This window comes from Alteromonas sp. 76-1 (assembly GCF_900654235.1).
In the GTDB taxonomy this organism is placed as follows: Bacteria; Pseudomonadota; Gammaproteobacteria; order Enterobacterales; family Alteromonadaceae; genus Alteromonas; species Alteromonas naphthalenivorans.
The window spans coordinates 57,672-115,342 of record NZ_LR136959.1; the positions used below are offsets into that span (position 1 = coordinate 57,672).

Below are 57,671 nucleotides of genomic sequence, written 5' to 3' on the forward strand. Positions count from 1 at the left end.
TATCTGTTGAATCGAACGCCAGCATTTTGTCGTTCGCCACATCAATTGTGATCGGAAGGTCAATGTTTTCACCTTGCGCGTTAAAGAATAGCCCGCTGGTTGTATCTAAACGCATGTAATAGGCGTTAATGCGGGCATAAGTCTCTTTATTGTGAACTTCTAGAAAGTTACATTCATGCCATAAAAAGCTAATGGCAATTTCAGTATCTGAAATCTTAAGTGGGTTTATATAAAACGTATCAACGTTAATGGGCTCATCTGATTGCGGGGTAGGCCAGGTAATTACGACAGGCGCTTCAAATTGCTTCGAGCCTGCTGGCATTTTATAGTATACCCACGGCGATTTATGCGTACCCGCTCGAGTGAAAAGGTAAATATCCCCGTTCCCCATTTTGTAGCTTTTGGTATAAGACGCAAAAGGAGATATATCGTCAACGTACTCAAACTCGCTAATATCATAGGGCTTTTTAGAGACAACATGCAGCATTCTACCGCCGGCATGAGGGGTATCTATCGACAATGGATTCAACCCGTCTTCTCTTTCGCCACCATGCCCTCCATAGACAATATGAAGGTAGCCGTTGCTATCCATTTCTATAATTGGGCGGCCGTGACTGTCTATCTTTCTATCTCCCTTTGATAGGGTACTTTCAGCGGCTTTGAAAGGCCCTTTCCATTCTTGGGTTACAACATTATAGCTGGCGACGTATGGGTCAGTTAACTTCCCTTGATAGGTGATATATAGCGTATCCCCATCAAGGTATTGCCATCCGCGATGAGGGTTTCCAGGCAAGTTTTCAGTAAAGTGACCGTCTGGTAATTTTAAAAGGTCATTAGGAGTCGCTTTCTTTGGACCTAAGTCTTCTTTTACTAATGGATAAATGTCTTCGAACTGGTTTTTGTCTCTGAACTCGTCATAAATTTGTTGATATTCCGGATACTGTCCATAGAGGTACTGATCAATTCGCCACTGCCAGTATTGTTTACTTGCGGGGTCCGAAGGTGCTATTTGTGCAGTTAAGGCTGAAAAAACGTTGTCGGTTTTAGAGTATTTGGCAATCAGAGCTGTTCTTTGGGTGTAGAAGTCATTTTCCGAAGTCGTTTTTTCGGGGCTCTGTGTTGGGGCGCAAGCCGCGGTTAAAAAGCTTAACGCCAGCCCCATAGCTACGCTTTTGAATAAACCAGTGCTTGGTAAGCGAGCTGTTGGGGTGTTCTTCTTAGTCTTCATTTTATTTTATCTCGATGAGAGTCATCATCGTTGCCCTATTCTTCTGTTTTAAAGACAGCGATGTTGAGTTATATTCAATCATATGTAATCACAATGTAACAAAAACAGTCGCCATGAATCAAAATCAATTTGTTTTTTTGTTAAAAAATGTCGTTACCTTATATTTTTTCATAGTAATTGCTTTTATTGCCACTCCGTTGAAAACGCTGGCGCAGTCTGCTTTAGAGTCGGACTTCGTTTCGCCTGCGCCATCATATCTTCCGAAAACGTGGATGCATGCGATGAACGGCAATATAAGTAAAGAAGGGTTTAACGAAGACTTTAAAGCTATGCGAGATGCCGGCATTGGTGGAGCAATTTTTTTTCATGTTCACAGGCGTAACAGACCATACTCATCGCACGGCCCTGTTCGATTCGGTACTGATGAGTTTTACGAGCACTTACTTCACGCTGCAGCTCAAGCCGACAAACAAGGTATTGAGTTTGGTATTCATAATTCAGACGGATGGACATCTAGCGGCGGCCCGTGGGTAACACCAGAGCAATCAATGAAGCGAATAACGTGGTCAGAGCTAACGGTAAGCGGTAATCAAACCTTAGTTCCCCCTCAACCTGGCTATGCGGAACAGCTTTATCGCGATGTTGCCGTAATCGCCATACCCAAAGATAAGTATGCTTTAGGTAATAGTTTTAGTAATGCTCAGGTTACTGCATCAGACACTAGCCTAGACGTTAGCGTTTTAAAAGATAGCGATTGGGACACAGAATTAACCTTTTCCAAAAATGAAGAAGACGCTTATTGGGTACAAGTAGAACTGGATGAGCCATCGACACTTAGAAGCCTGCAGATTGAAACCCCTAATCGACATGGTGATGCTTCTCTCTGGATATCTGATGACGGAGAGAATTTTCGCAGCGTTGTAGAAAAACTACGTAGGCCAAGAACTGGCGCTAGAATGTGGGCTTTCAGCCCGCAACTGGTTACTGATAAGAATGATGGTTTTAACGCCAAGTATTTTCGCGTTGTATTTGACAAACCTATCGCAATCAAACGTTTTGACTTGTGGTCAACGCCGCGCATAAACCATTGGCTTTCAATGAACTCGATGGAGCGAGGAAAACTTAGCTTAACACCGAGCATAGCGCAAGATGCAGTAATACAGCGTGATGACATTGTGGTGTTGAATAGAGGAGAACTGCCCCAGGAAGGGGTTAAAATTCCCGATGGCGACTGGCAAATTTTGCGCTTTGGCTTTACCAGCACGGGGGCTTTTAACGTACCTGCTACTGTTGAAGGAGAGGGCTTAGAAGTTGATAAATTTGACGCTAAAGCCTTGCGTTATCATTTTGAACAATTTGTTGGAAAAGTGATGGAAGGAGCCAAAGATGCCGGTATCGAATCACTCAAAACGGTAGAGATTGATAGCTACGAAGTGGGTGGCCAAAACTGGACTGATAATATAGCAGAAAGTTTTCAACAAAAGTTTGGATATGACTTTATTCCTTGGCTACCCGTTATGACAGGGCGAGTTGTCGAATCGCCTGAACATACGGGCGCCATTTTACAAGAATTTAGACAGCATCAGTCAGACCTAATGGTAGAAAACTACTTTGGTGAATTTACCCGTTTAGCAAATGAATATGGGCTTGAATCCTATATTGAGCCTTACGGATGGGGGCCCTTTGACGAACTCGCTGCAGGTGGAAAAGCAGACCGTTTAATGGGTGAATTCTGGGTACGCGAGCAAGAGTATAACGGTCGCATTATGGCTGCCATTTCGTCAGCGCATATCTATGGTAAGAAAGTGGTATCGGCTGAGTCGTTCACATCAATCAACACGGTAAATTGGTATGGGCATCCTTACTTCTACAAGCACTACGGTGACGAAATGTGGGCGCGGGGCATCAACGAAACCATGTTTCATCGATTTGCTCACCAGCCCAATAATTATATAAAGCCCGGCATGACCATGGATTCTATCGGTTCTCATATCGATAGAACGCAAACATGGTGGAATAATGGCGGCAAAGCGTGGTTCAAATATTTAGCCAGAGGCTCTTATTTACTTCAACAAGGCGTACCAGCGGCAGACTTCCTTGTGCATTTAGGGGATGTGGCGCCGCTCAGAGTGGGTAACGCTAACAATACTTCTGTGCCCAATGGTTACGGCTACGATTACACCAATACAGATGTTTTAGTTAACCGCGTAAGTGTTAAAGATGGCATGTTAGTACTTCCCGAGGGTACCAGCTACAAAGCGTTACATTTGTACAAAACCGAGTATTTACACTTTAAAACGCTGCAGCGCATTGAAGAGCTAGTCGCTGCAGGTGCAACTGTTATTGGCGACAGGCCCAGACATGTTATTGGTTATAGTGAGTGGGCGAAGCAAAATGAGTTCGACCATATTGTGAAGTTGCTTTGGGGCAGTAAAGAGAATGAAGCGCCTAGTTTGAATCGCTATAAAAAAGGGATCGTCAGCAGCTACTCCTTAGAAGAATCAATCGACGTGTTGGAAATGACGCCTGATTTGGAAATTAATGGCGAACCAGCACAGTTTTTTGCGCACAGACGCATTGGGCCAAACGATCTTTATTATTTCTACAATGACGACCCTGAATTCAAACATGTCGAAATAAGTCTACGTGAGGGAAAGGGGACGCCGGAAATATGGAACGTAGATGATGGCACCATAGAAAAAATTAAAGACTACCAATTAGACAATCCAAGGCTGACAACAACACTACCTCTAGAGCCTTTTGCATCCAGGTTTATTCTTATTCGACGTGATGGCAACAAACCGGAATATAACGGTGTTCACAGTAGCGTAGTCGATGACTATTACGCACAACGAAGCCGCCACAATATTATGAGTACGTTTACCAAGCCATGGACTGTGGAATTTGACCCAGTGTGGGCTGGGCCGGGCGAGGTCACATTTAATTCACTTATAGATTGGAAAGACAGTGATATAGAAGGGATAAAGCACTATTCGGGTACGGCAAACTATCAAACCACTTTTCAAATAGACAGCACTCAACTAGCAGAAAGAGGGCCTGTTTACCTCGACTTGGGTGATGTGCAACAAATTGCAGAAGTAACGGTGAATGGCCAATCGTTTAATACATTATGGAAGCCGCCATTTGTGATAGATATTCGAAACGTACTTAAACCTGGTGAAAACACCTTGCACGTGTCGGTAACGAATACATGGGTTAATCGACTGATAGGTGATGAAGCACTTCCCGACACCAGCGGTTATTCGATGACTGGCGATACCGTGCCGTGGCTGGTTGAAAATAGACCTCCACCTCAAAGTCAGCGTGTCACTTTCACCGGATTTAATTTCTTTGTTAAACAGCCGAAAAAGCTGCAACCATCAGGCTTGATTGGACCTGTAAGGCTTTTAAAGATGAAAGGGATGTCCGGTGAGAAAACTCAATAGAGCCAGCCGTGCATTGGCTTGTTGCATAACATACATGCACGCGACAGCCCACAAAAGGTTGCCGAACTACTACCTTACTATTTAGATAAAAACACACAGCATCAAGCTTCTTTGAAGATGATTGCCAAGATGTTTAAAGAGCCCGGAGAGCTTTGGCCTGAATCAATCAGCTATTTTAAACACGTGACTTCTTTAAGTGTGCACTTGATGACTTTAATAGTCCGTAAATACCCTCAATACAAAGTTGGTAGTCTTTATAGCAACATCCCTCAGTCATTAACTGTGATGTAAAACTTACAGTTTCCTAATGATGGCTATCCGTATTTTGGCGACACTAACCGCTTTATGGATGTTTATTGTCAAGCGTATGAAATGGCGTTGCAACTGGCTAAACTTAACGGCAATTGAGAACAGATAACGCATTTTTCGGGTGTGTTGCGGGCAAGTATTCAAAATGGCGAGTATGAAACAGGCACGTTACCCGAAAGAAACTATTATTTCATTACAGACCACCTTCATAAAAGTGTTCCAAAGTAACGCGTCCCTCATCTGCCACCGAGGTGCCCCTATTGCTCAGCTCGCGCGCGCCTTCGGCTGGTTGGCAGGGCGGACCTGCAGGGTGGATGCCACTTTGTTGTGTCCGCGGGAGGGTTTTAAGGCTGCTTTTAGATGAAGGTGGTCTGTAAATATAATACAATAGGGTGTGTTGATAATTGATAAGAGGATGGGGTCATGGTGAATGACTTTGCGCGCTTTAATTGCCTGCTCACCAATTTAGATGAATTGTACGAGTCACTTTACAGTGCAATGCGGTTATCGCCCACTGCTTACTTTGCGAATATTGATTACGTCACCAAAGAGGACTTCAAGGCTTTCTCAGCTGGTGAGCTTATGCTTGATCACTGTGATATGTTCAATGTCCAAGCCCAAATACGTTGTCTTAATGCCTTAAAGTGCTTCCATCGCCCATCTCATGATATTACAGGCCGGCTAGCGGGTAAATATCCTGGTATTTTACTGCTTGAGAACCATGAAGACGTCATTGATACCATTATCGCCATTAACAGTACTAAGACGGCTATAAAACACTGCGTGCAAGATAGAAAGCCCGATGGCTCACACGGGCGTAATCATTTACAGAAACATGAGTTCTTACACCAGCATCGTGGCGCCGAAATTATCTCTTATCAGCTGTATCGGCATATCGACGTCATTAACTGTCGGCCTGATACTGATACCGTGCTTAAAAGCGTGAATTTTTATTGGGCCTACAAGAACGCAGACCAACGTTTACTGCCTGATAGAGCAAAAAAGTACCTTTACAACCGTAATACGGGCCTAAATGATGAGCAGCTAAAGACGCTATCGCGACGTATTGACGATACCCAGCATAGTCATCGTTTTTACGTGCGTAAATCGCGCAATGCTTCAGTGAATTTGTCTCTGTACTACGGCGCACATGAAGGAAAGCCAGTTGTGAATACAGTTAATGCTGCACAGCCGATTATTCTGTTCGATTATGACGATGTACCAACTATCAGACCATTGTCGGCTCATGTTCCAAATAAGCGTCGGGAAAATCGGAAAGGACACCCTTGGGTGTGTTTAAACAAGGCGGCAAACCTATTTACACGTCCAATTACCGATGCAGATAGGGCAAGAGAAAATACCTCGCCTGATAAAGTATGACGTCCACTATTTTATATAAAGTTAATTCAGTTAAAAATTAAATTTGTAATTCATTCACGCATGATAATTACACTTATCATGCGTGAATGAATACTTACTTAAATCTCATCAGCATGTTAGTCAAAATAAAAACATGGCCAATTTACATTAGTTTCCTATCCTCATTTTTTAAATTCATATCACCACTACAGCGAATGTAATGCGGCCTAAATTTGACCTGTACTATCATTGAATCAGGGAAACTATCACGAATTGAATCCATTTTTTTTACTAATAGTCGATCGCGACTCTCAACTCTATTCTTATTGCATGTCACATTTACTGCGACCATTGGTACTGGCTTATTATTTGCGCGAATGTTATCTATCGTTTCTCTTGGGGAATTGAATAGTCACCATTATTACCCCTTGCTATTAAATTGACTACACTATTGTACAAATCGGACTGGCTGAGCGCTTCTTTGCGCGGATTACCGGTGCGCTTCTTTGATTGTTTTGCTGACCCCCACCCTTCATTAAAGGCTAGTTCGATAATAAGTGACAAGCGTTCTCTATCGTGATTTTTAAGACGCTTTGCAAAACTGTCAATCATCACCTCAGTACCATTGAAACTATCTTCAGCTAGCTGTGCTTTAGCTTGATTGACATCGTGTTCATAGTCGCGATAGTCCGGTGACAGTAAAAAATCTAGCGCTTCTTCTAATGTTTCCGCACCAACAGAAATCTTGAATTTCTCTAGCATAGTTAAATAGGTTTCTTTTAACTGAATATTTTTAATTCCAGTTTTCTGCCTATGTTTATGCGCCCGAAATCTATTTTGTAAGCTTTTAATAGCCTCTTGATTTATATATTTACGTAAGCTGATATACGTATTTTTTGGAATTGATTTATCTATTTCAATATCTGATGAATTTAACTTTTCGCCATCAATGAAATCATTTTCAGTTAACCCATTCAAAAACTTATCAAGATTTTTCGAAAGGTAATCTTGCCAAATCTTATCTTCTTTCACTGATTAATCCTTAAAGCGTTACTTATAACGCTTTATATCACGGCGGTAACTGCCCTGCAAAACAAATTCATTTTAAGCGTTATATGTAACGCAACGCTTGCAATACAAACGGAGAGCTTCTATTATTATAGATAATTACAGTTATCTGTAACAATGAAATTATTTTAGAGCTATCCCAACTTAATTTGTATAAGTGGTGTTTGAAATGAATACTGACATGACGTTGTTCGGTAATTTTTCTTTAGATGAAAAAGACCGTAATATCGCGATGCAAAATCTTACTGAGCTGCGGGACACTGTTTGGGAAACCATGTCGTCTAATACGCGCAAGGCCTATCAAATTGATTTTAATCAGTACCTCCTTTTCTGTAAGCGTCACGAGATGCCAGCGCTTGCTAGTGATTGGAAAGTGACGAAAAATTCCTGCCAAGCATATTTTGATGATTTAATGAATTCTAGCCTTAAGCACCATACGATCAAAAGGAAGTTGGCCTCAATCCGCTTTTTCATTGGCGTTAGTGAACTACCCGACCCATGGAAACACTCTAAGCTATTTTCACGGTACATAAACGGTAAGTTAAAAGAGAAACCTGCGGCTCAAAGGCAAGCCAAGCCACTCAAGTTAGGAGACGTGCGTAAAGCGACTAAGCTACTGAACATCGACACGCTGCTTGAGTTAAGAGATGCTGTCTTAATAAATGTTGCTCTAGATACCCTATTTCGAGCTTCCAACATTCAAACTATCGATGTGAAGCATATAGATTGGGAAGCAAAAACGATATTCGCACCTCGATCAAAAACAGACCCAACCGGCGAGGGTCACTTTGGTTATCTATCCGATGAAACAGCAGAGTTGTTATCCAAATGGTTATTCAAAGCTGATATCACTGAGGGCTTTGTATTTAGAAAATTGTCACCAAAGCATACGGTTCAAAAAATGCCTATGCAGTACCAAGCACTGCTAAAGCGCTACGAGGCTGTAGGTTTGGTCATAAATGCAGATGGAAAATTTACTTGTCATAGTACTCGTACTGGGGGGGTGTTGACGTTAATGGAAGCAGATGTACCTATTGCTGAAATAGTATTATCCGGAAATTGGAAAACTGAAACGATGGCTATACGCTATGCGCAGCAATATCAAGCTGGTAAAACAGGTATGGCCAAAGTTAGGTAGCTCTTAGCTTGCTCAATAGCCTCCTGTCTTCTTTTTTCCATCTACTCGCTAGCAGCCCCGAGCTAGTTAAAATCAGGTAAACACTAGTAGGTACAAAAGACTGCGCTTGTAACAAGCCCCCTCACTTCTTCATAAAACTCTTACGCATAAAAGCTTAAAAATAGTGAATATAAAAAACTTATTATGATTGGTATTGAGTTTTTTATACAACAAACAGCTATTTGCGCATAAGTTTAATCAAACTTAAAAACACCCCACCACGATAAAAAAGACCTAATAATCATAAAATTAGACTCAATCTATCATTTCCATAGAATAAATATGCCCCATACTCGCTTAAAACTATACTAAAGTTTACTAAATTTAATATCAAAATTGATGATTTATGACTTGTTTTGATTGTTTCTTATGGTTATTATTGCTTCACAAATATTTAACAATATATTTAACAGACACACTTAAATCACACAACGAAGAGACTGGGTCGATGCACAACACTAAATTTAATATAAATAGAAAGCTGCTGGGTAACACAGCTGCACTACTATTAACTATAAGCTCCCCTACACTTTTGGCACAAGAAATTAGTTCAGCTGTCAACAATGCTCAACAAAGCGCCGAAAAGAATAATCAGTTAGAGGACGATGTAGAAGTTATTGAAGTATCAGGGGTTAGAAGCTCGTTAGAAAACGCATTAAACACTAAGCGCAATGCATCATCTATCGTGGATGCGATTTCTGCAACAGATATAGACGCACTACCTGCTCTCGACTTTGGTGAGGCGCTTCAAGCCATTCCAGGTGTTCAATTAAATACAGACGGAGAGGGCCGTCAAAGCACAATAAGCCTCCGAGGACTAGGTAGCGGCTTCGTTAAAACGACCGCGTTTGGCCAAACATTTGCTACTCCTTCGGGGGCATCAAACATTAATGCAGTAGGTGAGCCAAATCCTTTCGCTGCATTCGAGGCGAGTATCTTTGACGGTGTTACGATTATTAAAACCCCAACTGCCGACCTTCAAGCAGGAGGAATCGCGGGTATAGTAGATCAGAAACTACAACAAGCATTATCTAAGAAAGACGGTACACTAACCCTAAGCGCGGGTGGTAGATATGAAGATCTTACAGGGAATGTCGACCCTAACTTTAGGTTGGCTGGTGTTAAACACCTGATCGACAACAAGTTAGGCGTGGCTTTTAAGCTTGCAGGCTCAGGCCAAACTTTCAGACGCGATACATTCGACATAATAGATTACACCTCCGTCGACACGGTCGATGGTGATGTCCGGGCAACCAATATCGCCGAATACAGAGAAAAATGGGGGCTAGCAGATGACGCTCAACTTACAGCTCCAGCTAGAGGTCGTAACGTTAGCGAATATAGTGACGGAAATCGTATTTCTTTCTCTGGTAACATTGAATATCGCGTAGCGGATAACTTTAAACTTGGTGCACATATACTATTCTCTGAGCGTGATTTGGAAGATGGCACTAAGGAAGCTACTACCTTTAGCCCGGGCTTCAACACACGTCGACGTGACAGGGATAACTTCGATGGTCGCGTTACATTAGATATGGACACCGCCCCATTTGCGTACGATAGAGTAGCTGATGAAGCTGATGCGCCGTTAGTTTATGCCGTTTCCAAGTATGATTTTACCAATGGAACACTGCAAACAGAAAACAGAAAAACAACGTTTTTAGAAAAAACCCAAGGTATTATCTTGTATGGCGACTATTATACAGAAAACTGGGCGTTAGACGGAAAGGTAACTCATTCTGAAGCAAGTAATGATTTCCAGAATGCGGGTATTACTTTCTTACACGACCAAGATTGGCGCTCTGCATTTAATTTTACCGATGCTGATGGGCGTCGCACTGACGTTGCAAGTATACCAACTGGGTTTAATGGATCTATAAATTCGGGGAATGGCAATCTAAACGACATCGTTGTTGAAGGCCAACTCGACCAACCTTATGTCTACAATGACTTAGTTTGGCAGATTCCGAATCTAAGTTCATCAAGTATTAATTCTGTATCTGATGCTAATCAGGGGCGACGCCTGAACTTCCGAATTTCCGGACGTGTTCGAGATCTTTCACGTGACGTCAGTAGTGCTGAATTTAACGCAGAACGCTACACCGACTTCGGTTTGGGAGATTCTCTACACTTCGAGTCAATTAAATTTGGAGCGCGTTATTCTCGCGAGTCACTCGAAAGTATTGATCAAAGACAAGGTCTCGCGGGTGTCGATACCAGTAACATCTCAGGCGCATTCCTTACTTCAGACGTATTATCATCCTCACAAGGTGAATACTTTGGCGGAAATATCCCAGGTACATTTGACAACAATTCAGGTTGGATGACTATAGACAACGACCTAGCGTTACAGATGTTACAGCAAGGTATTACAACCGATGTTAACGATATTCCAACAGCTACATCATTTAGCACTCCTTACGCTGATCTAGTGCGTAACAGAACCGGTTTCTGGGACACTCAAGATAGAAATAGCGGCTTACCAACGAATATAGGTTTTAATTTCGAAGCTGAACAAGACATTCTAGCTATTTATGCTATGGCTGACTTTTCAGGCGAAATTGGTTCAATCATGTATACAGGTAATGTAGGTGTTCGTCATATTCAAACAGATAATACATTTGATGGCTTTGAAACCCAACTAGATGATCAGGGACGCAATGGGATTGCATCTCCAGTTACCTTCGAAGATGATTACTCACATACACTACCTATGGCTAATGTAAGCTTCGAACTCCGTGACGACTTACTTCTTCGAGCTGCATACTATGAAGGTATTGTGCGCCCTAATCTGCTCGCACAGCGCCCTACAGCATCTTTGAGAGGAGGGAACACTACTGTCCGCCTAGATCTTCCTACTGCAACTGTTAAGCCTTATGAGGCAACAAACTACGATCTGTCATTAGAGTGGTATAACCGTGAAGGTAGCGCAATTTCGATTGGATACTTTAAAAAAGACATTACGAATCTATTCGACACTGACACTGGGTTCTGTCCAGAACCAGGAGCGAATAGTATAGTAGATAACTTACTCGGAGATTTAGAACGTACGCCAGGCACAAATGGACGCGAATTTGGCTGCATTCAAACCACCCCAATAATAGATGATGATGGAAACGAAAATTTCCGTGAGGTTTCTATTACTGCGCCGATTAATGTATCCGACACAATCACAGTAGAAGGCTACGAATTAGCCATTCAACAAAAGCTCGATTTTCTACCTTACCCATGGAACGGCTTTGGCGGTGTATTTAACTACACTAGTCTCGACCAGAAAGGGAGTGAAGTGGAGTTGACGCGTGTTTCACCAGAGTCGTTTAACGTCATTACCTATTGGGAAAATGATGGTATCAGTCTACGCTTGTCATATAACTGGCGAGATGATCAAACGTTGAGAGGTGCAAACTCATTCTTAGGTACTAATGCGCGCACTAGAAAAGCGATTGGTCGTTTAGATTTCGTTGGCTCCTATGCGCTCAATGATGATACTAAGATATTTCTGCGAGCATTCAACTTGACCGATGAAATTGGCGAAGAATACCTAGGTACCGATGAACGAGCAATCAGCCGTTTAACTTATACAGGTCGCATTTACCAAGTCGCGGTCAACTATAAATTTTGATTAGAAACTAGAATGTTGACCAAGACCACAGAGTCTTGGTCAACTATTTTTCCAAATACCTTTACCTATCGACAATTTAGTTGATAGTTAGCACATCTTCAAAGTGGTCGAATACCCAGTCTGGTTTATGATTCGATATACTTTCCCCATAGTTATATCCATAGGTCAAACCAACGCTTTTCATTCCAGCAGCTTTCGCAGCTACAATGTCGTTTTTAGAATCTCCCACCATAACGCATTGCCTTGGTGCAACATCGAGTTTCTCACTTATATATATGAGAGGCACTGGTGAGGGCTTCCTTTCTGCCAAAGAGTCTCCCCCTAACGCGACTGGAAAGAACGAACTAAGGGAAAATTCTCGTAAAATTGGTGGGATAAATTCAGCAGGCTTATTTGAGACTAGCGCAAGCGAGTACCCGCTTGCTTTTAGCGCGTTCAAAGTTCCTGATACGCCTGGGTAAAGCGTCGAGTTTTTGCTAAACGATTCCCGATAGAAAGAGAGAAAACACTCTAAGGCACTATCTATCTCGCTTTCAGTCAAACAATGGCTCACGTTTACCTCTCCAGCGATTAAACCTCGTTCTACCAACTTACGCGCACCATTCCCTACCCATTGTCTAATAGTGTTTTCAGCGTATGTAGAGCGATTATATGCAATTAGCATACGATTTAACGCAATAGCTAAATCTGGAACCGAATCAAGTAGGGTGCCGTCTAGGTCAAAAATAAATGTATTTATCGAACACATAAAGATTAGTTCTTAAACATATTGGTTTTATAGAAGAATACCTAGATGCGGATTAACGAGCAAACAGCTATTTAACTTGCTTTGGCCCTATATACGGAATAGCTGTCAACGACAGGTTTAATTCCACTCTACAACGATTGATTAAGATCATTGGTCTCAGCCAACTACTTTTCACAACTCTACATCCTACTAACTATTTTTACGCAATTTTTACGCGTTTTTTATCACTGACCTTGCTAGATTAGTTTCATAAGCTCTCTTTCTAAGTGTTCAAAAATATGCGAGATGTTCTATTTACAATGGTCACAATGGCCATTGCTGTAACCCTCTGCGTTGTGCTGGCTAACTGGTTTTTGCCAAGCGGAGGAACGCTGTTGGTATTGCAACTTGCCGCTGTAAGTTGTGCCGTCCAATTTTCTCGTTTTAACGGGATAGTAGCCTCATTAGTTGCTGCCTGTAGTTTTAATTTTTTCTTTACTGAACCACGTTATTCAATACGAATGAGTAATATTGATGACGTTATAAATATGGGTACGTTCGTTGTCGTAGCGGTATTCAGTAGCGAGTTAATACTTTTCTATAAGAGGCAACAGAAGGCTCTGCGTATAGCACAACTACAAGCTAACGTTTTACGCTCAGTCTCCCACGACTTACGAACACCTATTTCGTCAATAATTGGCTCAATGGAAACTCTAGATACATATTATTCATCGTTAAAAGAAGAGGATAAAAGAGAGCTTATTAGTGGAAGTATCCACGAAAGCAAAAGGCTTCATGCTTATATCGAAAACATATTGCAAGCGACGAAAATTCAAAGCGACCTTTTGATCGCGGGACGAGAAAAAATATCACTTAAATGTGTCGTCGAAAACCTACTGTTACGTTTCAACACGCCACGTATTTCTGTGACTTATAAACTTTCGTGTGAATATATCTATGCCAGCGGGCCATTATTGGAACAAGCATTGTTTAATGTTGTAGATAATGCACTTAAATTCAGTAAAGAAACCGTGTCTCTGACCGTTATTAACAGTACAGACAGTACCACTATCATTGTGGACGACTTGGGTGAAGGGCTACCAAACAATGACACTGAAGCACCATTTACTCTTTTTTCGTCGTCCCGGCACGGCGATATTGGCCGAGGAGGAATAGGTCTTGGGTTGCACGTGGCCAGAGGAATCATAAGCGCGCATAAAGGGACTCTTTCTTTACGAAATCTTGATTCAGGCTGTCGCGCTACATTTTCATTACCGCACTTGAACAGGCCACGCACATGAGCAGCATATTGATTGTTGAGGATGAACTCAATATTCGCAGAATGATTTGTATCGCGTTAAATGCAGAAGGTTATAAAACAATAGAATCTTCTAGTGTACGCGACGGTCTAAACCATGCAATAAATTTGAAACCCGAACTTATCATTCTCGACCTCGGTCTCCCTGATGGCGATGGACAAGAAATCCTTATGCGAATGAGGCAAACCAGTAGTGTTCCAATATTAGTTCTTTCTGCGAGACATTCAGAAGATGACAAGGTAAAACTTTTGATGGCTGGCGCCAACGACTACGTGAGTAAACCTTTTAGCATCCGAGAACTTATTGCTCGTATTAAAGTTCTTCTGCGTGATATAGCACCTATCATACCTGAATCCAAACCTGTCCGACGATTTCCTAATCTACTTATCGATATGAATAAAGGCCGTGTAGAATCTCACGGAGCTGAAATATCTTTATCACCGAAGGAGCTTCAACTGCTCGATATTTTAACAAGGGAGCCTGGAATATATATAAGTCAAAAAAATTTGATGCGGGCTATCTGGGGAAATTACAACAGTGAAGATACTCATTACATCCGGATTCTAATTAGCCATCTACGTAAAAAGCTATATAGCTGCAAAGGTATAACATGCTGGATAGAAACATCAGCAGGTCATGGATATCGTTTTGTAGCAAGTAATGAGGAATGAAATAATGGCACATTTTACAGTAATTGGTCTGGGTAGATTCGGTATAACAGCGAGTATTGAGCTTATCCACCTAGGCCATACAGTAACAGGTCTGGATAAAGACGAACGGTTAGTTGAGCAGTATGCCAGTGCACTGACACAAGCTTTGATATGTGATGTAACGGATGAACGAACACTTCGGGAACTCAACCTTTGTCAAAGTGAGGCCGTTCTCGTCGCTATAGGCGAAGATATGCAAGCTAGTCTGATATGTACTCTCCACCTAAAAAATCTCGGTGTAAAAGATATATGGGTTAAAGCGAATACATCTGCTCACCATACGATACTCTCCAAATTAGGCGTAACCAGGATAGTTCATCCGGAAGAGGAGATGGCAGTCCGCATTGCTCAAGCCCTAAATTACCCTATGATAAGTGACTATTTGAGCGTGGGGCACGGTAACTATATTGTCGACATTCAACTTCCCAATACGTTTGAGCAGGCTACAGTGGAAGTTCTCATTAGAGGGTTTGAAAACTCCGTCCTTTGTTTACTCTTAAAAAGAGGCGAAGTGGTAGAAAAGTCGCCAGACCCTACTTTTGAGGTATGTAAGCGAGATACACTTATTTTGTATGGGCCTAAAGAAGCGCTGGTTCGGATTGCGCCAAGGCTAACATAATGACACGCTGGAATTTACAACGACGCCCGGTCCAACGGACACCAAAAAGTACCTTTAAAATACAAGCTGCGCCTCCCCTTATTCTCTCTCTTAGTTTTTTAGGCGTGATTATATTTGGGACATTATTATTGTTACTTCCAGGCATGACCACTCAACCGATTTCTATCTCTGAAAGCCTATTTACGGCAACTTCCGCGGTTACGGTTACTGGCTTAGTGGTCGTTGACACGGGCAGCATATTTACAACTATGGGCTTAACCATAATAGCTATTTTAATACAAATTGGCGGGTTAGGATTAATGACATTCGCTGTAGTGACATTAATAGCACTAGGAGGGAAGATAAGTTTTTTGCAGCAGTCGGCCATAAAAGAAGCTTTTAACCAAACTGATTTGTCTACTTTGGTTTCAACAGCAAAATCCGTCCTTCTTTTTGCTTTCATTGTTGAGTCGATAGGCTTTGTTACTCTGGCTTCTTTTTGGCTGCAAAGTAAACCTGTTGGCGAAGCACTTTTTCACGCTTTTTTTTATACCATTTCCGCTTTTAACAATGCGGGATTCGCACTAAGCGCAGACAGCCTGTCTACTTATGTAGGCAGCCCTGTTATAAACATCACTATCACAGCACTTTTTATAGTAGGCGGGTTAGGGTTTTCAGTTTGGATAGATCTTATCAAAAAGCGAGCTTGGCAGACGTTAACGGTTTACAGCAAGATCATGATAAGTGGAACAGTAGTCATAAATAGTATTGCACTCTTACTTGTCTATTTTATTGAGAAAGATAACCCTAACACGCTCGCAAACCTGGATGGTGCCTCAACGTTTTGGGCTGCATGGTTTCAAGCGGTTACACCTAGAACTGCAGGTTTTAACACCTTAGAGATTAGTGCACTAGAGAACGCTACAACGTGGCTAATGCTACTTCTTATGTTTATAGGAGGGGGGTCTATGAGTACTGCAAGTGGCATAAAACTCGTTACATTCATTGTTTTAATAATATCAGCTTACAGTTACCTTCGACGTAATCCATCTCCTTCACTCTACGGACGGTCTTTGTCGAAGGAGACGAGAGCGAAGGCGTTAGCGCTCTCACTAATATCGGCGGCAATAACTTGGATAGCAATATTTTTTCTTTCAATAACGGAAAAAACTAACTTACTAGACACCATTTTTGAAGCTATTTCTGCGTTGGGAACAGTAGGACTCTCTAGAGGAATGACAGGGAGTCTTTCCGATGCTGGAGAGGCAATTGTAATACTTCTCATGTTTGTCGGAAGGCTAGGACCGCTCACCATTGCATATATTTTAGCAAGCCCAATGCCTGTGAGAATCAAATATCCTAGTGACACTTTAACTGTAGGCTAACCGAAAATATCATAAAACACACAGGGCTTCACTTAAAAGCCCTGTGTTAAAAGAATTATGACAATAGTGATTTTATGTAGGTTTGTATCTCTTCATTTTTGCCATTTTCAAATAAGCATTGTTGGAACCGCTCACCTGAAACGGCTACTTTCACGAGTTCTTGATCCATTTTCTTTAAGGTATCAACATAACTATCACAAGCTAATGCAGACTTAAGATCGGCAAGAATATTCGCGTTTCTTACCTGTGGCTCACGTCTTTCTACAGGATAACCTGCACCTCGTTCCCCAGTTAATGCTTTTTCAAAGATATAGCGGGCATTCAACTCTGCCCCCCAACCGAATCCTTTAGCGAATGGTAAAGCTAGGGCGTTGCCATTATTCACTTGGTTAAAAAGAAAAGCATCTGACGGGTCTATACAATACCCACAGAAAACACCTGGTTGTGCATTCAACGACATTAGCGCGCCCTGACCAGTACCGCAGCCAGCGATCACAAAGTCTACTGCACCTGCGTTAATGAGCACTCCCGCTATAATACCTAAATGTACATACGTAAGATGATGGTCTTTTTCACCACTCATACCTACATTAAAAACACTATGACCAAGAGAATCAGACACTGACTCTAACTCTTTAAGTATCACCGGGTTTTTCGCCGCTTGGCTGTTTTCCATCATTAAGGCAATCTTCATGACCACTCCTGATTTATTTTGAGTTTAAATATAAAGTATAACACCCCAAACAATCATTAATAAGCATTAATAATTGAGAAACCTAGGTTCCCATGTTTGCAAACCATCATTATTAATTCACCTGTACACGCGCACCGCTAACGTAAACTACTTCTGCATCGTTGACAGACCCTCCCAAAACACCTTGATTGCCACCTTGAACATATGCCCCCCAACGTGCAACAGTGGGTGTATCACCACGCTCCCAAGTACCTGAGGCGAGCTCTACGTTATTAATGAAGGCTTTGTAAGAGAATCCATCGTCTGTCACTCTAAGATTGAAGCTCTCTCCGACGTCATATCCTGTATCTATTTTTTCATTCTGACTAAAAATCACATTTCTTTTTACCAGAATGATATCCCCGTCTTTTTCGACCCACATCGATATACCCCACGCAGGATAAGTACCGTCTTGAGTATTTAGACCCCTACCTTTTGATTGAAATAGCATTACATCTTTATCACCGTTATGTTGCGCAACATGGAAGCGCGCTGAAAACGTCATCGTCTTCCCGTCATTTTCCACTGTTGTAAGATGATTATCAGCAAATGCCTCGCTACGTGCTGCACCCATTCGGCTGCCGAAGTAGTTTTGATCGTTGGGGAAAACTCTAAATACTTGTGTATTACCATCTTTTTGATACCAACGCGTACTAGTTGGATTAGAGTAGGTTGTACCAAATGGATTATGCCACTTCATGTCGTTATTCAGCATAACGCTTCGAGAGCCAGTCGATGTAGTTTCGATTACACTGTTGTCAACATTAATTTGCGTACCGCGGGTATCTATTACCCCGCTGATCACATCGCTAATCATCTGGTTTTTTTCAGCACTAGTTACCGCTCGAGAGGCATTATTAGTTAATGTGCTCCAGTTAGGGTCCCATTGCGAAAAATTAGCATAAGCTGCGGTTGCGCCAAACATTGCAATTGCTATGACACCGAACGATGTTAGCTTTGTAGATTGTTTACTCATTTCGTGAACCTTATTGATGTATAAAAAGTGACAACGTTGCCCAACACTAGGATTTTACACTAATACAACATTTAGTTAACATGATAATGTCACAATCAGTCACATTCAAGCATAAGAAATCAAAGAATTAATGTGAAACCACCGTTCATACTTTATTAATCATCATCAGTAGTAAAATATCCTCCATACACACTTACAAATAAGTACAAAAAATTACATATTAGCTTTACAAACCATCTCGTGATACTTTATGACTGTATTTAATCATTTTTGTCGTTAGCTTTTCGTGTCACTATGAATCCAAAATTTTGGCTTTTATGTTTTTTGCTAGTGTCATTCCATTGTTTTGCCTCGAATGAGGAACAATGTGGTGAGTGCCACAGCCAAGCTCTCAATGATTGGCTAGCGTCGGATCATAGTAAGGCAATGGATGTTGCTACAGAGACTACGGTATTAGGCGATTTTAATAACGTCACTTTCAAACATTTCAATCAAGAAGCTACTTTCTATAAGAAAGAAAAAGGGTTCTTTGTAAAATTTCGAGAAGACAAGAAAACAACTTCTTACGAAGTGAGCTATGTGTTCGGCCATTTTCCTCTTCAGGAATATCTCATCAAAACTGAAGACGGAAAAATGCAAGTGTTCCCTTTTGCATGGGACTCACGAGAAAAGTCGAGTGGCGGTCAAAAGTGGTACCCCATTTATCCCGACGAGGAGATCAAAAGCCAAGACAGGCTGCATTGGCTTCAGCCATTACAAAACTGGAATGGAATGTGTGCAGACTGCCACTCATCAGGATTAAAAAGGAACTATGATGATGAAAAAGACGCATTCAATACAGTGTGGAATGAAATAAACGTCTCTTGTCAATCTTGCCATAATCAAATCGACGATAGTCACTATGCGAACAACCACTCTTCTCTCAAGGCTCTTTCTGAAAGCGAACAGCAAGATATTGGTAACTGGCTGTTAGGCAAAGACAAAAAAATAGCCACATGGGAAGGTCCTGAGCGCGATAATAGTTTCATGGAGCGCTGCTTTGCATGCCATTCACTTCGCACACCACTCACCGACGGTATTACACCATCCGAACCGTTCTTGTCGCAATTTAAGCCTTCTTTACTGACAACGCCTCAATACCATGTTGATGGCCAAATAAAGGATGAAGTATACGTATACGGATCTTTTTTACAGAGTAAAATGTTTGAGGCCGGCGTGAACTGTAACGACTGTCACAACCCTCATACGGCGAAAGTGAAGGTCGAAGGAAATGGACTATGCTTACAGTGCCACAAAGCATCAGCATATGATGACATTAAGCATCATCACCACGAACCCGATAGCCAGGGCTCACAATGTGTCAATTGTCATATGCCTACAAATACCTATATGGGTGTTGATGAGCGAAGAGATCACAGTTTTCACATTCCAGCACCGCAACTAACTGAAAAGTTTGGCACGCCTAACGCTTGTAATAGCTGCCACGAGGATAAGGGACCGCAATGGGCACAAGATAATATCGACGAATGGCATAGTTCGTCAGCGCCTTCACACCCTGCTGAAATGAACTATATGTTATTGCTAAGTGGCGACACCTTGACACTTAATAGGCACTTTTCCTTAGCGAAAAACAAAGCATTACCTGATATAAAACGAGCCACTGTCGTTTCACTGCTCCCCGCTTCAGTTCAGACTCTCACTTACAAGTACGCAAAAATACTGGCCAATGACGAGAGCCCGCTAGTTCGTCTTGCATTCGCGGATATTTCATTTCTTGTCGATAAACAAAGACGCATTGAGCTTCTAAAAACGCTTTTAGCGGATAAATATAAAGCGATTAGAGTCTCGGCTGCTGAACAGCTAATTGCTTCAAGGGAAGTAGCACTTATTTCCGCAAAAGTATTAGACGAGTTATACGAGGCATCTCAGCAGAGCCTTTGGCGAGGTGAAGGAAACTTAAATGCTAGTCTTATACAAGCAAATAAAGGTAACTTTAAGAAAGCAAAAGATTTTCTTGAAGCAGGTATATCCCGAGACCCCTTTTTTGAGCCCAATTATATAAACCTAGCAAATTTATACCGTTCTTTAGGAAATAATGCTTTAGAGGCAGCAACGCTCAAAAAAGGTATAGATGCCAATCAACATTCATCGTTAATGCATTACGCAGAAGGAATGCGCTTAATTCGCAGCCAAGATTTAAATACTGCAATAACTCACTTTATCACTGCCACCGATATCGAGCCTACAAACAGTAACTATCTATACATTTTGTCATTAGCGCTAGACAAAGCTGGTAAAACGCAACGAGCTATTGAGTTATTAAAAATACAAAGTCCAAGCGTTGAAGGCCGATATGAAGTGCTACAACTCGGATTGGCTTTATCCCAGAAAATGGGGCTCAACGATGAATTTACATACTTTAGAAAAGAGCTAGAGAAAATTCAGCGTCTGTAGATGCGTGAGAGTTGTTACGTGATTAATTGTTAAACCACTTTTAGAAGGAAAACTGAAATGTCTGAAAAGTTAGGTGTTGTTGAAGATATGGGCGGCGGTATCAAGCGTCAGATACTAGCATACAATGACGATGCCATGGCCGTGAAAGTCTGGTTTGAAAAAGGCGCAGAAGGTTACGCCCACAGCCATCGTCATACACAAATTGTTTACTGCGAAGAAGGTGAGTTCAATTTCGTTATTGACGGCAAGCTCAAGGTATTGAAGGCGGGAGACAGTTGCGTTATCAATCCTCATGTAGAGCACGGCACAACAACAGAAACTGGAGGGATCCTCATTGACATGTTCAGCCCAATGCGGGAAGACTTCTTGTAAAAAACGGGCCAAAAACAAAAAATGAGTGGGGTCCTATCACCTTCATTGCAGCGAACCTATATGTTTTCTGCTTTAACTTCTCATGGGGCCTGTGATGTGGGTAATGTAGGGGGAGATGTTTCCAAATCAGATAAATAGGTGCCTCTGTGAATGCTTGCTGGCACCTACTTACCACTCTTTCTAAGTAAAACTTGTGACACCGTATGAGAATTTTAGTGGCAGCTTTGAAGTAGTTAGTTACGTCAAAGCCCTTACATATTGAAAATGCTCTTTTGCGAAGACTAACTTTGAAAAATAACTACAAATCTTGGGTATCAATCTTCAAGAAGATTGCCTATTCATCATGAAACTTTAAATCGGTATGAGAAGAGCAAGATTACATGTTAAGACACCTTACCTTTGTCCCCTTATTACTTATATTAGTTGCTTGTACCTTTCCTGAACCTGAATCAAGTTCCGGTAAAGTACAATACAATGAACAGCCACAACCTAGTAACTTACTAGTTGAGGATAATATCTATCCGCTTAACGTTCACAATGAATCTCCAAGGTTATCCTGGCATGCTAATGTTGAAACCCAAGAGGCTTTCCAAATACAAGTCGCTACTAGTCAGGAAAAATTAGTTTCTGGCTTGCCAGATCTTTGGGACAGCCAGAAAGTCATATCTAGTGTTTCTATCAACGTTCCCTATCAAGGCGCGACGCTAGAGGCAAACAGTAAAGCCATGTGGAGAGTTAGAGTTTGGTCCAAAGGCGCCGTACAGCCAAGCGAATGGAGCGCACCCTCATACTGGGAAATGGGCTTACTTAATAAATCTGAATGGCATGCTAAATGGTTACAAGTTAAAAAGCGTGACATCGCCAAAATAACGGAAAACAGACTGGAATGGATAAAATATGCAGCAAATGTTCATCCGTATATCCATGAAAAACTTACAGAAAGTAACTTACAAAAACAGCTTGGCGTTGTAGAACAATTAAAGCAGCAGCCCACTGCTAGTTTATTTCGTCATTCATTCACAACCGAAAACGCCAAAAAAATCACGCGAGCTAAACTTCACAGCACAGCTGGTGGATACTATGAAATATTCTTAAACGGACAGAAGGTGGATGACCGACTTGCTGACCCAGGCCAAACCGATTTTGATAAGCGTATTTTATATAACACTGATGAAGTCAGCGATTTACTTTTAAACGGTGAGAACACTATCGCTGTGCACCTTGGGAGCGGCTGGTACGACGAAAACATTGCTTTTAGTAAATGGTCGAATCCAGACGCTGCTAAGAATAAAAGAAAGCAGAAAACCTTATCTTATGGACAGCCCAAGTTTATAGCGCAATTAGAACTTATTTATGAAGACGGAAGTAGTCAAATCGTTGCATCAAATGAAAATTGGATCTCACACCCATCGCCTGTTTTAAAAGAGGGCCTTTTTTCTGGAGAGCTATACGACGCCAACCAAGCAGTTGAAGGATGGAACGTAAATACATCGCCAAATAATCTAGCTAACTGGCAACCAGTTGAAGTATTAGATGAATGGCCTACTGAATCATTGGAACCACAGCTGCTACCACCAATTAGAGCAGTACAAACGTTAGAACCTATTAAGCTTTATCAACCGCGAAAGAATGTATGGGTTTTCGACTTCGGACAAAATTTCACTGGTATACCGACATTAAACCTAAAAGCACTAAATTTAAAACCAGGGCAAGCTGTCCATATGCGCTACGGCGAGTGGGCAGATATTGACGGTAATTTGAGCCAAAAATCAGGGGGAGGTGCGCCCCTTTTAAAACAGGTTGATACCTATATAGCATCTGGAGAAGACGCGCAATTTTGGAGCCCGGTTTTTACTTGGCATGGATTCCGTTATTTGGAACTAACAGGCATAGACTTCGAGCCAGCTCTGGAAGCGGTACTTGGGCATCTAGTTCGAAGCGATGTTGAAGTCGCTGGGCAATTTAAGAGTTCAAACAACTTACTCAATAAAATTCATGACATGGCACTGTGGAGTTATGAGGGTAATTTGATGGCGCTTCCTATGGATTGCCCAATAAGAGAGCGAGCTGGGTGGACCGGCGATGCGCACGCAGCGCTGATTACTGGTAACTACAATTACAACATGCAAAACCTCTGGGAAAAATACTTAGGCGATTTTGAGACATCAAGCCACATCGCACCAGCAGTCGTGCCAGGCAAACGTTCACACGGCGAAAAGTATGACTGGGCGGTTGCTGAAGTCATTATCGCTTGGGAGCATTATCGCCATCATGGTGATATCCAAGTGATCGCCGAACAGTACGAAAGTATGGTGGAGTATATGGACGCTGCGGAGTCGCAATTAACCAATAATCTTCTGCGCGATGGCTATGGTGACTGGTGCGACCCAGTTCGAGAACCGGGGATGACACGCAAGCGCTGTAACCCTGAATATACTTTGCCAACTATGACCACGTCTGGCTTTTTAGCACATGGCGCAGAACTGATGGCAAAAATGTCTACGCTTCTTAATAAGCCAAAGAACGCTGAACATTATCATGCTTTATTCGAAAGGATCGCCACGCAATACCACGAAGAGTTTTATAATTCAGAAACTGGGCATTATGGGAGCCAAACTGCTGATGCCATGGCACTTAGATTTGGTATTACCCCAGTACACCTAAGGCTTTCTGTTGCCGAAGCGCTGAACAGAGATGTCGTGGAGAATTGGAGTGGTCATGGATCTATTGGCGCATTGGGTCAAACCTATGTATATCGCGCACTGAGCGATTACGGTTACGGAGATACTGCTTTTGGTATATTTACGGCTCAGGGCTATCCAGGTTACCAGTGGCAATTCGATAATCTCAAAGCTACCACTTTATGGGAACGCAAAGGTGTATGGGACCCGACTAAAGATCCAGAAGGTAGAAACCCGCCGGGCCGGTCGTTAAACCATCCTTTTCACAGTGGGTATGACGGTTGGTTTTACGAGGGTTTAGGCGGTATTCGTCCGCGAGGCGACACACCGGGTTATCAGCATTTCGAACTGTCGCCTGTGTTTCCCAAAGACTTGGAATGGGTTGAAGCGAGTTATAAGACGGGCTATGGAAAAATAGTGAGCAATTGGAAACGCCATGGAAATACAATCTATTGGCAGTTCGAGGTACCGAACAACTCCTCAGCCAAGGTTTCATTGCAAGGGAAACCAAGTCGTATATATGAAGCCGGACAATATTCAATAACGATTGAACAGTAGAATATAATGATGTGTTAAAAAGCGCCGTTTTCAATACGGCGCTTTTTAGTTAATTGAAGATAAATTAAAACGGTTCAGTTTTAGAAAGTAGAACGAACACCTAAAAGAAAACGTCTACCAGTATATTCGTTCAAAATAACACGCTCTCTTACGTCTGCGAAACGAATAGTGTTTTCGTCGAATAAGTTACTAACATCTAGTGTAATTTTCGTATTTTCACTCAACGCATAGCCAAATCCTATGTCTAGCTGTCCATAAGCATCAAAGTGTTCTGCTATGCCCGCTAAACCAGCTCGCTTGACTAAGAATTGATCTCTCCAGTTCCATGAAACTCTTGCAGAAAAGTCATCATCCTCGTAAAACGCAACCACGTTGTACGAATGGGGAGTAAATCCTTCTAATCCATTTCCAGGCGCCGTCGCTAGAGGCAGGTTTTGAGGCGACGCTAACGCTTCATCGTCTTGACCAGTTACAAACGTATAATTGGCTTGTATACCTGCATTACTTAGGAAACCAGGTAGAAAATCAAAATACATCAAGCCTGCAAGTTCGTACCCTTGAATAGAGCCGCCATCACGGTTTCTATCAGTAGTGTCACGGAATATAACTTCACCAAATGCAGGGTGACTAAAGCCAGAAGGTACAAGCTCTGTACTTTCTGAAATAAACGTCTCAATGTCTTTGTAAAATAAAGATATGGAGAAAGCGTTACCGTTGTCGGCGTAATATTCTAAAGAAGCATCGTATTGCCACGCTTCGTACGGCTGTAAATCAGTATTGTTGGAACGGCGAGTAGACAAGCCATATAGACCGCTAAAACTCTGATTTGGTGTAATATCGCCTAAATTAGGTCGTGTAATAACCTTTGCAACCGCCCCTCGCAAATCCACGTTGTCACTCAGTGAAACTTTTGCGTTTAAACTAGGGAGCAGATTAGAATAAGAATTCTTCTTCTCAACTATTTGTCTCTCGGTTGTAACGTAGTCTAGTCCCGATGTAGCACCATCAGCGTCCACTGGGTCAATTCTTATCAACTCTACCGATGGACCTGAAGCAGAGGTATCAGTCTCAACATACCTGAGCCCTAAATTTGCAGTCCAAGGGAATGCGTTGAACTCACCATCGAGATCTAATCTTACATAGGCCCCGTAGGTTGTTTCCTGTACGTCACGAGCTAGATCAGGACGAGCCTGTGAAGAACAAACGTCGTTATTTCCGGACCCCTGACGAACTGCCTCGCAATAGCCATCTTTATCGGTCAACAAAAATGATGTAGGAAAACTTGCGCCTGAGTCACTAAGTAGACCCGCTACTGAAATAGGAGTGAAAATATCTGAAGGTAGCGAGAAAAAACGACCTCCCATATTGGGTCTTGGGCCATTGGGAACATTTATCGCTTCCCATGGTGCCTGTATTCCGTCTGTAGGATCAAACGGAGCGACAAAGTTTGAGTCAGAAAACAAGGTGCCTGCAGAGTTATAACCTGGATCAAAAGGTCCTTCTGCAGAACTCGGTCGATAAATACCAGAGTTAAAAGGCAGTGCAGCTTTTTTACGGTCACTATAGAATGCCCCAGTTTGAAAACCACGAATCGCACCAGAATCCAATTCGAATCCAACGTCAAATTTACTTTCGAAAACTTCATCTTCTAACTCGATGGAAGGTGTCAAGGCAACATGAGCTCGCGCATTTGCTGGGTCTGCCAAATCTAGAGAAGTAGACCATGAAGGGACATCTGAATTTTCCCATGTGATGATATTAGTCTCGAAGTCAGGGCTTGTCTCACCAGCTCTGGGGTCATCAATACTTCCCGGCTCTAATGGGTCATTCCATGGATTATTATCTTTAATTGCTGCTTGAATTCTCGTTGCATCATTTCGGGCAGTAGCACGCGACCAAGAAACATCCGCATTGAACGAGACCCCGTTATCTAGATAGAGAAATCCGTTCCAACCCAACGCGACAGTTTCACTATCGCCACCACCCTCTTCGTACCTATAATCTACCGGACCAAAAGTTTTGACAAATGATGTAGCCGTCCCATTTTCATCTGTTTCTACATTGGAAAAGAATGGAAACTGCATTGGCGCGTTAATACCCTGCGTGGTTGTAGTTCGTTTGAAATCTACATATAAAGCGTCAACTGTCATACCCATGTCGGCGCTTGGTTCATATTGGAACGTACTATTAATACTTAAGCGCTTTCTATCATCGATAGTAAAACTTTGCCCCATCTCTTGGGGAAAACGAAACTCAACTACTTCATCTGAGTCGACAGTTGGGCCATTGTAGTAAGACCAAGCACCACCTCGGTGCTCTTCTAGCCTTGTTTTTCTATCTTCATAAGATACTGCAAAGAGAAGCCCCATTGAGTCTTCGGCGAATGTATTGCTTACCAGCCCTGATAGCCTAGGCCCCCACTCTTCTCCTAAATCCTGATATCGGGCCTGTGCCGACCCCGACATATGAAAACCAATACTATCCAGAGGGCGAGCAGTACGCATGTTAACACTCGCACCTAAACTACCTTCCCACATATCAGAAGTTGGACTTTTGACGACGTCAGCACCGCTCAAAACCTCCGCCGCAAGAGCTTGAAAATCGAATGCTCTGGACAAATTCACATCGGAGAAGAAGTAGTCCACTTCACCTGTTTCAATAGTTGCTATGGTTCTGTTGTTTAGCCGTACAGTATTGAATTCAGGTCCAAATCCCCTAACTGTAATTTTTGAACCTTCACCAGACTGACGATCAATAAAAACACCTGAAATCCTTTGTAAAGATTCAGCGATGTTTTGGTCTGGAAATTTGCCAAGGTCTTCTGCTGAGATTGAATCCACAACGCTATCAGCAGACCGTTTATTATCAAGAGCCCCTGTAAGGGAGGATCTTATACCTAGCACCTGTACTACTTCGACTTCTTTTTCCTCTGAGGTATCTTGTGCTTGAGATTCGTGTGAGACATAAAGTGCAGATACGCACGCTAAGTAAAGTAAACTATGTTTCAATGTGTGACCCATTTTTTATCCTTAATATTTAACAAATGAGGTAGGCATTGCCTCGATGCTAAAAACATTTTTTTATTATCTGCTCAACGTCTTACGGCTATAAAAGCAGCGAACGAAAACAAGTAATTAACATCAGGTTTACATTAACACTCACGCAAAAATTTAGAATCAAATTCGATCATTATTGGTCACAAAAGAGAAAAATCATAAAACACATATTAATTTTAATAAGCAACACTACTTTAGTAGCAATTTATCTTTACCGATAAGCTTCTAAAAACAAAAAAAATCTGCCTCAAGCTGATCTAGAGGCAGATTTTGTTGAATTACTTAGTTGTTGAAAAGTTGATTAAAGGTTTGCAGTAACTCCTAATACGATGCGTCTATCAGTTAGCCCTTGTGCACATAGTAGCGCACCTTCGTTAACACACCACTCAGTTCGGTCCTCACGAAGAAGGTTAATGCCATCTAGACCAACGCTGAATGTATCATTGATATCGTAGCTCACACTCATATTAAGCTGTGCTCTATCATCAACTATTCGCGGCATATCAAAACTTATTAAATCACCCGTCTTGAACGATGAACGCCATGTGTATCTTGCTCTAACACTAAGGTCATATTTATCGTAGAACAATGTAATGTTGTAGGCGTTTTGAGATAAGTCTTCTAACTCAATCCGTTCTTCTACAATATCATCAGCTAATGTAGCTGTAGATTGATCCGTATCAGTACGGCCCAGCAATTTGTTAAGCGCGTTTCCATCACCTGTCGCTGGACGGAATGTCTCAATACCTGCGCCGGCTTCTTGATAGGTATAGTTTGCTATTACCCCGAAACCAGATGCCCATCCAAGCTTGTCTTCATACTCAGATAAGTCATGTTGAAACGCTAGCTCAATACCCGTCTGAGTCTCTTCATTTGGCAGGTTAATAGTTGTTTGAAGTGGAACGCAAATTCCCGTGCCTGGCACCGATGACCACACATTCCGGTCTGTCACTGTAGGGTTAAATATGCCTCCACCTTCACATGGAGCAGTTATATCGCGTTCTATTTGCCCGTTTTCGCCAATCGGTTCTTCTGGATTGTCTCGCACAGCAGCGAATATATCAGTACGCTCTTTATGGAATAAGCCAATACTTACGAAGCTAGAATTTGAGAAGTAATACTCCGCAGATAGATCATAAGATATAACCTCTTCCGGGGTTAACCCAGGGTTACCCACACTTACCGCGGAACCGGCACCACCAGGGAAGTTAATTGAAGTAGATAGGTTATCAAAGTTTGGTCTACGTATATCCTTCGCTATTCCTGCACGAATGACTAAGTCGTCAACCACTTCTGCTGCAAGGTTAAATCTTGGAAGATAATAGTCATACGATGCACTCTCTTCACGGACCCCGGTTACTTCACCGTTTTCTACGTTATTACCTACCGACGTTATTTCAGTATCGATATATCGCACCCCGATGTTTCCACGAATCGGAATATCTTTTACATAAAAATAGAAGTCGCCCTGTAGGTATAGCGCCGTCGTTTCTTCTTCGATATCAAAGAAAGAATCGAGTTGAAGCTCAGGATCCGATAAAGTCGCATAGCCCTCTGTAATATTACCGTTAGCAATTTGAGTCGCATTATTTGCTGAAATAGCGGCATTGATCGTATCTAGTATTTGGTCAGGATTAGAAAACGACAAGTCAGGGCTAATTGTTAGGTAATCTGGTATATATAATCGGCGTCCATCCGCGTCGTTAAAATTAGATGGCCCCGCTGTCACGATATCTGCAAAGAGGGCAGCTGTTGGTCTATAGAAGGTAGTATTTGGGTTTGAAAAATTAGATGACGTACTAATATCATTACTTTCTGCTTTGTTTTTATTCCATCTTAAACCGGCTTTAATACCAGAAAAGTAAGAGTTTAAATCCGAAATATCATAATCGCCATCTATGCGAAATGCTGTCTCAGAATTGTCTTGTGTACTCCGACCTACTCCTACGCCCCGAAATGCATAGTTCGCTGGATTTAAAAGCTCCTCGGAAGATGGGCCAAATTCAGCGTTTTCCGCAATTCCGAATTGAAGTACCCCTCCCGACGCATCGAATTCAATTGGTACCCCGTTATCAATACTTAGTCCTTCACTAGGTTGTGGGCCATTTGGGTTAATGAAATCCAATGTGGTGTTTAACCGGGGAAAGGTAGATTCGGAGCTGGAATATGACACCTCACCTGTTAGTGCCAAACGGTCGAGTAATAAATCAAAACCTGTGGCGAAAACATTGCTGTCAGTAACGCGTGACCCAGTAATTGTATTGGTGCGCAAATTGGGATCAATATTGTTATTGTTACTGTCGACACCGACACCGAGAGTTCCAGTCAATACAGCTTGTACTTCACCTAAATCTAACGAGCCATTGGGACCGTCTATAGATCCAAGGTCAATGGTTTCAAACGCTGTATTATTCGTGTTATCAACAACCGCTGAACCACCAGTACCTGAAATATATGCGCGGGTACTTTTTTGAGCGCGCTCTTGACGGTTGACAGTCCCATCAAAATACAACCTCAGATTATCCAAAGGCTCAAACTCAATTGACCCGGTAAAATTCTTAGTTTCATATTCATATCGGGAAATTACTTGATCTAAAAACTGCGTTCGTAAGAAAGGGAACGCTTCTGCGCTAGCGCTACCAGAGTCAGGAAGTACTTCCCTATCCCTATCAAAACGTGGGTCAAACGAAGCAACCTGTTGCTCTGCGTAGCTCCCGGTAAGAACTAAACCAACTCGACCATAGTCGGTATCAAAGTTATCCCCAAATGTTGCTGATACTCTCGGAGATGTCGCATCGGCTAAATCGCTATTTTCTGCCTGGGCTCGTACGGAAAACAGTTGCTCATCTAAACTAAGCCCACGTAGCGTCCTTAGATTAATAGTACCACCAACTGAACCTTCAACCGTTTCGGCAGAAGGTACTTTAATAACTTCTAAAGACGAAATCAGTGCAGCTGGTAAGTCGTCAAAGCTAATGCCTGAGCGTCCATTTCCGCTACCAACCGTCGAAACACCGTTTATTTCTACTCGGTTAGCATTTGTACCACGAATCTGAACGCCTGTTCCCACACCAGCTGTTCGGTCAATTTGAACACCAGTTACGTTTTCTAGTACTTCAGCTAAGTTTTGATCAGGAAGCTTACCGATATCCTCTGCCTGAATAACTTCTTTAATACTATCTGATGAGCGTTTTTCTGCTAGAGCACTAGCAAGAGCACTTCTTATACCCCTTACTTCGATAACTTCGGTCTTATCATCTTCACCGTTACTAACTTGCTCATTCTGTCCATACACATTCATTGATACACATGCCATTGCAGAGGATACTGCAACCACCAATCTCAATTTCTTCGTATTTAATACTGACATCTACATGCTCTCCTTGACAATCATAAACAATCATTTCGAAACAAGATAGATCACAAAATACACATGTTCAATCAATATTTTTACTTAAAATTAACATTAGCTTGACCCTATATAGTAACTTCTAATTTTAAAATAGACCCAGACATGAGATAGCATCTGTCTTCAAATATAACGTTGCATTAACACTCAAAATAATGCAATATCGCTCACAAACAGTCATACGATTATCGGTAAGGCTTTATTTTCAATAAAATCAAAGAACATTACCTAAACATTTGGCGAATATTTGAAATTAAAAAACTCATGAAACGTTGGAGATTTATGATGGTAAAGCTTAAATATGCTTTAAATGCATTAGCTACACTTTTTATCGCATCAACTTTGATCGGATGTTCTATAGACTCTAAGGTAAGTGTGCAAAAAGAATCGTCATCTAATAACAAAAATGTAAAAGCTTACGCCAAGTTTATCCCCGAAAGGCGTGATGATTTTGCATGGGAGAATGATAAAGTCGCGTTTCGCGTTTATGGCCCAGCGGCTCCCCTCGCTGGACACGCTAGCGGTGTTGATGCTTGGCTTAAAAAAGTCGATTATTCTATCATCGACAAATGGTACGCAATGCACTTCAATGGAAAGTCGTATCACGAAGATAGAGGTGAAGGCTACGACCCTTACCATACCGGCATTAGCCGTGGCGTAGGCGGTTCGGCCATTTGGGTTAATGAAACGCCTTACTACGGCCATAATTTCACGCATTATAAAATACACCAAAACAATTCTGATGAAGTTAAATTCACACTTTACTACGAATTTGAAACGCCGCTTGGTACCGTAAAGGAAGAGAAAACTATCTCTCTTGCGCTTGGTTCACAGTTGTATAAAGTTAATTCCCTTTTTTCTTTAAACGGAAAGCCAAGTTCGCTTCCTATCGCCATCGGTGTTGCCACGCATGATGAAAAAGCCTCTGTTTACCGAAGTGCTGAAGAAGGTTGGATTGCAGCATGGGAAATTATGGATGGGAAAGGGCTAGGCACAGGGGCCGTTATTGAGCCTTCTAAAATAAGTAAAATTGTTCACACCCCATCGCAAACTAAAGACGAAAGTCATATCTGGATGATTACACAATCATCAACAGACGGGTCGCTTGCTTATCACGCAGGGTTCGCTTGGGAAGATGCCGGCGACATTACCACTATCAAGCAGTGGCAACAGTACTTAAATAACTACGGACGCTAAACCATGGAAAAAATCGCATTTGTCATGACTCTTAAACCGGGGTTTGAGCGCGAATACGAAAAACGCCACGATGAGATATGGCCTGAGCTTGTAGATGAACTTAAAAACGCGGGCGTTTCAGACTACAGTATTTTCTACGAAGAGAGCTCAAACAAGCTATTTGCGGTACTTAAACGTGAAGAATCCCACACGATGGATGAGTTGCCCTTAAACCCTATTGTTAAGAAATGGTGGGCCTTTATGTCCGATATTATGGACACACATGACGACAATGAGCCTGTGGCGACTGATCTCAAAATGGTATTTCACCTAGACTGATTTTACTTTCAACGTAAATGAACTAACTCGCCGGTGTCAATTTAATAATTCCAAAGACATCGGTGAAGTGCATTCCACCCTCTTTAAAGTAGGCTTCGTTTAAACACCTCAGTAAACGACAGAAAAGTATACTGAATGAGCTGTTTTTCTCATTCTCCCCTTAGCTTTAGGAAAGGAGAGTTAATTGAAAATCCTAATTTTAAACGAATCGCGTCATACGGGATTGCACGCACACACAGAAAAAAGGTGTGCAGTATCCCCGAGTACCGTTTCAAAACTTGTTCGTAAAGGTCTCGTAGTATTTATTGAGAAGGGAGCTGGTTTACTCTCCCACTACAACGACAGCGAGTTTGAATCCGCTGGCGCTACGCTAATCGATACAGCTGATGAAATAGCCAGTGAGATTGATGTATTAGCGTGCGTAAACGCGCCGAATAAATTGATGGTTTCAACGCTGCCCGCTCACACTGTTGTAATTGGTCACTTAGATCCGTTTTTTCAGAAATCTCTCGTCAACCAGTTTGCTGAATCAAATATAACAGCACTTTCTGTAGAAATGATCCCTAGAAGCTCGCGGGCACAAAAAATGGATGCGTTAAGCTCGCAAGCCAGCCTCGCAGGTTACGTAATGGTGATGAAAGCTGCAAGCCGTCTCCCTTCAATTCTTCCTATGATGATGACGCCCTCCGGAACCATTAAGCCAGCAAAAGTATTTGTGATTGGTGCAGGTGTCGCTGGCCTTCAAGCCATTGCTACAGCGAAGCGCCTTGGTGCAAATGTACTTGCTTACGACACTCGTCCAGTGGTTGCAGAGCAAGTAGAGTCGTTGGGAGGAAAATTTCTTAACGTTGATATAGGAGAAACCGGACAAACAAAAGATGGCTATGCAAAAGAGTTAACCGACGAGCAGAAAGCGATTCTGGCAGAAGCTCAAAAGGAGGCAATACAAAGCTCTGATATCGTCATTACCACAGCGCAACTATTTGGCCGTAAACCACCATTACTAATTAGTAAAGACACCCTTTCTACAATGAAGCCAGGAAGTGTGGTCGTAGATATGGCAGCTCTTTCAGGCGGCAACGTAGAAGGTTCATCGCCTGGAGAAACCGTTAAAATAAATGATGTTTGTGTTATTGGAACCGGAAATTGGAGTGAAGAGGTATCACGTGCCGCTACGGATATGTATGCCAACAATATCTACAACTTGTTAGACGAGTTCATCAAGGATGATCCACCCGCCTTCCAATTGTCATTTGACGATGACATTCTGGCAGCCTCCGTCATAACCCATGACGGGAAAGTTACAAATCAATTGCTTATAAAATCATACGAGGGCGCTTAACCATGGATATCATTTACTTATTATTTATTGTGTTACTTGCCGCCTTTCTTGGTTTCGAGTTAATTCGTAAAGTTCCAGCCACCCTTCATACGCCTTTAATGTCAGGCTCTAACGCTATATCGGGAATAACGCTGGTTGGTGCTCTTGCTGCTTCTGGATCAAATAGCAGCCTGTTAACCACTATTCTAGGAACCGCTGCTGTTGCGCTAGCTAGCATAAATGTAGTCGGCGGATATCTAGTGACTGATCGCATGCTTGGCATGTTTAAGAAAAAAGACAATAGCTAAGAGAATGGCATTCATGAATTTAGAAATACTAATAAACTTTGCCTATGTGGTCGCTGCTGGGCTTTTCATTTTTGGGTTGAAACTATTGAGTCATCCCTCTACTGCGCGTAAGGGTAACTTCGTGTCTGCAGTAGGTATGTTTATTGCGGTCGTTATTACCCTTCTCGATCAGCAGATAATTAGTTATCAATACATATTTACAGGGATATTAGTCGGTGGGGTCTACGGAGCTTGGAAGGCGCGTAGTGTACAAATGACACAAATGCCCGAAATGGTTTCTCTGTTTAACGGCTTTGGAGGCGCAGCGTCTCTATTGTTAGGCTGGGCAACAATAAGTAGCATGACCGAAGAGACGCTTGCTAGCGGCCAGCCTTTCGTTTTTGTTACTATACTTTTGACCTTACTCATCGGTGGTGTAACCTTTTCAGGTTCTATTATCGCCTGGGGCAAGCTTTCCGGGAAGATGTCTTCAAAAGCACTTATTTTTAGCGGCCTACGGGAATTGAGTGTACTTCACCTTATCACCATGGTTGTAGTTGGTTTCTTGTTTGTTACGGAGCCAGAAAACACGTTGTGGCTCTACTGCATAATAGCAATCGGATTAAGTTTTGGGCTATGGGCTACGATATCTATTGGCGGTGCAGACATGCCTGTGGTCATTGCACTACTTAATAGCTATTCCGGTATAGCGGCATCTGCGGCTGGGCTAGCGGTAGGCAATACGATATTGATCGTTACTGGGCTTCTAGTAGGTGCTTCAGGTCTTATACTAACAAACATAATGTGTAAAGCCATGAACCGCTCATTGATGAACGTTCTACTTTCGGGCTTTTCAAAGCCCGTTGAACAAGGTGAAGTCATTACTGGTGAAATTAAGGTACTACCCCCTCAAGATGCGTTTTATGTACTTGAAGCAGCACAGGCCGTCTTGGTTGTCCCTGGTTATGGTATGGCTGTAGCGCAGGCTCAACATGCAGTTCGAGAATTGCATACCCTTTTAGAAGAAAATGGTTGTACCGTGGACTATGCCATTCATGCGGTGGCTGGTCGAATGCCAGGCCATATGAACGTGCTTTTAGCGGAGGCTGACGTACCTTACGACCAACTGTATGAAATGGATGACGTAAACCCACGCATGGAAAACTATGATGTGGTTATAGTTATAGGTGCGAATGATGTAGTAAATCCGGCCGCTAAGGAAATGAAAGGAAGCCCAATTTACGGCATGCCGGTTATTGAAGCGTATCGAGCGAAAACGGTATTTGTTCTTAAACGTTCGGCTAACGCCGGGTTTGCCGGAGTTGATAACCCTCTGTTTTTCAAAGAAAACACCAGGATGATTTTGGGTGACGCGAAAGAAACCATTAATAGTCTAATTCGCGAATTCGGCGATTAAATTTATGTTCGAAAGGCCCTAGCTTTACGGGCCTTTTTCATTTACACAACCTTACCGAACATGGTGTCGTTTTTTATGTCTTTCGAAATACTTGGACAAGCCTTTGGTATATTCGCTTTCTTAGTGGCGATTTACTCATTTACACATAAAAACGACTTTAAACTTAAAGTAAGTTTGATAGTAATGTTTTCATTTCAAACAGCTCACTTTTTCTTCTTAGGTTCAGCAACAGGCACTATTGCTAACGCACTTAATTTCTTTCGCACTATTATCTCTATACGAAGTACGCATGGCTATGTAGGCGCTAGCTTTATCTTATTGAATATTGCGTGGGGTGCTTCGAACGTAAATGGCGTTATCGACGTATTCCCAATATTTGGTGCTTGTATTGGAACCTATGCTATTTTCTATGCCTCGGGTATAAAAATGAGAAAGCTGTTTATTTGTGGCGCCGTTTTTTGGCTAACTAATAACATTTATCTTGGTTCGATAGGTGGGGTATTACTAGAGATCACGGTAATCATCGCCAATGGGCTTACGATTTTCCGTCTCAAGAAAGATGCAATTAAAGAGTCAGAGGCGAGTTCATAAACACTATTACGAACCCGCTTATCAACTTGTTATAAAACCTTTCGCTTTTCTAATGTGTACCACCGCTCTAGTTCACGCATCAAACTCTTAACTCTTTCGGGGTAACGTTGGGCTAAATCAACTTCTTCATGTTCGTCGCTAGCAAGGTTATATAAACGGGGGCTTACCAAAAAGTCATCGTGATACTTTTGGTAACTCACGTTTTCCCCGTCATAGCTTACGATAAGCTTCCAGTTGTCCTTAATCACCCATCGATAAAGCAGTGTGGACTCTACATCATCCAAATCCACCATATCGTGGGCAAATCCCTCTCCAAAAATAGCTTCACGATTAATTGGCGAACCACTAGCGAGCTCATCGTATAAATTTAAGCCCGGCAGGTCGTTGGGTACTTCAATACCTGCGGCCCCTAATATGGTAGGCACAATATCTATGCTGCTAACGCGTTCAGGCCTTAATTGAGATGAGAATGTACCTGGCAATGAATAAATAATAGGGGTACGTACGCCACTTTCATTAGGGCTTTGTTTCGACTTTGGTAAAAACCTATCGGTTTGCTTAGGGTTAGTAACCCATCCATTGTCGGAAACATATACAATCAACGTATTGTCCATCAAACCGCGTTTTTCGAGATGATCAAACAGTTGCCCATTCGTTTCATCAAACCATTCGATCATAGCGTAATATTTAGCGATAGACTCCGGCAGGTCATACTTTTCGTACTTTGATAGTATCCGCTTAGGGGGCGTATGTGGTGAATGCGGCATAAAGGGGGCATACCACACAAAGAATGGCTTATCGGCATCATGAGTCTTGTCGATAAAACGGGTAATAGTATCTACACCTTCGCGTCCAATCTTCAAACCTTCATCACCATGGCGACCGCCTGGTTTCGGAAATCCCTTTGTCATCCCCTCATCAAAACCACCACGCTGATAACTACCTTCCCACCACTTACCGGTCTGCAAAGATACGTAGCCTTTTTCTTTTAAAAGTTCTGGGAGGGTTTTAACTTCATCAATTTTCGAAATTATTTGCGAACGAAGCTGTTGATACTCGTCACCTTTTTTACCTCCCGGGGTTTTTCTGGAAGGGTCGTTTCCAGTAATGCCATGCTGACTTGCATAAAGGCCTGTTGCAATAGTTGCTAAAGAAGGTCTGCAAAGTGACGTTGGAACATAACCTTTGCTGAACGTAACCCCTTCGTTAGCCAAACTATCTAACCTTGGTGTTTCAACGATGTCATGACCCATGAAGCTATAATCATTCCACGCATGATCATCAGATAATATTAAGAGTATATTTGGTGGCGTTGTTTGTTTTGCGACATTAGCAGTTGCTTCTTTTGTACTTTGGTTAGCACAGCCTGCGAATGAAAATAAAAGAACTGCGCAGCTTGTCAAAGTCAACAGGCGTTGTTTTACTTTTCCTTGGTATAAGGGCATTTTTACTCCTGAATCTGTACATTAATTAGCACCACGCGTTTTTATTCGACTTTTCAATCAATGAACGTCTGTGAATATTGGAGATCAAGACCCTCACCCTGTTTCGAACAGACTTGTTCTTTCCCCAAGCGCGGTTTGCAGGGGAGTAACAAATCTCTATTTATAGAGCCGCAGGTACAGAGCCCCTGACCAACGCGTAAAACTAGGGGCTGTAGTTAAAACGGTTTTTATTTATCCCATTTCAGCATTTCTGACGCTGCCAATAGTACAGCACCGGTGCCGTATAGCTGCGAGTCAGATTCTTTTACAGGGTCAGGACTCTTTCCAACGTGCTGAACCCAATGAACACGCCCATCGTCAGTAACAGCTTTCGCAATTGCTTCCCAACCTTTTTCAACGATATCTTTAGAACGTTGGTCGGTCAGAATGCCGTTATTAACTCCCCACGCTAAACCAAAAGTAATGAATCCAGTGCCACTTACCTCTGGTGTTCTTACCTTATCGGGGTCCATCAAAGAGGCGGGCCAGTAACCGTCTTCTTTCTGAAGCGCCATTAACCCTTCTGCATTCTTTTTATAAAGCTTGATATAACGTTCTTTAGAAGGATGGCCTTCAGGTAGTTGTTCAATAATCATCGGAATAGCAGCAAAGACCCACCCATTTCCGCGCCCCCAAAAGACGGGTTCACCGTTATCGCTTTTTGCATCGAAATAGCGGCTATCTCTATAGAACAAGCCATAGTCTTCAGAAAACAAGTAGTCAGCAGAGGCCCAAAACTCTTTATCGCCGTACTCAAGATATTTAGGATCGCCAGTAACTTTGGTCATTTGTGCCCAAGCACGAGGTGCCATAAACAACGCATCTGCCCAACACCATCTTAGCTGACAGTTTCCTTCCAGATGATATTTACCTGTACTCGATTCGCTATCACTCATCTCTAAGCCAACTTGAGGAGGCTTGTTCAGAATCATATCGAACACTTCTTTGGTAGGTCCATATGCTTCTTGAATACCTTCACGCTCAGCAAGCCATAGATAGGTTTGCGCAATCGCATGGTCATCTGCATGATAGGGTCGCTCTAGAATTAACTCATAATTCTCTCTTTCAGCGACTTCTTTTACGAAATTCTCTAGTTTTTGATCATCAGTCGCATCTATCCAACGGGTTAAACCGATATAAAAAGCAGCCTGGATCCAGAACTTTGCATTTTCAGATTTGGCACGGTGCGAATCAGGTATGTAATCTAAATTACCAAATTGCGCTATTTGCCAGTTGGCGGCACTTTTCCCAATGCGCTGCGCAGCAGATTGGATGTCCTGCTTAGTCACTTCCTTCGCTGCTTCCATCTGTTTTACTGGTTCAGCAGCAGCGTTTTGTACTTTCTGCTTTGGTGGCTCACCAGAGCAAGCACTTAGGCCTAGCACTACACTCAGTGCAATGGCGGATAGTTTCAGTTGTTTGTGATTCATATTTATACTCAACTAATTTATTGCAGACTACGTGCTAATTTCCCAATTAAGAGGTTTAGTTTGTAACTTGCATAGCCGACCTATTTAACGATTTAAGGCTGCTAAGCGATCTACGTACAGGGCCATCTTCACCCACCAAATAAATTTTAATGTTTTCATCGCTTTCTTTTTCAGCTACCAGCATCTGAGCTTCGGGGTGGGCGTTCTGAATTAGCGTTGAAATAGCGAAATTTGCATTTTCTGTTCTAAGCACAGTCGATTCTTCTGTGAATGAATTTCCGTCATTATTGCTGTTCCACCAAGACAAAATTGCATCACCATCTTTTTCATAGGCCACGAGATAACGAATATCTTCGGGGTCAGTGACACTGAAATCACCTCGAGACACGCCTTCGTACCCTTCGATAATCTTATTGCCGCCTAACCACTGCTTACCATCCCACCAAACGTGCCTAGTTTGTTTAGGGCCGCCGGTTTTTGCTCCCTTATCAACACCAGCATTTATTGCAATGTGTGGATGACCTTTACTATCAAGATGTGAGGTGCCGTTAAAAGTCCACAGGTCGCCCGTTTTCATTGCCAATGTTTTTTCATCAGCAATCTCTTTTGTGACGGGAAGAGACAAAGGCTCTCCTTTTACATTGCTCCATTCGTTCGTTTTTGTATTAAAATTCATGAAATAGACATCATGGCGCTCTGTTGTATGTCCTCGCCCATTAACGCCAGCACCACCATCCCAGCAAACGTGGTAGTCGTAGGATATAATTAGATTATCCCCCTCGCCTTTCCCCACCCAGGCATACCAGCTATCTACCGCTTTAATATCCGTTCGCCTTTTGTGTTTAAGGAATGAAACTGGAGCAGAGAAAGTTCGTCCATTGTCTACTGACTTCTGATAAACCCAATCGCTTCGATGAGCCCCGTGACGGAAAAACAGGTAAATATCACCGTTGTCCATTTTGACTACTTGGTTGTAAGTACCAAAAGGTGTGATGTTATCTAAATCTTCCCATTCAGTGATATCGTAAGGTCGTTTGGAAACCGCATGTTTGTTTGCACCAAAATGCGTATTACCTAAATGGTTTTTTCCGTTTGACGCGTGGCCGCCATGACCACCGTAGAAAATGTGAATATAGCCTTCATTATCGATGAGCATGGTTGGTTTACCGTGGTTATCGAACTTCTTGCCACCATCACGACGACCTAACTCGCTGGTTCCTGCTTTGAAAGGGCCTTTCCATACTTTCGAGCTGTGATTATAAGTAGCAACGAACGGGTCTTCTTTAGGGCCTTGATACGACACATAGGTTATACCGTTCTGGTGAATAGCAGCTGGATGCTGAACAATAGCTAGAGGATTACCCACTGCGTTATCAGCAAAATATTCTATATATTGAGTGTCTTTAGGGGCAGCAGACTCAGTATTACTGGCTTGCGTGACACAGCCAGATAAAAGAACCCCACTCATCAACGCTGTACTCAATGCTATTTGCGTTTTTTTGAGTAAAAACTGACGTTTTAACATCTTGTTCGTCCTAGTCATCTTCTTATACTAATCTTTGTTTGCTTCAAATAGCGCTAAAAATTCGCTAGCAATGTCTGGATTTTCCTTTGAAAGATCACGTAATTCAGCAGGGTCTTTTTCGATGTTAAATAGTTCAAGTGGTGCATCGTAACCGTAACGAACCGCTTTCCACTCACCTTTACGAGCAGCCTGAAATGTATCACCAATTACGCCTGAGTTAGGATCACCCACCTGCTTCGAAAACTCCCAATATAGAACACGCTCGCCCATTTCACTTGGCTCAGTTTTAAGAAGACCTACAATAGATTTACCATTCGTTTTAACTCTCGGTACCATGTTCAAGTTTACGTCCGCTAGTTCAGCGACAGTAGGCATAACATCGGCGAATAGCCAAGGCGTGTCATCAGTACGACCTGCTTTAATTCTCTCTGGCCAATGAACAATCATAGGTACGTGAATACCACCGTCATATAAATCTCGCTTCATTCCGCGATACGGTTCAGAAGCTTTCAAGTATTCAGGATCGGCGCCACCTTCATCGTGCGGGCCATTGTCAGATGTAAAGAAAATGAGCGTGTTATCAAGTTCACCCATTTCATCTAACTGTTCAACGATTTGACCAATGTAGTGATCGAGTGCTGATACCATGCCAGCTAGTGTTGCGTTAGGTTTGTCAACAGGTTCTGGATAGTATGAAGCGTACTTATTGGCAGGATTTCCACCCTTCATACCTGTGTATGGTGTTTCGGCGAACTTATATTGCTCACTAAATTTCTCTGGAACACCTAACTCTGCGTGTGGCGACGAGTAAGCAAGCATAATAAAGAAGGGGTTTTCTCGCGGCTGCTTTATATATTCAATAGCTTCTTTGGTAAATAGCTCTTGAGCATACGCGCCTTTTTTACCGCCCTCGTTTTCAGGAACGCGAATTTTCTTACCGTCTTTCCATACAATATGAGGATATTGGCGATGACCCTCTAGAATTGAATAAAATCCGTACCATGTATCAAATCCCATCGCATGGGGGTCTGTAACCCCCATTTGTGAACCAATAGAGTACTTACCAAACAATGCTGTGTCATAGCCGCCGTGCTTTAGTACGTGCGCTAGGGTTATGTCCATTTCTGTTAGCTGAACGGTATTTGAATTATTTGTCATTAAACGACCGTCTCTTCCTGTGAACAGGGAGACGCGAGATGGAGAGCACACTGTATTACCCGCATAGGCTTGATCAAAGCGGATACCATTGGAAGCAAGCTCGTCTAAGTTTGGTGTTTTGATTGGTGTATTGCCATAGGCACCGACTTGATTGAAGCCTAAATCATCTGTAAGGATGAAAAGGATATTGGGTTTGTCCTGTGCAGCTACACTAGAAGAAAGAGATGTGAATAAAGCACCAAGTACGCTTATAAGGCTAAACCTAAGTTTGTTCATGGTATTTCCTAATTAAAGTTGAAGAATTAAACTGTTTATTTTTTGTGTCTGCAGATTATTCTAGGCAATGTGCAGTTAACGTTGTTGGCTCAGGTATAAAAGCTCTTCCTTTATCACGATTTGGCGGTAAGGCCTCCCATGCTAAGTAAAAGCGTTTTCCAGCAGTGGGATAATTGCTATCTGTTGATAGTTGCTTCAAAGCCTTTGTGTATAGAGGCATATCGTTTGTGCTATCGTATGCGAGCAATGCTGGTGGAATTTGTGAGCCAGTAGTCTCAGACTTAACGTCAAGCGAATCAGCATCTAGTGTGTAAGCGTAAGATTTACCATCTAAATCCGCATACACTTCAATATCTCCACTATCAAGAAGCTTCGCTGGCTTCTTAACCGTAAGTGTAGTGGGAAGAGCGCCTGTCATATTCAATTCTTGACGAGAGTCTTTCCAATTAGATATTTGAAAGCTTTGCCAACTTCCATTGTCATTTCTCGCTAGATAAAGTTGGCTATCACCGTTCTTATCGTAAGCTTGGTATGAAATCAAAGGTCGAGCTTTATGGTCAAATCCAATAGGAGTGTGCCCGTTGAGAATGCCTGAAAATTGAGGAAGGGGAACCGCCGCCTCGCTATTTCTTAGCTTCATCGGGAGAGACAGTGAAGTACCATCGGATCTCTGCCAGGTCACAAGATCTTTGCTTTTAGCATAAGAAATATCGTGATTAGAGGCTGCGACAGGAGTTTCTCTCCAAACCCAAGAAAGGTGGAAATAGCCGTCTGGGCCAAGAACGGGCCCCCAAAAGTAGCCGTTTCTTTCGCCTTCGCCATCTACTAGCGGCGTATCGTGTAATCTTTGCCAAGTCCCAGTTTTAGCATCAAAGGCGTTGTAAATCTCGTTACCACTACCGCTTCGACCGTTCCGATATTTAAAATAGAGCTTTCCTTCAGCATCGTTAAAAAACTCTGGATAGGTCATACGTTTTTCGGTTTCTTTGTCCGCCATGAAGTCAACGCGTTTCAAGCTTCGTACGTCGTTTGGGTTTTCACTTTTAAAATACACGATAGGGTTAACGTGTAAATTACCAACAATGTGAATATACCCTTCTTCATCCAAACCGATAACGACGCTATTATGACTGTCCCAGCCTAAGTAGCTGTCTAGCTTTTGGAATATCCAGTTACCCGTAGGGTATGGTTTATAGGCGACACTCATTTGCCTACTGGCGTCGTAATACGCCACAATCTGCTGGTCACTCTTCCCAACATAGTCAAACGCAACCCGATGTCCCGACCAAACACGGTCTATTGCTTCAACTTCGAAGCAGCCGGCTTTATCAAAAGTTTGTGCAGCGGTTACGCTACTGATGCTAACCGCACAACCCATAACACTCTGAAGTAGCAATGTCTTTAATCGGTCCACTGAAAAGCCTCTAAACGTTAATACATCGTTAATATCTATGGCAACTCTAAACAAAACAACAGTCATTTACAATCTTTTTCACTCACAAAATAAACACTATGCTTGCTTAATTCTTCAGCACTAACGAAGCAGAACAAAAAACGAATAAAAGCAGATAGATAAGGTAACAACGTAAAAAAAATAAGAAGAATTAAAGTTAGAGAGATGAAGGAATGTATTTATAATTTAGTGGTTTGAATCGTTAATCATGCCTTAGAAAGGACTGCAACTTATAAAAAAGATTGGATTTGACTTAATATTAACATTAGTGATTAAAATAATGTTAATATTATTTGAAGGTAAAGAAGTAGTCGTTATCGCTTGATACCGAGGGATAATAAGTAAACAGGTGGATTAGCCATGAACAACGTTACGTTAAATATTATCAAAGTTATGATGACTATTACTTTAATTCTTTGTGGTTCAGTTAGCGCTAACGCAAATCAGCCTAATATTTTGTGGTTAGTCATAGAAGATATGAGTCCCCTTCTACCTGTATACGGCGACGACAGCATAGAAACACCAAACATATCTCGCTTGGCTGACGAGGGTGTTGTGTATAATAACGTTTTCTCAACATCAGGCGTTTGCGCACCAAGTAGAGCAGCGTTAGCGACAGGGCTGTACCCCAATGGGTTTGGCGCCAATAACATGAGAACGTCGTCCAATACCAAAGAAACTGGTCTGCCAAAATATGAAGCTGTCCCACCGTTAAATACAAAAATGCTGAGCCAATTGTTACGAGAGGCCGGTTACTATACTACCAACAACTATAAAACGGACTACCAATTTAAAGCTCCTAAAACAGTGTGGGACGAGAATGGGATTTACGCTCACTGGCGAAACCGCCCGAGTAACAAACCTTTTTTCTCTATTTTCAATTTCACTACAACTCATGAGTCAGGTCTATTTGAACCTTACGGTATAAGAGAGTTGGAAAAGCGACATTACTTTTCTAGTGACGCTGATAAGATTTCGGCACTGCCTAACGACCATAGAGTTAAGACGGATAAAGACTCTACACCTATTCACGTAAACCCAAAGACAAAATTTCCAGTCCCACCTTATTTACCCGATACGCCAGTTGTCCAGAGAGACCTATGGAAGGTTTACAATAATTTAGCCGAAACTGATAAACAAATTGGAGCAATTTTAAATGCGTTAGAGGATGACGGCTTACTAAGCAACACCATAATAGTTTTCTACTCTGATCACGGCGGTCCGATGCCAAGACAGAAACGCCTAATCTATGACAGCGGCCTAAAAGTTCCATTGATTATCCGCTTTCCCAATGGCCAGAAAGCAGGAACGATAGAAGAGCGTCTCGTGTCTTTTGTGGACTTCGCACCAACTACACTTTCTATGGCTGGGATTCCTATCCCAAGTTATATGCAAGGGGAAAACTTTTTAAACACCTCAGATGAAAGAGAATACATTTACGCCGCAGCAGATAGGTTTGATGGTTTTACTGACACGATAAGAGCCGTCAGAGATCACTGCTATAAGTATATTCGCAATTACCGTCCAAATGACCCTTATTACCTTCCTGTCGCATACCGAGAGAAAATACCGAGTATGCGCGAACTACTTGCATTAAATGCTGCGGGTAAACTTAATGAAGCACAAAGCCAATGGTTTCGAAAAACCAAGGACACTCATGAGCTTTTCAATGTTTGTAGTGATCCTTACGAACTATCGAATCTTGCCTACATTAAAAACTATCAAAATAAACGTAAAGAGATGGAGAGTGCACTCAACAGCTGGCTAGAAGATATAGGTGACGACCCTTTAAGAACTGAGAGGCAACTCATTGCTACGTTATGGGACGATGCAAGTACTCAGCCTAAAACCGAAACACCCAGAGTAATCATTGAAAATGGTAAAGCCGTAATTGCTAGCGAAACGCCCGGAGCCTTTATTTCTTTTAGAGTCAAAGATAATGAAGCCTCACCTAACTGGCAAATTTATAGCGATGAGCAGTCTATTGAACCTGGTGTAATTGAAGCTATTGCACATAGACCAGGGTACGCCGAAAGTGCAACCACAACGCTTATCATTAAAGCAGACTGATAATCAAGGAGTTAAACAAATGAAAGTTGTAAGAGCATTTTGGCTTGCCGCAGTTACGGTTATCTTTTTAGGGGCATGTTCGGCCCATTCTTACATCGAAAACGATAAACCCATTTCATTAAAAGTGGGGGAAGGGTTCGCAAACCCTATTGGGTATTACGAATCTACGCCGCGCTTTTCTTGGAAAGCTCAAATACATAACAAAAAGTCTACTCAACAATCGGCGTATCAAATACAGGTTGCGTCAACATCTGAAGGCTTAATGAATAAACCCGACAAGTGGGACAGTGGAAAAGTACAGTCTTCGGCGATGTCATGGGTAAAGTACAATGGTAAAACGCTTAGCTCCAGAGAGCGAGTATTCTGGCGTGTAAGGTTTTGGAATGAAAACAATATGGCATCACAATGGAGTGATGTAGCGCATATTGAAATGGGCCTGCTCGAGAACAGCGATTGGAAAGCCAAATGGATAGGCGCGAGAGAAACACAAGTTTCTGCATCACCTTCTCAGAGCACTTTTGCAACACCACAATATTTTAGAAAACCGTTTTCATTAGATAAAGAAGTGAGCAATGCAAGGTTATACGTAACCGCTAAGGGTGTGTTTAAAGTTTTCTTAAATGGTGAAGATGTTACCGCTAACGATGCTTTGCCACCAGGTTGGACACCTTATGAAAAGCGCATTGAAACACTTACCTACGATGTAACCTCTTTAGTAAACCAGAACAGAAATACGCTTGGAGCCATTATTGCGGGAGGTTGGTACTCTGGCAGAATTGCAGATTTAAAGGAAACCGACCATTCAAAACCGCCGCGCTTTCTAGCCCAACTAGAAATCACCTATTCAGACAACTCTACGCTACTCGTTACGTCGAACGATTCTTGGAAAGCAACGCAATCGGGGCCAATTCGCTTTGCCAGTAATTATGATGGAGAACGATATGACGAAAGGTTTGATATGGATGGTTGGGCTACACCAGGTTTTGATGATTCTCAGTGGAGCGCGGTTGTCACCGAAACGGTAACCTCTGACACGCTCCTGCGTCCAAAGCGTCATTTGCCAGTACGCAATATAAAGCAATTAAAACCACTATCATTCGAACAAGTTGATAAAGACACCGTCATTTTTGATTTTGGTCAAAATATGGTTGGTGTGCCCTCAATTAATATTCCCGTTAAAGAAGGAAAGGAAGTTAAATTACGTTTCGCTGAAGCACTACACAAAGGAAGCTTTTACACTGAAAATTATCGCTCGGCGCATTCAACAGATTACTACCTACCCGCAAAAGATGGCATCGTCAAATATACCCCTACCTTCACGTTTCATGGTTTTCGATACATAGAAGTTTCTGGTTTTGACGAAAGCAAAGTTCCAGTAAAAGATTGGATAGTAGCGAACGTGCAACATTCCGACATCGCGCTGTATAACAATTTCTCTAGCGCAAACCCAAAACTGAACAAACTATTCGAAAATATTAACTGGGGGTTAAGAGGCAACTTTTTTGATATCCCCTTGGACTGCCCGCAGCGCGACGAACGGTTAGGCTGGACAGGTGATGCCAACGCTTTTATTGCTCCGTCAATGTACATGGCCGATGTATATGGTTTCTGGTCTGCGTACCTTAATAGTTTGCGCGAAGAACAAACTGAAGACGGTTTCGTTCCGCTCTACGTGCCCTTTGTAAAATGGATAAACTGGACATCATCGGGTTGGGGCGACGCCGCGACTATTCTCCCGTGGGAGCTCTACATGATGACAGGTGATAAAAAGATCCTAGAAGACAGCTATCCATCAATGAAAGCTTGGATTGATTACCACGAAAGTCAGGCTAAAGACAATATTTCAAGCATGATGACGTTTGGTGATTGGCTACAACCTTATCCTGAAAAAGAAGGCAAAGGCGCTAATCGAGGCGACACTGACTTCTCTCTTATATCGACAGCATTTTTTGCTCGTTCGGTAGAACTAACAAGAAAAACAGCACTAGAGCTTGGCTTCAACGAAGATGCTATCCATTTAGCGAGTAAACACGAAGAGCTAGCAAAAGCATTCCGAAGTAAATTTTTCGACCAAGATCTAAACGTTGTTAAAGGAAAGGAAACACAGACGGCTTATCTTCTTGCACTCGCTTTCAATCTTCTACCTGAAAACGATGTAAAAGTAGCACAAACTAAACTCGTTTCTTTACTTGAAGCCTCTGACACGCATTTAAGAACAGGCTTCTTGGGGACGCCGCTGCTTGCGGAAGTTCTACAGGAAGCGGGACGTACAGACCTTGTTTATGCATTATTGTTTAAAGAAACCTATCCATCTTGGTTTTACTCAATTAACAATGGCGCAACTACCACGTGGGAACGCTGGAATTCATACTCTTTAGAAGACGGATTCAATCCACAAGGTATGAACTCATTGAACCACTACGCTTACGGTACAATTTCTAGATGGTTTTACGAAGGTATTCTTGGTGTTAGGCCAACGTTACCAGGCTTTAAAAAAGCGGTAATATCGCCTCAACTTACTTCGCAACTCGGCTTTGCTGAAGGTGCCATACCTACACCGAGTGGAACTATTGATGTGAGTTGGACGATGGCGGACGGGGGATTCGATGTATCGGTGACAGTTCCCTTCAATACGACCGCAGAATTTGTCCCACCAGCGCACTACCAAGTTGAGCGTGCAGCAAAGTCTAATGGGGAGATACTTAAACAGTGGACATCCTTAACGGCTGGCCAATATCAGTTTCGCGTAACTGACGACGGTAACGACTCCAAGGAAACGTTATGACGATTAACTATATGAATAGAGTAAACGCATCTGCTTGCTTACTTTTTTCATTAATTGCGGCTACTAACAGCTTTGCTAGCGTGAAAGACTCTATCATTAATACTGAAAACAGAACGGCGGTAATAGAAGCTGAAAACTATTCTGCGCAACATAACGCAGATACACGCCGCTGGATTGTTTTTAATAGTCATAGCAATAACGCCCATGGTTTAGCAGATAGTGACAAACTCCATTTGGAGGGTGCCAGTAACAATGCGTATATTGAGCTACTGCCAGACACAAGAACTAACCATTACGAACCTTTAGCACACGATGTTAATTTCTCGGCCACACCAGGTAAGTTAGCTGTTCTAACCTACCCTGTTTATTTTGAAGCCCCAGGTAAATACTTCGTTTGGGCAAGGGCCTTTAGTTCAGGGAGCGAAGACAACGGTTTACATGTAGGTATCAACAATACATGGCCTCTCAGTAGTCAAAGACTTCAGCTATGTGAAGGCAAAAACAAATGGACGTGGTCTTCTAACCAAAGAAGAAAAGACAACCATTGTGGAACACCAAACACTATCTGGTTAGATATACCTGAAAGTGGTGTACACAACATCACAATATCTATGAGGGAGGATGGCTTTGAGTTAGACAAAATTATTCTGACCAAAGACCCTAATTATAAGCCCGAGGGCATAGGCCCAAATGAAACAAGACGCCAACCTTCCCCCCTTCCATCAAAAGAAACGTTTGTTGGCATAGAAGAATACAGCCTTATTTTAGAGGCTACGCAAAATTTTGAGTCTGCTGGTGATATCCCCTTCTATAAAGACCACAGAAATAGAGCCCTGGGTATTGATGCCAGAGAAACACAGTATAGAAACGTGTGGGCTACATCTAAATTAGAAGTTCCTGAAAAGATGTGGGGTAAAAAAGCGATAGCTAGCCAGAATTTTAAGAACGTCATATTGGTTACACTAGGTGAAATAGACGGTGAGTCATCTTACAGAGTGCTACTGAATGGCAACGAAATCGGTAGCTTTACCAATAATGAAACCACCACCGATTATCAAGAAAACTATTTCAACTTAGGCTCACTCACGTTAAAGCCAAGTGACATCATCACCGTTCAAGCAAAGGCCGTGACCAACGGAAAAATTCCTGAAAATGGTGGCACAGCGTATGCCAGAGGCAGATGGCGCGGACTGGTGTTTCAAAAATAGTTTTAGTGTGCAATAACTGGAGAGATTACGATGAAATACCCCTCGATTTTTAGCCTATTTACCGCGCTTTTGATGTTAAACGGATGCACGTCAACTCAGCCTTTGTTGGATGAGTCACTGTCTAACTTCGACAATGTATATGACGACGGTGAAGCAAACTTTGTTGATGGTGAGCTTCAGCTTATATCAGAGAACAATTGGTTCTTCTCAACCAAAAAGGTATACGACGACTTTGTCCTAGAAGCGGAAGTAAAAATGCCTGATACCTCTGAATACAGTAATTCAGGAATAATTTTTCGAGGCCAAATTGTTGACACCGACAAAGGTAAGCAAATTGTCGGCTATCAAGTAGATATAGATCCCAGTGACAGAAAATGGACAGGCGGATTCTTCGATCAGGGCCGCAGAAAATGGTTGTACCCCAGCCACCCTACCCGTTCTCACCCCGATGAAGACTTTGTTACCAACTACTTAGGTGAATGGAGTAAAGAGCAAGGCGAAGCTTATAGTCACTTAATGTGGAATAAGGTCAAAATTGTGTGTAATGGTTCCGATATAAAAATCTTTATTAATGATTTACTAACGACCCATGTCAAAGATACAAAAGACCGTAAAGGTGTAATTGCTTTTCAGCACCATGGTAGTAAAGCGTATAAGGAAGAGCGGGATAAGAGTAACATTGTGCGCTTTAGAAACATTACGATTACTCCCATGTAAGTAACAAAACGGAGAAATGATTATTCACCCAAAGTTCTGAGATGGTAGGTTTAAAAGTTTCTAGCTGAAGTACAAAGGCATTTATGGAGAAGAGTTATGAGTAACACAACCACGTTTAAAGCACTGCTTGTTGAAGAGCACAGCGATAATACGTTTAGCAAAAAAGTCGTAGAGCGAGAAGTTAGCCAACTTCCAGAAAACGATTTGCTAATAGATGTGCATTACTCGTCTTTGAATTATAAAGACGCTATGTCAGCAAGTGGCAATAAGCGAATTAGCCAGAACTTTCCTCACACGCCGGGAATCGATGCCGCTGGTGTAGTAGTAAGCGATAAATCGGGTACTTATAGTGCTGGTGACGAGGTGCTTGTGTTCGGATATGACTTAGGCATGAACACACCTGGCGGACTTGGCCAAAAGATATCGATTCCAGCCGAATGGGCCGTTGCATGTCCCAGCTCGTTAACGCTAAAAGAAGCCATGATATATGGCACGGGTGGATTAACAGCCGCGCTGTGCATTCAGAAATTAGAGAAGATGGGGGCGAAACCAAGTGATGGCCCAGTTGGCGTTACCGGCGCCACTGGAGGAGTGGGCAGCATAAGTATCGCCCTACTCTCTCACCTTGGCTATGACGTAGTCGCCTTTTCAGGTAAGCCTGAACAATCTGAGAAGCTAAAGTCACTGGGTGCTAGCGAAGTTTTGCACAGAGAAGTCATTTTAGAAGTAAAAGACGCTATTGTCGGCAAGCCCAAGTGGGCTCACGCCATTGACACGCTTGGTGGAGATTACTTAACAGGGTTGCTGAAGCAAGTTAAACCAGGAGGTGGGGTAACGTCTGTCGGGCTAGCCGCTTCACCAGACATAGCCATGAGTATTATTCCTTTTATCACGCGCGGCGTTTCTTTATTGGGTGTCGATTCTGTTTATATTCCACTTGAAGACAAGCAACACATTTGGAAGCGCGTGGCGACCGACATGAAACTGCCAGATTTAGAGAGCTACTATCAAGAAATATCACTACATGATACACCAGAGTACCTCGACCGATTCCTTAACGGGCAAGTGGTTGGGCGGTACGTCGTAAATTTAAAAGACGCGTGAATTCATTAAAGAAAGTTGATTGCTGAACAATCGCCTCATTTTTTTAGAAATGGGGCTCTTTTGCCAGCACATACACGATCAATCGCCCCCATCAAGCGATTAGCCGACTGTACGAACGCTACTGCCACGCCCGAGCCTTAACGGCCTATCTTACTTGACGAAGTTCAGCTTCAGATAACACGTACACGTTTAGAGTTTGAATTTGGACTTCCGCTGTGTACGTCAAGCGGACATTTCATCTTCTTTCCCATGAAAATACAGGACGTGGTTTTTCAGTTGAAACGAGTGATACTATGAAGTCTCAGTAATAAGCTGTTATGTTTAATGAGCTAGCAACACTGCAACCAAGGAAGAAGAGGTCAAGTTGTCAAAGCAAAGTAATGTAAAACACACGCAGGATGAATTTCTTCTTAACCAGTTTAACGAAATGTCAGAGAATCCCGAATACTGGCATAACAAAGCAGCGGAACTATTTACATCTGCTGGAGTAATTTGGAAGGCCATGAACAGTGGAAAGGACTTATATGGAAAGTGCGATGCCACATATAAAATGTTAATGGGGATGTCTTTTGAAGCTTTATTAAAGGGGCTTTGCATTGAAAGTAGAAAAGTTACTACAGCTGATATAATAAGTCATGACCTTGTAAAGATTTCAAAAATTATCGAATTACCTCTAAATAAAGGAGAAAATAAAATATTGATGTTATTGTCTGATTACATCAAATGGGCTGGAAAGTATCCAATTCCGAAAAATTCGGGACAATTACAACAATACAGAACTATGGTCGCTTCAACCGAATTTGATAAAGTTAATATCGGCGGCTCTAACGCAAGCATTTCAAATAATGCTTTAGATTATGAAGAATTGACTCCTTTATGGCGCAGGCTTTCAGATAAATTACTAAAAACTCCTACTTAAACATAATAAGTCAATTAAATGCGGGACTGCTAAAGCTGGGATCGGTTCCACCTTGCTACACAGTTTAGCCAAGCACTATCAGCCCCTTATTGGGGTGTTGAAGGTCTGCTACTTGTCTTAAGCAGACTATATTCACTGAAGCATTAAGATCTGCTTCACTGACATCTTCACCGTTTAATAGGGGGCGCATGTGAACTATCTCTCAACAGAACTAAGCCTAGATCTGCAAACCTCACTCTACAAAACGCAGAGCCCGCGCTAAAGCTTGAGGTTAGCGATCGTTTCTTTGATGCAGTTATGAAATATCTCATTAACCATACGCACCTCTCCAGCTTTGCCAGGGTGCTGTTCTTCATTTTTAACAACATTCATTAAATGACTAGCATTTTGCTCGATAGCTTTTGTCATTTTTCTCACCTGAACCGCTGCCAAAGAAGCGGGAACACGTAACTCCTCAGCAAATTCCATAATGTTTGCTTCAGACAATTCTCCCAAGAATTGTGCTTTCCCCATGGGCTGGGACAATTCATGATCCATGTGTTTATGCGGCAATTCATATATCGCCGTCGACAATAAATCATAATGTGGGGTCATAACTACATCAGAGTCTTTGATGAAGAATGAGAGGTTTTTCAGATGAGCGTCGCCATTGCCAACGAACGCATTAAATAAAGCCCAGCGAAAGATATCCAGCGTTGTTTTGGCCTTCATTCTAGAGAGCTGCGCCAGTTTGTTTAGACTCTCTGCTGTACTGTTGGGATATTTCATATTTGGTGCAAGATTCAGTAACTGACAACCATCTAAGACATGGCAACGATGTTGATCGGGGTACAAACCTACGCGGTCAAACCGCTCTATAAGGTATACCGGCTCTGGCAAATAGCGAATATCTACCGAAGGGACGTCTAAACCACAAAGCTTTGCCAACGTCATGACAAACCATTCATTCCTAACGGTATGGTAATAAACATCTGGCGAAGAATGTTCAGGTTTAAGGATGTGAGTCGACGGAAAAAATCCAGAAGGCTCCAGAATTTCACCGTCGCGATATATAACCAGCATCTTGTGCTGCGCCCCAGCTACGGACATTCTTTTACGCTCAGCGCGGTTCAAAGGCGCTTTTGGCAAATTTTTTATTCGCTCATTCACTTCTTCGTAAGTAAGTGAATGTACTTCACCTCGTGTAAGCTGCTCGCCTTCTGGCAACAAGGTTATGGCGCCAGCGGATTCAGCACCTGCAACTTTGAGTAATCCAAAGGCATCTTCTATTGGCACTCTCACGTTTTTTGCCAGCAAATCACGCGCTTTCTCTTCGGGTAACAGGTTGTCAAAAAACCACTGCACCGGTCGATAGGTTCCGCCGTCGATGTGCTTCCCTTCTCGCAAAGGAATATGAGGAGACAGCGGGTGGCGACTCTCGCTTACCAACCAACCTGGCGCGTACTCAAATCCCCAAATGTTATTCTCGTCAGTCAATTTGCCAACGAGCGTATCATCCACATATACATCAAGAGCTCGGTTCATAAATCAATGCCGTCGATGATTTGTGACATCCGTTTTCGTTGTGCATCTGAAAGTGCCTCTTGTTCAATTGGAACATCGATGGTGACCGTGATCCCCAATGAATCCAAAACTCGCAACACTCGACCTAACTCAACCGTCGGCTTGCCATTCTCAAAATCACTCAGGAACGTTGTGCCATTGGAAGACAACGAGGCAGCAGACATCTGATCAAGACCTTGCGTCTTCCTGACTAATTGCGCGGCTTTACCCAATTGTTTGGCATCTTTAACTGAAAATTTCACACAACACCCTCAAATATATGCGTTCGCGGTTATCTTATAAAAGATGAGACAAATAGCAAGTGTTTATATGCGTTCGCGGTTAAATTTCATTTTACACGTCATGAAAGCAAGCAGTAACCGCGAGCGCGGTTATAATATTTTTCCTTCTGAATTGCGCCATCTCTTAATAAGAGTCAATTCAGTTTAAATACTTTCTCTAAACAAAAAAGGCCGTAACATCACGCTACAGCCTTTCTTAATCGCAAGGGGTTTAGATTAAAACACCATTTGGTTTTTACCCTTCGGGCCATCGTAGTCGTATTTAAACCAGTCTATATCTATATAACCGTCGTCCTTTTTCTCATTCCAAGAAAAGAACCCTAGTCTATCCCCAGTCCACTTACCAAAGCTGATAGTGAAGGTCGGCCCGAAAACACGATAGCTTTTGCCATCTAAGCTGTATTCATACGTTGCTTTGTTTCTCGCATTGGAGGTTCTTACATATAGCGTATCGCTTTCTATTATTGGGCCTACTTCTCTTTGACTCATTCCATCCATGTAAAACAAACGAGTTGTGCCATCTTCTAGCCCTTCCACGCCTAATAAGTTAAACGTTCCGCCGTATCTAACAAAACCCGCTAATTGATTTGGGGCTATACCGCTAATATCGAACTTCGCTACAGCTGTACCTGTTGTAATGCCCATTATACGTTGGCTGAGGGTGTTACTAGCGCGCCAGAAATCGCCATCTGAACCGTCATTATTAGTCCATTCGTTAATTTTTGGTCCGTACTTAGCGCCTTGTGGTAGCACCTTGCTCGCTTTAAGCCTCAGCCAGCCGTCTCGCTCGGTTAACGACCAATGGCTATCTCTTGGATTATGATTCCACTCCCACTGTGGGCCTAATTTACTGCTGGCAAAGTCATCGTCAGAGCGAGGCGCTGCAACGGGATAACCTTTTATAGGTTTTTTAAACCGCTTAACAGGCTCACCTATGCCGTCATTGTCTTCATCCACACCAATGATTGGCCAGTCGTCTACCCATGTAACTGGCTCTAGACTTTGTGGACGACCTTGAAAAGGAATATCGTCATTTTGTATAAGCTGGTGCATATACCACCAGCTGCCGTCAGGGGCTTGCATCAAACCGCCTTGGCTGGCGCTGCGGTTACCAAATTCAGTACCTTTCTCTAGCACAGTTTTCACTTCATAAGGCCCATAAATACTTTCTTTCGAGCGTAAAACTAACTGCTTTCTATCGTTTTTAGGGTTTTTTACGCCAGGCTTTGTCGATTTGTCGCCCATGGTCCATTGCGCCATAAAGATGTACCAAAACCCATCTTTCTTATAAATCTTGGCAGCCTCGGCCCCCATACCTGTGTATACCAACTTACCTTCATCGAGTATTTTAGTGCCGTCCCAGCTCATACGGTAGATACGGTTTTCATTACCTTCAATAGTATTGTCAGCACTTTTTTGCTTAGCGCCTGAATTAACAATAATGTAGGCTTCGTGTGTTTCCTCGTCCCAAAATACAGCAGGGTCATCCAGCACATCAGCTTTGGGCAGCATCATGATTGGCTCGCTCCACGGGCCTTCAATATTGTCGGCGGTTGTAACCATTAATCCGTGTTGATAGTCTATTTGATACACATACCATTTCCCCTCGTGATACGCTAAATCACCAGCCCATACGCCAAACGAATAACCGTTCATACGGTCCCAATTATACTCAGGTGCCCAAGACAGACTGGAAAAAGCATGACCAACGTTTTCCCAGTTCACCATATCTTTTGATTTAAGAATGGGCATTCCGGGGGACATATGCTGTTTCGAAGTAATCATGTAATACGTATCACCCACTTGCTCAATATCTGAGTCTGGGTAATCGGCGTTTAAAATGGGGTTGATATAAGTGCCGTCGCCCTGATCACCAAAGCTTCCTGTAGTACCTTGTTTCATAGGCTCATTTTCTACAGAAATTGTGCTCGAGGCGTCTACCTGACAACCGGAAAGTGTTGTGAGTAAAACAGATGCAATACCTAATTTCTTAAAGTTCATTTGCTTAAACGTGTCCATAAAATTCCGCTGCTCAAAAGTAAGGACTATCAGAGCGATTAGTTAACAATATTTACATAATGACACATTTTGATTACCATTGACAATTAGCAATCATTTACAATCATAAAGTGCTTTATTCAATGCGTCTGGAGTTACTTTGGTACTTAACATTAAAGGGTCTTCTGTGAAATCTTTGATAAATATAGTGGCAGCAAGCATTGTGCTTAGTGCTTGTAATCCAGTATCTCCTACTAGTAAGCAGGCGGAGCCTTCGCCTCTTCAGCACGTTAATTTACCTGCCGGTACACTTGCAGTGGTAATCGACGGTAATTCCCCCGACCCTGATGACATTGGCGCTACTCCAGTTTTATTAGCATTACTCGATAAAGCCAACGCTTCCGACAGATTGGTACATATTTCTCACTCTTGCGATTTAGACCCTTTTAGGAATAAAGCTCGGTATCAAATAGACTCGGAGAACGAGAGTAGACGTCAGCGTGTGCTCGACAGTTCTATCAACCGCGCGCTAAATGTTTTTGGTCCCTTCGAAAACACTGAAAAGCTGTTTAATTGCAGAACGGAGCAACAAGGTGCAATAGAAGATTTAACGATAGCCATAAATAGGGCGACCGCTGAAAGACCTTTATGGATTATTGAAGCAGGTGAACCTGATGTGATTGGCTATGCCTTACAAAAATCAGAAGTAAGTAGGCGACAATATGTAAAAGTAGTGTCCCACCACCCGGCAAATGACAACAGCGGTGATTATTTTACCTGGCAGCAAATTCTAGATTTCGGTGTTGAAGAACACCAAATAGGCGATCAGAATAAAGGTTTGCAAACGCCGATAAGTGCATGGGATTGGGCTAAAGATAGTGAAAACGAAGGTATCTCTCTTATTTACGAAATGCTCGAATATGCAGAACAAGATGGTATCGTTCCTTTTCAAGCGGGTAAATTTGATAGCTCCGATGCCGGTATGATTTATTGGTGGATAACGGGCGCAGATGGTGGTGGAAATAAGCATGCCACACCCGAAGATATAAAGCTGACGCTTAACGAATAAGGGCGCTAAATTAGACAAGCACGCGTTAAAATTACTGACGCGTGCTACTTTTCTATTCTCCTGCCGCCGCTTTTTCTGTTAGCGCTTTAAAATACTCATTACTTTTATATTGAGACACTGGCGACCACTTAGCGTTTTGCTTAGGCAACTTAGCTTTAAGCCTATCCTTCACATCAGAATAGAAGGGATTACTAGCTAAGTTATTCCACTCGTTAGGATCTGTTGAATGATCGTATAACTCTTCACTACCGTCTTCGTAACGAATGTATCGAAAACGCTCATTCTTTACCGCGTGGTTGTTAGGGCCAAACGT

Annotated in this window: 41 protein-coding genes (2 of these 41 cut by a window edge); 24 read left to right on the forward strand and 17 right to left on the reverse strand. The window is 42.4% G+C overall.

The window, feature by feature from the left end:
- Positions 1–1,228, reverse strand: the 5' portion of a protein-coding gene (locus ALT761_RS20320; protein WP_232043621.1) for a heparin lyase I family protein. It extends 1,331 nt beyond the left edge of the window; only the first 1,228 of its 2,559 coding nucleotides appear in the window; it begins with the start codon at positions 1,226–1,228; the stop codon falls past the left edge of the window.
- A gap of 113 nt (positions 1,229–1,341) precedes the next feature.
- Here ALT761_RS20320 and ALT761_RS20325 point away from each other — a divergent pair, with 113 nt between their 5' ends.
- Together ALT761_RS20325 and ALT761_RS20330 are read left to right on the forward strand one after the other, a co-directional pair.
- Entirely contained in the window at positions 1,342–4,674 is a 3,333-nt protein-coding gene (locus ALT761_RS20325; RefSeq protein ID WP_129740740.1) for a glycosyl hydrolase, read from the forward strand.
- Positions 4,675–5,406: 732 nt separating this feature from the next.
- On the forward strand, positions 5,407–6,363 hold the full coding sequence (locus ALT761_RS20330) for a DNA replication terminus site-binding protein (protein ID WP_129740741.1): 957 nt from the start codon (positions 5,407–5,409) through the stop codon (positions 6,361–6,363).
- Positions 6,364–6,726: 363 nt separating this feature from the next.
- Here ALT761_RS20330 and ALT761_RS20340 read toward each other — a convergent pair whose 3' ends face one another.
- Entirely contained in the window at positions 6,727–7,374 is a 648-nt protein-coding gene (locus ALT761_RS20340) for a hypothetical protein (protein WP_129740742.1), read from the reverse strand.
- 205 nt (positions 7,375–7,579) lie between these two features.
- Between ALT761_RS20340 and ALT761_RS20345 the strand changes: the two genes are divergently transcribed.
- Positions 7,580–8,548 carry a tyrosine-type recombinase/integrase gene (locus tag ALT761_RS20345; protein WP_129740743.1) on the forward strand — a complete coding sequence of 323 codons (969 nt, stop codon included), beginning with the start codon at positions 7,580–7,582 and terminating at the stop codon, positions 8,546–8,548.
- A gap of 487 nt (positions 8,549–9,035) precedes the next feature.
- A complete protein-coding gene (locus tag ALT761_RS20350; RefSeq protein WP_129740744.1) occupies positions 9,036–12,209 on the forward strand; it encodes a TonB-dependent receptor in 3,174 nt (1,057 codons plus the stop codon).
- A gap of 76 nt (positions 12,210–12,285) precedes the next feature.
- Here ALT761_RS20350 and ALT761_RS20355 read toward each other — a convergent pair whose 3' ends face one another.
- Positions 12,286–12,957, reverse strand: a complete 672-nt coding sequence (locus tag ALT761_RS20355; RefSeq protein WP_129740745.1) for a phosphoglycolate phosphatase — start codon at positions 12,955–12,957, stop codon at positions 12,286–12,288.
- Positions 12,958–13,235: 278 nt separating this feature from the next.
- Here ALT761_RS20355 and ALT761_RS20360 point away from each other — a divergent pair, with 278 nt between their 5' ends.
- The 4 genes from ALT761_RS20360 to ALT761_RS20375 are packed head-to-tail and all read left to right on the forward strand — an operon-like array spanning position 13,236 to position 16,948.
- Complete coding sequence (locus ALT761_RS20360) at positions 13,236–14,237, forward strand: sensor histidine kinase (protein ID WP_129740786.1); 1,002 nt, start codon at positions 13,236–13,238, stop codon at positions 14,235–14,237.
- Positions 14,234–14,926 (forward strand): response regulator, encoded by a 693-nt coding sequence (locus ALT761_RS20365; RefSeq protein WP_129740746.1) that lies wholly within the window; start codon positions 14,234–14,236, stop codon positions 14,924–14,926. Before ALT761_RS20360 ends, ALT761_RS20365 begins: the two co-directional genes overlap by 4 nt.
- Before the next feature lie 4 nt (positions 14,927–14,930).
- Positions 14,931–15,584 (forward strand): potassium channel family protein, encoded by a 654-nt coding sequence (locus ALT761_RS20370; RefSeq protein ID WP_129740747.1) that lies wholly within the window; start codon positions 14,931–14,933, stop codon positions 15,582–15,584.
- Positions 15,584–16,948 carry a TrkH family potassium uptake protein gene (locus tag ALT761_RS20375; RefSeq protein WP_129740748.1) on the forward strand — a complete coding sequence of 455 codons (1,365 nt, stop codon included), beginning with the start codon at positions 15,584–15,586 and terminating at the stop codon, positions 16,946–16,948. The genes ALT761_RS20370 and ALT761_RS20375 overlap by 1 nt, the downstream gene beginning before the upstream one ends.
- Before the next feature lie 55 nt (positions 16,949–17,003).
- On the opposite strand, the gene ALT761_RS20380 is transcribed toward ALT761_RS20375, so the two are convergent.
- A complete protein-coding gene (locus tag ALT761_RS20380) occupies positions 17,004–17,642 on the reverse strand; it encodes an RpiB/LacA/LacB family sugar-phosphate isomerase (protein WP_129740749.1) in 639 nt (212 codons plus the stop codon).
- 112 nt (positions 17,643–17,754) lie between these two features.
- On the reverse strand, positions 17,755–18,657 hold the full coding sequence (locus ALT761_RS20385) for a hypothetical protein (protein WP_129740750.1): 903 nt from the start codon (positions 18,655–18,657) through the stop codon (positions 17,755–17,757).
- Positions 18,658–19,083: 426 nt separating this feature from the next.
- Between ALT761_RS20385 and ALT761_RS20390 the strand changes: the two genes are divergently transcribed.
- From ALT761_RS20390 to ALT761_RS20400, 3 genes are all read left to right on the forward strand, one after another.
- Positions 19,084–21,111: a cytochrome c3 family protein gene (locus tag ALT761_RS20390; RefSeq protein WP_172602951.1), complete on the forward strand. Its 2,028-nt coding sequence runs from the start codon at positions 19,084–19,086 to the stop codon at positions 21,109–21,111.
- A gap of 57 nt (positions 21,112–21,168) precedes the next feature.
- The gene (locus ALT761_RS20395) at positions 21,169–21,483 is read left to right on the forward strand and encodes a cupin domain-containing protein (protein ID WP_129740752.1); all 315 of its coding nucleotides are present in this window, start codon (positions 21,169–21,171) and stop codon (positions 21,481–21,483) included.
- Positions 21,484–21,863: 380 nt separating this feature from the next.
- On the forward strand, positions 21,864–24,722 hold the full coding sequence (locus tag ALT761_RS20400; protein ID WP_129740753.1) for an alpha-L-rhamnosidase: 2,859 nt from the start codon (positions 21,864–21,866) through the stop codon (positions 24,720–24,722).
- An 80-nt stretch (positions 24,723–24,802) separates the two neighbouring features.
- Here the strand turns inward: ALT761_RS20400 and ALT761_RS20405 are convergent, their stop codons facing one another.
- Together ALT761_RS20405 and ALT761_RS20410 are read right to left on the reverse strand one after the other, a co-directional pair.
- A complete protein-coding gene (locus ALT761_RS20405; RefSeq protein WP_129740754.1) occupies positions 24,803–27,742 on the reverse strand; it encodes a TonB-dependent receptor in 2,940 nt (979 codons plus the stop codon).
- Positions 27,743–28,079: 337 nt separating this feature from the next.
- Positions 28,080–31,148 carry a TonB-dependent receptor gene (locus ALT761_RS20410; RefSeq protein ID WP_129740755.1) on the reverse strand — a complete coding sequence of 1,023 codons (3,069 nt, stop codon included), beginning with the start codon at positions 31,146–31,148 and terminating at the stop codon, positions 28,080–28,082.
- Positions 31,149–31,562: 414 nt separating this feature from the next.
- Here ALT761_RS20410 and ALT761_RS20415 point away from each other — a divergent pair, with 414 nt between their 5' ends.
- The 6 genes from ALT761_RS20415 (at position 31,563) to ALT761_RS20440 (ending at position 36,318) form a co-directional block, all read left to right on the forward strand.
- Complete coding sequence (locus tag ALT761_RS20415; RefSeq protein WP_232043613.1) at positions 31,563–32,384, forward strand: DUF4861 family protein; 822 nt, start codon at positions 31,563–31,565, stop codon at positions 32,382–32,384.
- 3 nt (positions 32,385–32,387) lie between these two features.
- Positions 32,388–32,702 carry an L-rhamnose mutarotase gene (gene rhaM, locus ALT761_RS20420; RefSeq protein ID WP_129740757.1) on the forward strand — a complete coding sequence of 105 codons (315 nt, stop codon included), beginning with the start codon at positions 32,388–32,390 and terminating at the stop codon, positions 32,700–32,702.
- Between the two features lie 184 nt (positions 32,703–32,886).
- Complete coding sequence (locus ALT761_RS20425; RefSeq protein ID WP_129740758.1) at positions 32,887–34,044, forward strand: NAD(P) transhydrogenase subunit alpha; 1,158 nt, start codon at positions 32,887–32,889, stop codon at positions 34,042–34,044.
- A gap of 2 nt (positions 34,045–34,046) precedes the next feature.
- Positions 34,047–34,331 (forward strand): NAD(P) transhydrogenase subunit alpha, encoded by a 285-nt coding sequence (locus tag ALT761_RS20430; protein ID WP_129740759.1) that lies wholly within the window; start codon positions 34,047–34,049, stop codon positions 34,329–34,331.
- Between the two features lie 13 nt (positions 34,332–34,344).
- Positions 34,345–35,727, forward strand: coding sequence for an NAD(P)(+) transhydrogenase (Re/Si-specific) subunit beta (locus ALT761_RS20435; protein WP_129740760.1), 1,383 nt, complete (start codon positions 34,345–34,347; stop codon positions 35,725–35,727).
- Positions 35,728–35,802: 75 nt separating this feature from the next.
- On the forward strand, positions 35,803–36,318 hold the full coding sequence (locus ALT761_RS20440; protein WP_129740761.1) for a YgjV family protein: 516 nt from the start codon (positions 35,803–35,805) through the stop codon (positions 36,316–36,318).
- 29 nt (positions 36,319–36,347) lie between these two features.
- Here ALT761_RS20440 and ALT761_RS20445 read toward each other — a convergent pair whose 3' ends face one another.
- From ALT761_RS20445 to ALT761_RS20465, 5 genes are all read right to left on the reverse strand, one after another.
- Positions 36,348–37,763 carry a sulfatase family protein gene (locus tag ALT761_RS20445; protein WP_129740762.1) on the reverse strand — a complete coding sequence of 472 codons (1,416 nt, stop codon included), beginning with the start codon at positions 37,761–37,763 and terminating at the stop codon, positions 36,348–36,350.
- Between the two features lie 227 nt (positions 37,764–37,990).
- On the reverse strand, positions 37,991–39,232 hold the full coding sequence (locus ALT761_RS20450) for a glycoside hydrolase family 88/105 protein (RefSeq protein ID WP_129740763.1): 1,242 nt from the start codon (positions 39,230–39,232) through the stop codon (positions 37,991–37,993).
- 55 nt (positions 39,233–39,287) lie between these two features.
- Positions 39,288–40,757 carry a BNR-4 repeat-containing protein gene (locus ALT761_RS20455; protein ID WP_129740764.1) on the reverse strand — a complete coding sequence of 490 codons (1,470 nt, stop codon included), beginning with the start codon at positions 40,755–40,757 and terminating at the stop codon, positions 39,288–39,290.
- A 27-nt stretch (positions 40,758–40,784) separates the two neighbouring features.
- Positions 40,785–42,191, reverse strand: coding sequence for a sulfatase-like hydrolase/transferase (locus ALT761_RS20460; protein WP_129740765.1), 1,407 nt, complete (start codon positions 42,189–42,191; stop codon positions 40,785–40,787).
- Between the two features lie 55 nt (positions 42,192–42,246).
- The gene (locus ALT761_RS20465) at positions 42,247–43,671 is read right to left on the reverse strand and encodes a BNR repeat-containing protein (protein WP_232043614.1); all 1,425 of its coding nucleotides are present in this window, start codon (positions 43,669–43,671) and stop codon (positions 42,247–42,249) included.
- A 333-nt stretch (positions 43,672–44,004) separates the two neighbouring features.
- Here ALT761_RS20465 and ALT761_RS20470 point away from each other — a divergent pair, with 333 nt between their 5' ends.
- The 6 genes from ALT761_RS20470 to ALT761_RS20495 all read left to right on the forward strand — a co-directional run bounded on the left by ALT761_RS20470 (position 44,005) and on the right by ALT761_RS20495 (position 52,447).
- The gene (locus ALT761_RS20470; RefSeq protein WP_129740766.1) at positions 44,005–45,714 is read left to right on the forward strand and encodes a sulfatase family protein; all 1,710 of its coding nucleotides are present in this window, start codon (positions 44,005–44,007) and stop codon (positions 45,712–45,714) included.
- A 19-nt stretch (positions 45,715–45,733) separates the two neighbouring features.
- Complete coding sequence (locus ALT761_RS20475; RefSeq protein ID WP_129740767.1) at positions 45,734–48,499, forward strand: alpha-L-rhamnosidase; 2,766 nt, start codon at positions 45,734–45,736, stop codon at positions 48,497–48,499.
- The gene (locus ALT761_RS20480) at positions 48,496–49,707 is read left to right on the forward strand and encodes a hypothetical protein (protein WP_172602952.1); all 1,212 of its coding nucleotides are present in this window, start codon (positions 48,496–48,498) and stop codon (positions 49,705–49,707) included. The genes ALT761_RS20475 and ALT761_RS20480 overlap by 4 nt, the downstream gene beginning before the upstream one ends.
- Before the next feature lie 30 nt (positions 49,708–49,737).
- A complete protein-coding gene (locus ALT761_RS20485; protein ID WP_129740768.1) occupies positions 49,738–50,424 on the forward strand; it encodes a 3-keto-disaccharide hydrolase in 687 nt (228 codons plus the stop codon).
- A 96-nt stretch (positions 50,425–50,520) separates the two neighbouring features.
- Complete coding sequence (locus ALT761_RS20490; RefSeq protein ID WP_129740769.1) at positions 50,521–51,528, forward strand: YhdH/YhfP family quinone oxidoreductase; 1,008 nt, start codon at positions 50,521–50,523, stop codon at positions 51,526–51,528.
- Between the two features lie 364 nt (positions 51,529–51,892).
- A complete protein-coding gene (locus ALT761_RS20495) occupies positions 51,893–52,447 on the forward strand; it encodes a hypothetical protein (protein WP_129740770.1) in 555 nt (184 codons plus the stop codon).
- A gap of 64 nt (positions 52,448–52,511) precedes the next feature.
- Here the strand turns inward: ALT761_RS20495 and ALT761_RS20900 are convergent, their stop codons facing one another.
- The 4 genes from ALT761_RS20900 to ALT761_RS20510 form a co-directional block, all read right to left on the reverse strand.
- Complete coding sequence (locus tag ALT761_RS20900; RefSeq protein ID WP_269472497.1) at positions 52,512–52,637, reverse strand: hypothetical protein; 126 nt, start codon at positions 52,635–52,637, stop codon at positions 52,512–52,514.
- Between the two features lie 68 nt (positions 52,638–52,705).
- The gene (locus ALT761_RS20500) at positions 52,706–53,971 is read right to left on the reverse strand and encodes a HipA domain-containing protein (protein ID WP_129740771.1); all 1,266 of its coding nucleotides are present in this window, start codon (positions 53,969–53,971) and stop codon (positions 52,706–52,708) included.
- Positions 53,968–54,252, reverse strand: coding sequence for a transcriptional regulator (locus ALT761_RS20505; RefSeq protein ID WP_129740772.1), 285 nt, complete (start codon positions 54,250–54,252; stop codon positions 53,968–53,970). The genes ALT761_RS20500 and ALT761_RS20505 overlap by 4 nt, the downstream gene beginning before the upstream one ends.
- A gap of 255 nt (positions 54,253–54,507) precedes the next feature.
- Positions 54,508–56,310, reverse strand: coding sequence for a glycoside hydrolase family 43 protein (locus ALT761_RS20510; RefSeq protein ID WP_129740773.1), 1,803 nt, complete (start codon positions 56,308–56,310; stop codon positions 54,508–54,510).
- A gap of 166 nt (positions 56,311–56,476) precedes the next feature.
- On the opposite strand from ALT761_RS20510, the gene ALT761_RS20515 reads away from it, so the two are divergent.
- Complete coding sequence (locus tag ALT761_RS20515; protein ID WP_129740774.1) at positions 56,477–57,358, forward strand: hypothetical protein; 882 nt, start codon at positions 56,477–56,479, stop codon at positions 57,356–57,358.
- Positions 57,359–57,410: 52 nt separating this feature from the next.
- Here ALT761_RS20515 and ALT761_RS20520 read toward each other — a convergent pair whose 3' ends face one another.
- Positions 57,411–57,671 carry the 3' portion of a sulfatase gene (locus tag ALT761_RS20520; RefSeq protein WP_232043615.1) on the reverse strand. Its footprint extends 1,200 nt past the window's final position, so only the last 261 of its 1,461 coding nucleotides appear in the window; its start codon lies off the right edge, out of view; it ends in the stop codon at positions 57,411–57,413.

Bases quoted from the DNA above. Each gene is read 5' to 3' on its own strand.
- ALT761_RS20325 (WP_129740740.1), top strand. From the start codon at position 1,342: ATGAATCAAAATCAATTTGTTTTTTTGTTAAAAAATGTCGTTACCTTA.
- ALT761_RS20330 (WP_129740741.1), top strand. From the start codon at position 5,407: ATGGTGAATGACTTTGCGCGCTTTAATTGCCTGCTCACCAATTTAGAT.
- ALT761_RS20345 (WP_129740743.1), top strand. From the start codon at position 7,580: ATGAATACTGACATGACGTTGTTCGGTAATTTTTCTTTAGATGAAAAA.
- ALT761_RS20350 (WP_129740744.1), top strand. From the start codon at position 9,036: ATGCACAACACTAAATTTAATATAAATAGAAAGCTGCTGGGTAACACA.
- ALT761_RS20355 (WP_129740745.1), bottom strand. From the start codon at position 12,957: ATGTGTTCGATAAATACATTTATTTTTGACCTAGACGGCACCCTACTT.
- ALT761_RS20360 (WP_129740786.1), top strand. From the start codon at position 13,236: ATGCGAGATGTTCTATTTACAATGGTCACAATGGCCATTGCTGTAACC.
- ALT761_RS20365 (WP_129740746.1), top strand. From the start codon at position 14,234: ATGAGCAGCATATTGATTGTTGAGGATGAACTCAATATTCGCAGAATG.
- ALT761_RS20370 (WP_129740747.1), top strand. From the start codon at position 14,931: ATGGCACATTTTACAGTAATTGGTCTGGGTAGATTCGGTATAACAGCG.
- ALT761_RS20375 (WP_129740748.1), top strand. From the start codon at position 15,584: ATGACACGCTGGAATTTACAACGACGCCCGGTCCAACGGACACCAAAA.
- ALT761_RS20380 (WP_129740749.1), bottom strand. From the start codon at position 17,642: ATGAAGATTGCCTTAATGATGGAAAACAGCCAAGCGGCGAAAAACCCG.
- ALT761_RS20385 (WP_129740750.1), bottom strand. From the start codon at position 18,657: ATGAGTAAACAATCTACAAAGCTAACATCGTTCGGTGTCATAGCAATT.
- ALT761_RS20390 (WP_172602951.1), top strand. From the start codon at position 19,084: ATGGATGTTGCTACAGAGACTACGGTATTAGGCGATTTTAATAACGTC.
- ALT761_RS20395 (WP_129740752.1), top strand. From the start codon at position 21,169: ATGTCTGAAAAGTTAGGTGTTGTTGAAGATATGGGCGGCGGTATCAAG.
- ALT761_RS20400 (WP_129740753.1), top strand. From the start codon at position 21,864: ATGTTAAGACACCTTACCTTTGTCCCCTTATTACTTATATTAGTTGCT.
- ALT761_RS20405 (WP_129740754.1), bottom strand. From the start codon at position 27,742: ATGGGTCACACATTGAAACATAGTTTACTTTACTTAGCGTGCGTATCT.
- ALT761_RS20410 (WP_129740755.1), bottom strand. From the start codon at position 31,148: ATGTCAGTATTAAATACGAAGAAATTGAGATTGGTGGTTGCAGTATCC.
- rhaM (WP_129740757.1), top strand. From the start codon at position 32,388: ATGGAAAAAATCGCATTTGTCATGACTCTTAAACCGGGGTTTGAGCGC.
- ALT761_RS20430 (WP_129740759.1), top strand. From the start codon at position 34,047: ATGGATATCATTTACTTATTATTTATTGTGTTACTTGCCGCCTTTCTT.
- ALT761_RS20435 (WP_129740760.1), top strand. From the start codon at position 34,345: ATGAATTTAGAAATACTAATAAACTTTGCCTATGTGGTCGCTGCTGGG.
- ALT761_RS20440 (WP_129740761.1), top strand. From the start codon at position 35,803: ATGTCTTTCGAAATACTTGGACAAGCCTTTGGTATATTCGCTTTCTTA.
- ALT761_RS20445 (WP_129740762.1), bottom strand. From the start codon at position 37,763: ATGCCCTTATACCAAGGAAAAGTAAAACAACGCCTGTTGACTTTGACA.
- ALT761_RS20450 (WP_129740763.1), bottom strand. From the start codon at position 39,232: ATGAATCACAAACAACTGAAACTATCCGCCATTGCACTGAGTGTAGTG.
- ALT761_RS20455 (WP_129740764.1), bottom strand. From the start codon at position 40,757: ATGTTAAAACGTCAGTTTTTACTCAAAAAAACGCAAATAGCATTGAGT.
- ALT761_RS20460 (WP_129740765.1), bottom strand. From the start codon at position 42,191: ATGAACAAACTTAGGTTTAGCCTTATAAGCGTACTTGGTGCTTTATTC.
- ALT761_RS20465 (WP_232043614.1), bottom strand. From the start codon at position 43,671: ATGACTGTTGTTTTGTTTAGAGTTGCCATAGATATTAACGATGTATTA.
- ALT761_RS20470 (WP_129740766.1), top strand. From the start codon at position 44,005: ATGAACAACGTTACGTTAAATATTATCAAAGTTATGATGACTATTACT.
- ALT761_RS20475 (WP_129740767.1), top strand. From the start codon at position 45,734: ATGAAAGTTGTAAGAGCATTTTGGCTTGCCGCAGTTACGGTTATCTTT.
- ALT761_RS20480 (WP_172602952.1), top strand. From the start codon at position 48,496: ATGACGATTAACTATATGAATAGAGTAAACGCATCTGCTTGCTTACTT.
- ALT761_RS20485 (WP_129740768.1), top strand. From the start codon at position 49,738: ATGAAATACCCCTCGATTTTTAGCCTATTTACCGCGCTTTTGATGTTA.
- ALT761_RS20490 (WP_129740769.1), top strand. From the start codon at position 50,521: ATGAGTAACACAACCACGTTTAAAGCACTGCTTGTTGAAGAGCACAGC.
- ALT761_RS20900 (WP_269472497.1), bottom strand. From the start codon at position 52,637: ATGCGCCCCCTATTAAACGGTGAAGATGTCAGTGAAGCAGATCTTAAT.
- ALT761_RS20500 (WP_129740771.1), bottom strand. From the start codon at position 53,971: ATGAACCGAGCTCTTGATGTATATGTGGATGATACGCTCGTTGGCAAA.
- ALT761_RS20510 (WP_129740773.1), bottom strand. From the start codon at position 56,310: ATGGACACGTTTAAGCAAATGAACTTTAAGAAATTAGGTATTGCATCT.